This window comes from Mycolicibacterium iranicum (genome assembly GCF_014190915.1).
In the GTDB taxonomy this organism is placed as follows: Bacteria; Actinomycetota; Actinomycetes; order Mycobacteriales; family Mycobacteriaceae; genus Mycobacterium; species Mycobacterium iranicum_B.
In genome coordinates, this window is record NZ_JACHVU010000016.1 from 1 (window position 1) to 56802 (window position 56802).

At 68.5% G+C, this 56802-nt stretch carries 55 protein-coding genes, 1 tRNA gene and 1 pseudogene (1 of these 57 only partly in view); 15 read left to right on the top strand and 42 right to left on the bottom strand.

What is annotated here, in order from left to right; all coding sequences use genetic code 11:
* Window positions 1-261: 261 nt before the first annotated feature.
* The gene (gene murA / locus FHR72_RS23840) at window positions 262-1515 is read right to left on the bottom strand and encodes a UDP-N-acetylglucosamine 1-carboxyvinyltransferase (RefSeq protein ID WP_183473185.1); all 1254 of its coding nucleotides are present in this window, start codon (window positions 1513-1515) and stop codon (window positions 262-264) included.
* An 82-nt stretch (window positions 1516-1597) separates the two neighbouring features.
* On the opposite strand from murA, the gene FHR72_RS23845 reads away from it, so the two are divergent.
* A complete protein-coding gene (locus FHR72_RS23845) occupies window positions 1598-2173 on the top strand; it encodes a cob(I)yrinic acid a,c-diamide adenosyltransferase (protein WP_183473188.1) in 576 nt (191 codons plus the stop codon).
* A 3-nt stretch (window positions 2174-2176) separates the two neighbouring features.
* On the opposite strand, the gene FHR72_RS23850 is transcribed toward FHR72_RS23845, so the two are convergent.
* The 16 genes from FHR72_RS23850 to fadD1 all read right to left on the bottom strand — a co-directional run bounded on the left by FHR72_RS23850 (window position 2177) and on the right by fadD1 (window position 16727).
* The gene (locus FHR72_RS23850; RefSeq protein WP_183473191.1) at window positions 2177-2623 is read right to left on the bottom strand and encodes a DUF2550 domain-containing protein; all 447 of its coding nucleotides are present in this window, start codon (window positions 2621-2623) and stop codon (window positions 2177-2179) included.
* A 6-nt stretch (window positions 2624-2629) separates the two neighbouring features.
* Window positions 2630-2995: a F0F1 ATP synthase subunit epsilon gene (locus FHR72_RS23855; RefSeq protein ID WP_183473194.1), complete on the bottom strand. Its 366-nt coding sequence runs from the start codon at window positions 2993-2995 to the stop codon at window positions 2630-2632.
* A 33-nt stretch (window positions 2996-3028) separates the two neighbouring features.
* Complete coding sequence (atpD, locus tag FHR72_RS23860; RefSeq protein WP_183473197.1) at window positions 3029-4462, bottom strand: F0F1 ATP synthase subunit beta; 1434 nt, start codon at window positions 4460-4462, stop codon at window positions 3029-3031.
* Window positions 4463-4498: 36 nt separating this feature from the next.
* Window positions 4499-5428, bottom strand: coding sequence for a F0F1 ATP synthase subunit gamma (locus FHR72_RS23865; RefSeq protein ID WP_183473200.1), 930 nt, complete (start codon window positions 5426-5428; stop codon window positions 4499-4501).
* A gap of 25 nt (window positions 5429-5453) precedes the next feature.
* Window positions 5454-7100 (bottom strand): F0F1 ATP synthase subunit alpha, encoded by a 1647-nt coding sequence (atpA, locus tag FHR72_RS23870; RefSeq protein WP_183473203.1) that lies wholly within the window; start codon window positions 7098-7100, stop codon window positions 5454-5456.
* A gap of 51 nt (window positions 7101-7151) precedes the next feature.
* Window positions 7152-8489 (bottom strand): F0F1 ATP synthase subunit B/delta, encoded by a 1338-nt coding sequence (locus FHR72_RS23875; protein WP_183473206.1) that lies wholly within the window; start codon window positions 8487-8489, stop codon window positions 7152-7154.
* Complete coding sequence (locus FHR72_RS23880) at window positions 8490-9005, bottom strand: F0F1 ATP synthase subunit B (RefSeq protein WP_183473209.1); 516 nt, start codon at window positions 9003-9005, stop codon at window positions 8490-8492.
* A gap of 9 nt (window positions 9006-9014) precedes the next feature.
* Window positions 9015-9260, bottom strand: coding sequence for a F0F1 ATP synthase subunit C (locus tag FHR72_RS23885; RefSeq protein WP_024449289.1), 246 nt, complete (start codon window positions 9258-9260; stop codon window positions 9015-9017).
* Window positions 9261-9347: 87 nt separating this feature from the next.
* Window positions 9348-10118: a F0F1 ATP synthase subunit A gene (atpB, locus tag FHR72_RS23890; protein WP_183473212.1), complete on the bottom strand. Its 771-nt coding sequence runs from the start codon at window positions 10116-10118 to the stop codon at window positions 9348-9350.
* Between the two features lie 19 nt (window positions 10119-10137).
* The gene (locus FHR72_RS23895) at window positions 10138-10584 is read right to left on the bottom strand and encodes an ATP synthase subunit I (protein ID WP_183473215.1); all 447 of its coding nucleotides are present in this window, start codon (window positions 10582-10584) and stop codon (window positions 10138-10140) included.
* Window positions 10585-10849: 265 nt separating this feature from the next.
* Window positions 10850-12049: a glycosyltransferase family 4 protein gene (locus tag FHR72_RS23900; protein ID WP_183473218.1), complete on the bottom strand. Its 1200-nt coding sequence runs from the start codon at window positions 12047-12049 to the stop codon at window positions 10850-10852.
* Window positions 12046-12708: an L-threonylcarbamoyladenylate synthase gene (locus FHR72_RS23905; protein WP_183473221.1), complete on the bottom strand. Its 663-nt coding sequence runs from the start codon at window positions 12706-12708 to the stop codon at window positions 12046-12048. Before FHR72_RS23905 ends, FHR72_RS23900 begins: the two co-directional genes overlap by 4 nt.
* Before the next feature lie 33 nt (window positions 12709-12741).
* Entirely contained in the window at window positions 12742-13569 is an 828-nt protein-coding gene (prmC, locus tag FHR72_RS23910) for a peptide chain release factor N(5)-glutamine methyltransferase (protein WP_183473406.1), read from the bottom strand.
* Between the two features lie 23 nt (window positions 13570-13592).
* Complete coding sequence (gene prfA / locus FHR72_RS23915; RefSeq protein ID WP_183473224.1) at window positions 13593-14666, bottom strand: peptide chain release factor 1; 1074 nt, start codon at window positions 14664-14666, stop codon at window positions 13593-13595.
* 85 nt (window positions 14667-14751) lie between these two features.
* Complete coding sequence (gene rpmE / locus FHR72_RS23920; protein WP_183473226.1) at window positions 14752-14964, bottom strand: 50S ribosomal protein L31; 213 nt, start codon at window positions 14962-14964, stop codon at window positions 14752-14754.
* A gap of 170 nt (window positions 14965-15134) precedes the next feature.
* Window positions 15135-16727, bottom strand: coding sequence for a fatty-acid--CoA ligase FadD1 (gene fadD1, locus FHR72_RS23925; protein WP_183473409.1), 1593 nt, complete (start codon window positions 16725-16727; stop codon window positions 15135-15137).
* Between the two features lie 100 nt (window positions 16728-16827).
* On the opposite strand from fadD1, the gene FHR72_RS23930 reads away from it, so the two are divergent.
* Window positions 16828-17514, top strand: a complete 687-nt coding sequence (locus FHR72_RS23930) for a TetR/AcrR family transcriptional regulator (RefSeq protein ID WP_183473230.1) — start codon at window positions 16828-16830, stop codon at window positions 17512-17514.
* Here FHR72_RS23930 and FHR72_RS23935 read toward each other — a convergent pair whose 3' ends face one another.
* Window positions 17515-18114: a maleylpyruvate isomerase family mycothiol-dependent enzyme gene (locus FHR72_RS23935; protein ID WP_183473234.1), complete on the bottom strand. Its 600-nt coding sequence runs from the start codon at window positions 18112-18114 to the stop codon at window positions 17515-17517.
* A gap of 70 nt (window positions 18115-18184) precedes the next feature.
* On the opposite strand from FHR72_RS23935, the gene FHR72_RS23940 reads away from it, so the two are divergent.
* Window positions 18185-18619: a MarR family winged helix-turn-helix transcriptional regulator gene (locus FHR72_RS23940; protein WP_183473237.1), complete on the top strand. Its 435-nt coding sequence runs from the start codon at window positions 18185-18187 to the stop codon at window positions 18617-18619.
* A gap of 10 nt (window positions 18620-18629) precedes the next feature.
* Here FHR72_RS23940 and rho read toward each other — a convergent pair whose 3' ends face one another.
* The 6 genes from rho to argS form a co-directional block, all read right to left on the bottom strand.
* The gene (gene rho / locus FHR72_RS23945) at window positions 18630-20759 is read right to left on the bottom strand and encodes a transcription termination factor Rho (protein ID WP_183473240.1); all 2130 of its coding nucleotides are present in this window, start codon (window positions 20757-20759) and stop codon (window positions 18630-18632) included.
* 272 nt (window positions 20760-21031) lie between these two features.
* Window positions 21032-22000: a homoserine kinase gene (gene thrB / locus FHR72_RS23950; RefSeq protein WP_183473243.1), complete on the bottom strand. Its 969-nt coding sequence runs from the start codon at window positions 21998-22000 to the stop codon at window positions 21032-21034.
* 4 nt (window positions 22001-22004) lie between these two features.
* Window positions 22005-23084 (bottom strand): threonine synthase, encoded by a 1080-nt coding sequence (gene thrC, locus FHR72_RS23955; protein ID WP_183473246.1) that lies wholly within the window; start codon window positions 23082-23084, stop codon window positions 22005-22007.
* Window positions 23081-24409: a homoserine dehydrogenase gene (locus FHR72_RS23960; RefSeq protein WP_183473249.1), complete on the bottom strand. Its 1329-nt coding sequence runs from the start codon at window positions 24407-24409 to the stop codon at window positions 23081-23083. Before FHR72_RS23960 ends, thrC begins: the two co-directional genes overlap by 4 nt.
* A gap of 4 nt (window positions 24410-24413) precedes the next feature.
* Entirely contained in the window at window positions 24414-25832 is a 1419-nt protein-coding gene (gene lysA, locus FHR72_RS23965) for a diaminopimelate decarboxylase (RefSeq protein WP_183473252.1), read from the bottom strand.
* On the bottom strand, window positions 25829-27481 hold the full coding sequence (gene argS, locus FHR72_RS23970) for an arginine--tRNA ligase (protein ID WP_183473255.1): 1653 nt from the start codon (window positions 27479-27481) through the stop codon (window positions 25829-25831). The genes lysA and argS overlap by 4 nt, the downstream gene beginning before the upstream one ends.
* A 101-nt stretch (window positions 27482-27582) precedes the next feature.
* Between argS and FHR72_RS23975 the strand changes: the two genes are divergently transcribed.
* Window positions 27583-27655: transfer RNA gene (locus FHR72_RS23975), tRNA-Arg, on the top strand.
* A 57-nt stretch (window positions 27656-27712) separates the two neighbouring features.
* On the opposite strand, the gene FHR72_RS23980 is transcribed toward FHR72_RS23975, so the two are convergent.
* Window positions 27713-28465 carry an MspA family porin gene (locus FHR72_RS23980; protein WP_183473258.1) on the bottom strand — a complete coding sequence of 251 codons (753 nt, stop codon included), beginning with the start codon at window positions 28463-28465 and terminating at the stop codon, window positions 27713-27715.
* Between the two features lie 138 nt (window positions 28466-28603).
* On the opposite strand from FHR72_RS23980, the gene FHR72_RS23985 reads away from it, so the two are divergent.
* Together FHR72_RS23985 and FHR72_RS23990 are read left to right on the top strand one after the other, a co-directional pair.
* Window positions 28604-28816, top strand: coding sequence for a hypothetical protein (locus FHR72_RS23985; RefSeq protein WP_183473261.1), 213 nt, complete (start codon window positions 28604-28606; stop codon window positions 28814-28816).
* Between the two features lie 49 nt (window positions 28817-28865).
* Window positions 28866-30248 (top strand): alpha/beta hydrolase domain-containing protein, encoded by a 1383-nt coding sequence (locus FHR72_RS23990; protein ID WP_311736240.1) that lies wholly within the window; start codon window positions 28866-28868, stop codon window positions 30246-30248.
* 25 nt (window positions 30249-30273) lie between these two features.
* On the opposite strand, the gene FHR72_RS23995 is transcribed toward FHR72_RS23990, so the two are convergent.
* From FHR72_RS23995 to FHR72_RS24015, 5 genes are all read right to left on the bottom strand, one after another.
* Entirely contained in the window at window positions 30274-30906 is a 633-nt protein-coding gene (locus FHR72_RS23995; protein ID WP_183473264.1) for a GIY-YIG nuclease family protein, read from the bottom strand.
* A 51-nt stretch (window positions 30907-30957) separates the two neighbouring features.
* Entirely contained in the window at window positions 30958-31245 is a 288-nt protein-coding gene (locus FHR72_RS24000; protein ID WP_183473267.1) for a hypothetical protein, read from the bottom strand.
* 92 nt (window positions 31246-31337) lie between these two features.
* Complete coding sequence (locus FHR72_RS24005; protein ID WP_183473270.1) at window positions 31338-33836, bottom strand: M50 family metallopeptidase; 2499 nt, start codon at window positions 33834-33836, stop codon at window positions 31338-31340.
* 26 nt (window positions 33837-33862) lie between these two features.
* Window positions 33863-34651, bottom strand: coding sequence for a peptidoglycan-binding protein (locus FHR72_RS24010; RefSeq protein ID WP_183473273.1), 789 nt, complete (start codon window positions 34649-34651; stop codon window positions 33863-33865).
* Window positions 34652-34944: 293 nt separating this feature from the next.
* The gene (locus FHR72_RS24015; RefSeq protein ID WP_183473276.1) at window positions 34945-35880 is read right to left on the bottom strand and encodes a lytic transglycosylase domain-containing protein; all 936 of its coding nucleotides are present in this window, start codon (window positions 35878-35880) and stop codon (window positions 34945-34947) included.
* Window positions 35881-35983: 103 nt separating this feature from the next.
* Here FHR72_RS24015 and FHR72_RS24020 point away from each other — a divergent pair, with 103 nt between their 5' ends.
* From FHR72_RS24020 to FHR72_RS24035, 4 genes are all read left to right on the top strand, one after another.
* Entirely contained in the window at window positions 35984-36814 is an 831-nt protein-coding gene (locus FHR72_RS24020; protein WP_183473279.1) for a DUF1460 domain-containing protein, read from the top strand.
* 81 nt (window positions 36815-36895) lie between these two features.
* Window positions 36896-38053: an acyl-CoA dehydrogenase family protein gene (locus tag FHR72_RS24025; RefSeq protein WP_183473282.1), complete on the top strand. Its 1158-nt coding sequence runs from the start codon at window positions 36896-36898 to the stop codon at window positions 38051-38053.
* A gap of 14 nt (window positions 38054-38067) precedes the next feature.
* Window positions 38068-39186, top strand: a complete 1119-nt coding sequence (locus FHR72_RS24030; RefSeq protein WP_183473285.1) for an acyl-CoA dehydrogenase family protein — start codon at window positions 38068-38070, stop codon at window positions 39184-39186.
* 213 nt (window positions 39187-39399) lie between these two features.
* Window positions 39400-39618, top strand: a complete 219-nt coding sequence (locus tag FHR72_RS24035) for a hypothetical protein (RefSeq protein ID WP_183473288.1) — start codon at window positions 39400-39402, stop codon at window positions 39616-39618.
* 10 nt (window positions 39619-39628) lie between these two features.
* On the opposite strand, the gene FHR72_RS24040 is transcribed toward FHR72_RS24035, so the two are convergent.
* From FHR72_RS24040 to FHR72_RS24050, 3 genes are read right to left on the bottom strand one after another with little or no spacing between them, the layout of a single operon-like run.
* Window positions 39629-40333 carry a DUF899 domain-containing protein gene (locus FHR72_RS24040; protein WP_183473291.1) on the bottom strand — a complete coding sequence of 235 codons (705 nt, stop codon included), beginning with the start codon at window positions 40331-40333 and terminating at the stop codon, window positions 39629-39631.
* 24 nt (window positions 40334-40357) lie between these two features.
* Window positions 40358-41239 carry an LLM class flavin-dependent oxidoreductase gene (locus FHR72_RS24045; protein WP_260156209.1) on the bottom strand — a complete coding sequence of 294 codons (882 nt, stop codon included), beginning with the start codon at window positions 41237-41239 and terminating at the stop codon, window positions 40358-40360.
* Between the two features lie 32 nt (window positions 41240-41271).
* Window positions 41272-42405, bottom strand: a complete 1134-nt coding sequence (locus FHR72_RS24050) for a TDT family transporter (protein WP_183473294.1) — start codon at window positions 42403-42405, stop codon at window positions 41272-41274.
* Between the two features lie 197 nt (window positions 42406-42602).
* Between FHR72_RS24050 and FHR72_RS24055 the strand changes: the two genes are divergently transcribed.
* From FHR72_RS24055 to FHR72_RS24065, 3 genes are read left to right on the top strand one after another with little or no spacing between them, the layout of a single operon-like run.
* Window positions 42603-43937, top strand: a complete 1335-nt coding sequence (locus FHR72_RS24055; protein WP_183473297.1) for a sensor histidine kinase — start codon at window positions 42603-42605, stop codon at window positions 43935-43937.
* Window positions 43928-44572: a response regulator transcription factor gene (locus FHR72_RS24060; RefSeq protein WP_183473300.1), complete on the top strand. Its 645-nt coding sequence runs from the start codon at window positions 43928-43930 to the stop codon at window positions 44570-44572. The genes FHR72_RS24055 and FHR72_RS24060 overlap by 10 nt, the downstream gene beginning before the upstream one ends.
* Window positions 44573-44612: 40 nt before the next feature.
* The gene (locus tag FHR72_RS24065) at window positions 44613-45491 is read left to right on the top strand and encodes a DUF4097 family beta strand repeat-containing protein (RefSeq protein ID WP_183473303.1); all 879 of its coding nucleotides are present in this window, start codon (window positions 44613-44615) and stop codon (window positions 45489-45491) included.
* 12 nt (window positions 45492-45503) lie between these two features.
* Here the strand turns inward: FHR72_RS24065 and FHR72_RS24070 are convergent, their stop codons facing one another.
* Window positions 45504-46523, bottom strand: coding sequence for a nitronate monooxygenase (locus tag FHR72_RS24070; RefSeq protein ID WP_221194356.1), 1020 nt, complete (start codon window positions 46521-46523; stop codon window positions 45504-45506).
* A 75-nt stretch (window positions 46524-46598) separates the two neighbouring features.
* Between FHR72_RS24070 and FHR72_RS24075 the strand changes: the two genes are divergently transcribed.
* A complete protein-coding gene (locus FHR72_RS24075) occupies window positions 46599-46985 on the top strand; it encodes a VOC family protein (RefSeq protein ID WP_183473309.1) in 387 nt (128 codons plus the stop codon).
* Here FHR72_RS24075 and FHR72_RS24080 read toward each other — a convergent pair.
* Together FHR72_RS24080 and FHR72_RS24085 are read right to left on the bottom strand one after the other, a co-directional pair.
* Window positions 46982-47458: an Rrf2 family transcriptional regulator gene (locus FHR72_RS24080; RefSeq protein WP_183473312.1), complete on the bottom strand. Its 477-nt coding sequence runs from the start codon at window positions 47456-47458 to the stop codon at window positions 46982-46984. The two genes, FHR72_RS24075 and FHR72_RS24080, sit on opposite strands and share 4 nt — an antisense overlap.
* A gap of 9 nt (window positions 47459-47467) precedes the next feature.
* Window positions 47468-48067 carry a cysteine hydrolase family protein gene (locus FHR72_RS24085; protein WP_183473315.1) on the bottom strand — a complete coding sequence of 200 codons (600 nt, stop codon included), beginning with the start codon at window positions 48065-48067 and terminating at the stop codon, window positions 47468-47470.
* 78 nt (window positions 48068-48145) lie between these two features.
* Here FHR72_RS24085 and FHR72_RS24090 point away from each other — a divergent pair, with 78 nt between their 5' ends.
* Window positions 48146-48616, top strand: coding sequence for a hypothetical protein (locus FHR72_RS24090; protein ID WP_183473317.1), 471 nt, complete (start codon window positions 48146-48148; stop codon window positions 48614-48616).
* Here FHR72_RS24090 and FHR72_RS24095 read toward each other — a convergent pair.
* From FHR72_RS24095 to FHR72_RS24120, 6 genes and pseudogenes are all read right to left on the bottom strand, one after another.
* A complete protein-coding gene (locus tag FHR72_RS24095; RefSeq protein ID WP_183473319.1) occupies window positions 48603-49334 on the bottom strand; it encodes a 3'(2'),5'-bisphosphate nucleotidase CysQ in 732 nt (243 codons plus the stop codon). The two genes, FHR72_RS24090 and FHR72_RS24095, sit on opposite strands and share 14 nt — an antisense overlap.
* Window positions 49331-51187, bottom strand: a complete 1857-nt coding sequence (gene cysN, locus FHR72_RS24100; RefSeq protein WP_183473321.1) for a sulfate adenylyltransferase subunit CysN — start codon at window positions 51185-51187, stop codon at window positions 49331-49333. The genes FHR72_RS24095 and cysN overlap by 4 nt, the downstream gene beginning before the upstream one ends.
* A pseudogene (gene cysD, locus FHR72_RS24105) lies at window positions 51187-52159 on the bottom strand (sulfate adenylyltransferase subunit CysD). Before cysD ends, cysN begins: the two are co-directional and overlap by 1 nt.
* Before the next feature lie 91 nt (window positions 52160-52250).
* Window positions 52251-54167 (bottom strand): ArnT family glycosyltransferase, encoded by a 1917-nt coding sequence (locus FHR72_RS24110; protein WP_183473325.1) that lies wholly within the window; start codon window positions 54165-54167, stop codon window positions 52251-52253.
* Window positions 54164-55444: a bifunctional glycosyltransferase family 2/GtrA family protein gene (locus FHR72_RS24115; RefSeq protein WP_183473327.1), complete on the bottom strand. Its 1281-nt coding sequence runs from the start codon at window positions 55442-55444 to the stop codon at window positions 54164-54166. Before FHR72_RS24115 ends, FHR72_RS24110 begins: the two co-directional genes overlap by 4 nt.
* Window positions 55445-55473: 29 nt before the next feature.
* Window positions 55474-56802, bottom strand: partial view of an ArnT family glycosyltransferase gene (locus FHR72_RS24120; protein WP_183473330.1) — the 3' portion only. Its footprint extends 558 nt past the window's final position; the window shows 1329 of its 1887 coding nt (coding positions 559-1887); the start codon falls outside the window, past its right edge; its stop codon occupies window positions 55474-55476.

Below are 56802 nucleotides of genomic sequence, written 5' to 3' on the forward strand. Positions count from 1 at the left end.
AAAAAAACATCGCGCCCCCAAACGGGAAAATGCGGACACGACAAAAAAACAACAAACAAAAACCACCAAACACACTATTGAGTTCTCAAACAACAGAGCCTGTTTTAAGGCAACCTCACCAGCCTATATTAGCTCTGGAAGGTAGTCAAGCTGCCGATGTCGGTTCCTTGCGGACCCGGCCGGGCTGCTGAAAGAAATACTACGCGCTGTCGGCGCGTGTCCCAAATCGCCAGCACAGAAGGCTTTTTCGGCCCTCCAAGCCTAGTGGACCCGCTCGATCTCCGCTCCCAAAGCGGCCAGATTTTCCACGAACTTCGGATACCCGCGGTCGATGTGAAACACGTCGTGCACCTCCGTGTCACCATCGGCCACCAGACCGGCCAGCACGAGGCCGGCGCCGGCACGGATGTCCGACGACCACACCGGGGCACTAGACAACTGCGGGATCCCCCGCACGACGGCATGGTGACCATCCGTCCGTGCGTCGGCGCCGAGCCGGATCATCTCCTCCACGAACCGGAACCGTGCTTCGAACACGTTCTCGGTGATCATCGAGGTCCCGTCCGCGACCGCCGCCAGCCCGATGGCCATCGGTTGGAGATCGGTCGGGAAACCCGGGAACGGGAGCGTCGCGACGTTGACCGCTTTGGGCCGCTCGTACTGGACCACCCGGAACCCGTCGTCGGTCTGCGTGACGGTCGCGCCGGCGTCGTGCAGCTTGTGCAACACCAACTGCAGGTGGGCGGGGTCGACCCCGGTGACCGAGATGTCGCCGCGGGTCATCGCGGCCGCTATCCCCCAGGTCGCCGCGACGATCCGGTCGCCGATCACCCGGTGTTCCGTCGGGTAGAGACGGTCGACCCCGGTGATCGTCAGCGTCGACGACCCGGCGCCCGCCACCTGCGCGCCCATCTGATTGAGCATGGTGCACAGATCGACCACGTCGGGTTCGCGGGCGGCGTTGTGGATGGTGGTCACCCCGTCGGCCAGAACCGCTGCCATCAGGATGTTCTCCGTGGCACCGACCGAGGGGAACTCCAGCTGGATCTCCGCGCCGTGCAGATGATCCGCCTCGGCGACGACGCAACCGTGCTCGATGTTGCACCTGGCGCCCAGTTGTCGCAGGCCGGCCTGGTGCATGTCCAGCGGGCGCGATCCGATCGCGTCGCCGCCGGGAAGGGCTACCCGCGCCTTCTTGCACCTGCCCACCAGGGGTCCGAGCACACACACCGAGGCGCGGAACTGCCGGACCGCGGCGAAATCGGCGTCGTACTTCGGCTCGTCGGGAGACGTGATCCGGACGACGTCGCCGTCCAAGTCCACAGTCGCGCCGAGCCCGCGCAGGACTTCTGCCATCAGGGGGACGTCGAGAATGTCGGGGCAGTTGGTGATCGTGCTGGTCCCCTCGGCGAGCAACGCGGCCGCCATCAGCTTCAGCACGCTGTTCTTGGCACCGCCGACAGCCACTTCGCCCGATAACCGACTACCGCCGGTCACCACGAAACGCTCGCTCACGCCGGTCAGTGTAAACAGCCCGCCGAGCCATGTCAGGCTGCCAAGCCGAGCGGCCGGTGCCCACCCCGGTACCGTTTGGGCCATGGCAGTCCACCTGACTCGGATCTACACGCGGACCGGCGATGACGGCACCACCGGGCTCAGCGACTTCAGCCGGGTGTCTAAGAACGACGCACGTCTTGCGGCGTACGCCGACTGCGACGAGGTCAACGCGGCGATCGGCGTCGCGGTCGCGGTCGGAGCGCCCGAAGGGTCGCTGCTGCAGGTCCTGCGCCAGATCCAGAACGACCTGTTCGACGCAGGTGCCGACCTGTCCACCCCGGTCGTGGAGAACCCGGAGTATCCACCCCTGCGGATCAAGCAGGACTACATCGACCGACTCGAGAAGTGGTGCGACGAGTTCAACGAGCCGCTGCCGGCGCTGAATTCGTTCATCCTGCCCGGGGGCACGGCACTGTCGGCGCTGCTGCATGTCGCGCGCACGGTCGCGCGCCGGGCGGAGCGTTCGGCATGGCTGGCCGTCGACGCGTACGGGGAGTCGGTCAGTGTCCTGCCGGCCAAGTACCTCAACCGGTTGTCCGACCTGCTGTTCATCCTGTCTCGCGTCGCCAATCCCGACGGTGACGTGCTGTGGCAGCCGGGGGCTCAGAGCACGTAAGACTCAGTACGAGCGCCGCCGCGCGCGGGGCGAGGGCCGTGACTCCAGCCAGGACGTGAACGCGGTCAGCGCGCCGCGATCGAGGGCGATCTCGTAGCCCCGTCCCCGCTCGGGGCCGGTGTCCCGCAACTCGAGAACGACGATCTCGGCGGTCATGATGTCGAACTCGTCGCCGCGTGGCGCACGCCGCGACACGATCTCGAGGCCACGACGGGTCAGCGTCCGATCCGGCCACCACCGCATGCTGGAAAGCCGGTAGAAGCCGGCTTCGCCTCCGCGGTAGCGCATGACGCCGTGCCGCCAGCCATGTCCGCCGACAGCCGGTACATCACGCAGAATCGCCGCGGTCCCCCCGACCTGCCGCAGCTTCCAGAGCCGGTAGGTGAGGGCGACGACGACGAGGAGCAGCACACCGACGAGCGCGGCCATGAACAGCATGGACGCGCTCATCGGCGGTCAGTCCAGTTGGCCGAGGGCGCGCAGGCGCGCCCGACCCCATGCCGCGGTCCGCTCGTCGTCAGACTCGGAATCCTGCTTCGCCTCGTCGGCGTTGATCTCGTTCTCGAACTCGGCGTTCTCGACCAGGATCCGGACGGCCTCCTCGGTCACGGACAGGAACCCGCCGTCGACCGCGATGCGCAGATCGTCCTCACCCTCGCGTTCGACGCGGACCATGGCGTCGTCGACGAGCTGCGCCACCAACGGGATGTGCCGCGGCAGGATGCCGATCTCGCCCGCCGTGGTGCGGGTGAACACGAACGTCGCGTCACCCGCCCACAGCTCGCGCTCCACGGCCACGATCTCGACGTGCAGATCGGCCATGTCACACCACCTTTCGGTTGGAAGGAGCGCTCATCACAGCTTGGCGCCGAGGCTCTCGGCCTTCTTTGCCAGGTCGTCGAGACCACCGATGAGGAAGAACGCCTGCTCGGGCAGGTGGTCGAAGTCGCCCTTGGTGAGCTTGTCGAACGCCTCGATGGTCTCCTTGAGCGGTACCGTCGAACCGGGCTGACCGGTGAACTGCTCGGCGGCCATCATGTTCTGGCTCAGGAAGCGCTCGATGCGGCGGGCGCGCTGCACCAGCTGCTTGTCCTCTTCGGCCAGCTCGTCGATACCGAGGATCGCGATGATGTCCTGGAGGTCCTTGTAGCGCTGCAGGATCCGGATGACTTCCTGCGCCACGCGGTAGTGCTCGTCGCCGACGACCGACGGGTCCAGGATCGTCGAGGACGAAGCCAGCGGATCCACGGCCGGGAAGATGCCCTTCGAGAACACGGTACGAGAGAGCTCCGTGGTCGCGTCGAGGTGCGCGAACGTGGTGGCCGGGGCCGGGTCGGTGTAGTCGTCGGCGGGCACGTAGACGGCCTGCATCGAGGTGATCGACTTGCCGCGCGTCGAGGTGATGCGCTCCTGGAGCTCACCCATCTCGTCTGCCAGGGTGGGCTGGTAACCCACGGCGGAGGGCATACGGCCGAGCAGCGTCGACACCTCGGAACCGGCCTGGGTGAACCGGAAGATGTTGTCGATGAACAGCAGCACGTCCTGGCCCTGCTCGTCGCGGAAGAACTCCGCCATCGTCAGCGCCGACAGCGCAACGCGCATACGGGTGCCCGGCGGCTCGTCCATCTGACCGAACACCAACGCGGTGTCCTTGAGCACGTTGGCGTCCTCGAGCTCGACCCACAGGTCGTTGCCCTCGCGGGTGCGCTCACCGACACCGGCGAACACCGAGGTACCACCGAAGTTGCGGGCGATGCGGTTGATCATCTCCTGGATGAGCACCGTCTTGCCCACGCCGGCGCCGCCGAACAGGGCGATCTTGCCGCCACGCACATACGGCGTCAGCAGGTCGACGACCTTGAGGCCGGTCTCCAGCATCTCGGTGCGGGGCTCCAGCTCCGAGAACGGCGGCGGCTTGCGGTGGATCGACCAGTGATCGAAGTCCTTGCCATAGCCGGGCTCGTCGAGGCAGTCACCGAGGGCGTTGAACACGTGCCCCTTGACGCCGTCACCGACGGGCACCGAGATCGAGTTGCCCGTGTCGGTGACCTCGACGCCGCGGACAAGTCCGTCCGTCGGCTGCATGGAGATGGTGCGCACCAGGTTGTCGCCGAGGTGCTGCGCGACCTCGAGGGTCAGCGTCTTGGACAGCTCCTTGTAGGAGATGTCAGCGTGCAGCGCGTTGAACAACTCCGGGACGGAGCCGCGCGGGAACTCCACGTCGACCACCGGACCGGTGATGCGGACCACGCGACCGGTGGTCTCCTTGTCTTTGGCTGGTGCACTCATGTTCTTTGGCTTCCTAACGGTGCGTTCTGCTGAAGGTCACTTGGCGTCGGCCAGCGCGTTCGCGCCGCCGACGATCTCGCTGATTTCCTGGGTGATCTGGGCCTGGCGTTCGCGGTTGGCCGCCAGTGTCAGGGACTTGATCAGATCGTCGGCGTTGTCGGTGGCCGATTTCATCGCGCGTCGTCGGGCAGCCGATTCCGACGCCGCCGCCTCGAGCAGCGCTGCGTACACCCGGGTGGCGACGTAGCGCGGCAGCAGCGCGTCGAACAGCGTCTCCGCGTTGGGCTCGAACGAGAACAACGTGCGGGGCCCGTCTTCGGGCTCGTCGTCGCCGACGTACTCGACCACCATCGGAGCGATCCGGCGCGCCACCGCCGACTGCGACAGCATCGACTTGAACTCGGTGAAGACGATGTGCAGTTCGTCGACGCCGAGGACACCGTCATCGCCCGGATTGTCGCCCTCGTCGTCCGCGCCGGACATGAACGCCGACACCAGGGTGTCGGCGATCTCGCGCGACTGCTCGTAGGTGGGCCGCTCCGAGAAGCCGGTCCACGACTCGACGACGTTGCGCTGGCGGAAGTTGTAGAAACCGAGCGCCTTTCGGCCGACGGCGTACAACACCGGATCTTTGCCCTCTTCGCGGAGCAGTGAGTACAGCTCCTCGGCCTGCCGCAGCACGTTGGCGTTGTAGGCACCGCACAGTCCGCGGTCGGACGACACCACCAGCACCGCAGCCCGCCGCGGGTTCTCCCGGGCGACGAGCAGCGGATGGTCCAGCGCGCTGGCGCTCGCCAGCTCGGTGAGCATGTTGGTGATCTCCGTGCTGTACGGCCGAGCGGCTTCCACTCGGGCCTGGGCCTTCGCGATCCGCGAGGTGGCGATCATCTCCTGGGCCTTGGTGATCTTCTTGATCGACCCGGCGGAACGGATCCGCCCGCGTAGCTCACGCAGTGTTGCAGCCATCTAGCTCTCCAGAACCTTTCGGGTCCTACTTCTTGGGGGCCGGCTTGCGGACCTTGACGGACTCTTTCTCGACGTCCTCTTCGTCCATCGCCTCGGCCTCGTGCTCGTTGACCGCGACCGAGCTTCCGTCAGAGGCCGAGAACCCCTTCTTGAACTCGTTGATGATGCCCGTCAGCTTCTCCTGCTCCTCTTCCGGGAACTTCTTGCTCTCCCGGATGCCCTCGAGGATCTCCCTGTGCGAACCCTTCACGTGCTCCAGCAGCTCCTGCTCGAAGCGCGCGACGTCCTCGACGGGAACCGAGTCGAGGTGACCGCCGGTGCCGAGGAAGATCGCGATGACCTGATCCTCGACCGCGTACGGCGTGTACGCGGGCTGCTTCAGCAGCTCCACCAGGCGCGCACCGCGGTCGAGCTGTGCCTTCGAGGCGGGGTCCAGGTCCGAGGCGAACGCGGCGAACGACTCCAGCTCGCGGTACTGCGAGAGCTCCAGACGCAGCGAACCGGCCACCTCTTTCATGGCCTTGATCTGCGCGGCGCCACCGACGCGCGACACCGACACACCGACGTTGATGGCCGGCCGCACACCCTGGTTGAACAGGTCGGACTCCAGGAAGCACTGACCGTCGGTGATCGAGATGACGTTGGTCGGGATGAACGCCGAGATGTCGTTGGCCTTGGTCTCGATGATCGGCAGGCCGGTCATCGAACCACCACCGAGCTCGTCGGACAGCTTCGCGCAACGTTCCAGCAGACGCGAGTGCAGGTAGAACACGTCACCGGGGAACGCCTCGCGGCCCGGCGGGCGGCGCAGCAGCAGCGAGATCGCGCGATAGGCGTCGGCCTGCTTGGACAGGTCGTCGAACACGATCAGCACGTGCTTGCCGTCGTACATCCAGTGCTGGCCGATGGCCGAACCGGTGTACGGCGCCAGCCATTTGAAGCCGGCGGCGTCGGAGGCCGGCGCCGCGACGATGGTGGTGTACTCCATCGCGCCACCCTCTTCGAGGGCCCGCTTCACCGACGCGATCGTGGTGCCCTTCTGGCCGATCGCGACGTACACGCAGCGCACCTGCTTGCTCGGATCGCCGGTCTCCCAGGCCTCGCGCTGGTTCAAGATCGTGTCGACGCAGACCGCGGTCTTGCCGGTCTTGCGGTCGCCGATGATCAGCTGGCGCTGGCCGCGGCCGATCGGGGTCTGGCTGTCGATGGCCTTGATGCCGGTCTGCAGCGGCTCGCCGACGCCCTGGCGCTGCACCACCGACGGCGCCTGCAGCTCGAGAGCGCGACGGGTGTCGGACTCGATGTCGCCCTGACCGTCGATCGGCTGGCCGAGCGGGTTGATGACGCGACCGAGGAACGCGTCGCCGACGGGCACCGAGAGCACCTCGCCGGTGCGCTTGACCTGCTGGCCTTCTTCGATCTTCTCGAATTCACCCAGGATCACCGCGCCGACGCTGTGCTCGTCGAGGTTCAGCGCGACGCCGAGGACGCCGCCGGGGAACTCGAGCAGCTCCTGCGTCATCACCGAGGGCAAGCCCTCGACGTGGGCGATGCCGTCACCGGCATCGATCACGGTGCCGATCTCCTCACGATCGGAATCGGCGGTGAAGGAGGAGACGTAGTCCTCGATCGCGCCTTCGATGTCAGAAGCCGAGATTGTCAACTCTGCCATGGCTTTTCGTCTTCCTGCCTTTGTGTTTCTGTTGCTGTCGAGTTCGGGGGGTCAGTCCGGGAGCCCTGAGCGGGCCGCGGCCAACCGCGATGAGATGGAGCCGTCGATGACCTCGTCACCGACCACGATCAGAAGACCACCGAGTACCTCGGGGTCGACATCGAGCTGAATCGACACCGGCGTGCCGTAGATCCGGCTGAGCACCTCGGTCAGCCGGTTCCGTTGCTCGTCGGACAGTTCGGCAGCCGCGGACACCTCCGCGACGGACTCGCCGCGACGGGCGACGGCCAGCTCGGCCAGATCGTTGACCGCGGCGTCGGCGACCTCACCGCGCAGCAGCTCGATCGTCTGGGTCAGCAGTGCCGCGACGGTGGCGTTCACGCCGCCGCTGCTGTCGAGCACCTTCTTGAGCAGCTCGACGCGCTTGTCGGCAGGGACCGTGGTGTCGCCGAGCAGCCTGCTGAGCTCCGACTCGGAATCGAGCACGCGACCGAAGCGGAACAGCTGATCTTCGACCTCTTCGCTCTGTCCGTCACGCTCGGCACGCGTCAGCAGCGCCAGGCGGGCGACATGCTCCACCGCGTCGACCAGGTTGCCTTCGCTCGACCACCGCTGTGACACAGCGGTTTTCAGTACATCGAGGGTGAGGCCGTCGACCTTGCCGTCGAACAGTCGCTCGACGAGCTGCACCTTGGGGTCCGGCTCGTCGGTCGGTTCGGCGAGATGCTTGTTCAGCGTGGGCTCGGTGAGCAGGAGCTTCGCGACCGCCGACAGGTTGTCGGCCAGGGAGGTCAGGGCGTCGGCGTCGGCACCGTCGGTGGCCGACTCGAACTTCTTGACGACCTCGGCCAGCGCCTCACGGCTCGCGGCGCGCAGGTTCAGCGACGCCCCGGCCTCCAGGACGCTCGGCGACGGAGCCATCTGGTCGAGCTCGTCGAGGAACCGGTCGACCGTGGAGGCCTGCGCGGCGGGATCGGAGACGTAGTTGCGGACGAGCTCCTCGGCCTTCTGCACCGACTCGACGCCGAGGCCCGACCGCAGCTGACGGATCAGCTGCTGTCGCATGAGCTGAACCTGCTGCGCGCCCTGGCTCTTGATGCGCTCGGCTTCCGCGTCGGCCTGCTCGGCCAGCTGCGCCGTGATCCGCTCCGAATCGTGGCGAGCCTCTTCGGTGACCTTCTCGCCCTCGGACTTCGCGTCCTCGACGGCCTTGGCATGCATCGCGTCCGCGTCGGCCAGCTTCTTGCTGGCTTCAGCGCTCTCCTCCAACGCGGCACGGACCGCTTCCTGCTGCTTCTTCATCATGGACCGTACGGGCGGCACGACCCACTTGACGATGATGAAGACGATGACGGCGAAGCCGATCAGCTGTCCGATGAATGTCGACATCTACTGGTTCCCACCTGATTTCACGTCGACACCCAGGATCCGGCTGGCCAGCGTCGCCGACAGTCCGTCCACCGACGACTGCAGCTCCGACTGGGCGGACGAACCCTGTTGTGACAACTGCTCGTCGGCTGTCTTGACGGTCTCGGCGACCTCGCCGCTTGCCGCTGCGCGCTTCTCGTCGACCACCTGCCGGCCGGCGGTGCGGGCTTCGTCGCGGATCGAGGACGCCTCACCGCGTGCTTCGGCCAAGGTCTTGTCGTAGTCCTCGCGGGCTGCGGCGACCTGTTCGGCGGACTTGCGGTTGTCAGCGGCGGTCTTGGCCAGCATCGCCTCCCGCTCGGCCAGCACCTTGCTGATCGGTGGCACAACCCACTTCGCGATCACGCCGAGCACGATCAGGAAGATGAGCAGTACGGCGAAGAAGGTGCCGTTGGGGAGCAGGAAGTTACTCGTCCCGCCCCCCTCCTCCGCCGCGAGAATGGCGGAGGCGAGGTTCGTCGATGTCAGTTCACCCATGTCGCTGAATTAGCCGACCGGTGTGGCGAAGACGAACAGTGCCATGAAGGCGAGGTTGATGAAGTAGGCCGCCTCGACCAGACCGACGGTGATGAAGAACGGCGTGAACAGCCGACCCTGGGCCTCCGGCTGCCGGGCGATACCCGCGATCAGCGCGTTACCGGCGATGCCGTCACCGATACCGGCGCCGATGGCACCGCCGGCCATGATCAGACCACCGCCGATGAGTGCGCCAGCAGCGATTGTGGGGTCCATTTCCTATCCTCCTTGATATCTGACAGAGGGTCTCTGCCAGGGGTTTCTGTGGTCCTTACGTACTAACGACTGGTGGTATCGGGTGGCTCAGTGGTCGTCGTGCTCCAGCTCCATCGACTGGCTGAAGTACAGGATCGTCAGCAGCGAGAAGATGAAGGCCTGGATCAGGCCGACGAACAGGTCGAACGTCTTCCAGACCGCGTTCGGGAGCCACTGGATGTACCAGGGGAACATCGCGATCAAGGCGACCAGGATGCCGCCGGCGAAGATGTTGCCGAAGAGTCGCAGTGCCAGCGAGATCGGCTTGGCGAGTTCCTCGACGATGTTGATCGGTGCGAGGAAGGCGACGTGGCCCTTCACGACCTTGATCGGGTGGCCGATGATGCCGCGGCGCCAGATGCCGGCGGCGTGGTAGCAGATGAACACGAACAGGGCGAGGGCCAGCACGAAGTTGATGTCGGAGGCCGGCGCCTTGTAGAGCTCGGCGGCTGCCCCGTCGGCCCCGCCGTACTGCAGCGGGAACACCGCGAGCCAGTTGGAGATCAGGATGAACACGAAGATGGTCACCGCCAGAGGCAGCACGAACGGCGCCACCTTCATGCCGATGGCCTGCTCGATCTGCTGGCGCATCTGGATGGTCAGCGCCTCCCAGAACAGCTGCACGCCTCCGGGCACGCCGGTGGCGGTCACCTTGGACTTCAGGTAGAAGGCCAGGCCGATGACGATCACCGCGGTGATGGCGGTGGCGAGGATGGTGTCCCCGTTGAACGTCATACCGAACAGCTCGAATACCAGCGTGTGATGCCCGACGTGGATCGGGGCACCACCTTCCTCGGCGGCGAGGACAGTCTCGAACATCTGCGTCATTGGGGTTAGCTCAATCCTTCGCTTCCGTGTCTGCCACGTTGAGCCCCTCGCTGCGAATCTTGCGCAGCACCGGGATGCTGGTGCTCATGACCAGCAACGCCTGGAAAATCGCGAGCCCGAAGAGCACCGCGAGGCCGCCGTTGCCCCTGAAGATGAAGGCGACGGTCAGCGCGAGCGCGGTGATGACGAGCAGGCGGGTGGCCGAGTTCAGCGCCATCTTCTTCTTCAGCGGATGATCGTCGGCGGTGATGCTCTCGACCGCACGGCGCACCAGGAGGGCGTTGATCAGGCCGAGTCCGAGGCCGAGTCCGAAGAATGCTCCGTAGAGGACGTTGCCTCCGAATGCGGCCGCCACCATCGCGAGGGCGGTCAGGGCAACGCACACGATGAACAGGCGCACAGGCCTGAAAGCAACGGACGGAAACACCAACGGCGCGTCTTGCGCTGGCGTCGTCACTGCTTCACCTCAATCCCGCGGTCGTTATCTGGGGACTTCCCCCGATGATCCTGTGCGTGGCGCCCGTAGCGTATCGGAGGGCGTCGCGCGCGCTGGAATCACCCAAGGGGCAGCTCCCTGTTTCGGTCAAAATGTCGGTCGTTGTTCCGCTTCGGACGGCGCCTGAATCGAGGGCACCGAACGAACCGGGGGCCGGCAACCCGCGAGGTCTTTTCGGGTTCTCACCGAACCCTAACACATGGTGAGGGCCACAAAAGAGGGCCTACTACTTTTTGTCGTATATCTCGTCGGAAGCGCCGTTTCGGCGTCTCAACAGCGGGATCAGTGTCACCACGACGGCGACGACGATCGCGCCGGCCATGACCGCCGCGGTGTGCCGGGGGTCGAAGAAGATCGTGCTGGCGGCACCGAGCGCGACGATCCCCACCCACAGGTAGATCAGCAGGACGACCCGCCGGTGTGAATGGCCGATCTCCAGGAGCCGGTGGTGCAGATGCATCTTGTCGGGGCTGAACGGGCTGAGCCCTTTGCGCGTGCGACGGATGATCGCGAGCAGCATGTCCAGCGCCGGCACGAACACGACGGCGACCACCAGCAGGAACGGCGACAGCAGTGCGAACACGTCGCGGGCTCCGTAGGCGGTCTGCGAGATGGGGCCCGCCGCGGTGGTGGACGCGGCGGCCAGCATCAGGCCGATCAGCATGGACCCGGAATCGCCCATGAAGATCCGGGCCTTGTGGAAGTTGTGCGGCAGGAATCCCAGGCACGCGCCGGCCAGGACGACGGAGATGACGGCCGGCGGGTAGAACAGCACGTCACCGCCGTGGTCACGCAGCAGCCCGACCGAGAAGATACAGATCGCCGACGCCGTGATCAGGCCCAGCCCGGCGGCGAGGCCGTCGAGGCCGTCGACGAAGTTCATCGAGTTCACCAGGGCGACGGTGAAGGCCAGCGTCAGCAGGATCGACGCCACCTGATCCAGCACGATGGTGCCGACGCCGCCGATCGGGATGTAGAGGACGCTCCACGCCACACCCATCGTCACGAGGACGCTGGCCGCGGTGATCTGCCCGGCGAACTTGGTGAGCGCGTCGAGGCCCCAACGGTCGTCGATGAGTCCGACGACCATGATCAGGCCACCGGCGACGACGACCGCCGGGAGGCCCGAGGAGTACACGAACCCGCGTGTCAGGGCTGGCAGCTGGGAGGCGAGCAGGACGGCCGCCACCACGCCGATGTACATCGCGAGCCCACCCATGCGCGGGATGGGCTGCAGGTGGACGTCGCGTTCGCGCGGGTAGGCGACGGCGCCCCACTTGATGGCGACGACGCGTACCCAGCCGGTGGCCGCGTACGTGATGATCGCCGCGGTGAGGCCGACCAGCGCGAGCTCACGCAACGGCACACCGGCGCCGCGGTCGGACAGCGCCAGCAGGGTTTCCAGGTGCACGGTCTGCCCGCTCACTCGGTCTGCGCGGTGAGGGTCACCGCCTCCACACCCAGCACCTCGGCGATCGCGTCGACCGTCACCGGGCCCTGGCGCAGCACCCTGGGGTGGGCGCCGGTCAGGTCGACGATCGTCGATGCGGCCTGCTGTTCGGCCGGGCCGCCGTCGAGGTAGACCTCGACGAGGTCGCCCAGTTGCTCGCGGGCCTGTGCGGCGGTCACGGCGGCGGGCCGGCCGGAGATGTTCGCGCTGGAGACCGCCATCGGGCCCACCTCGCGGAGAAGCTCGATGGCCACCGGATGCAGTGGCATCCGCAGCATCACCGTGCCGTTCGCGTCGCCGAGGTCCCACTGCAGCGACGGCGCCTGGCGGACCACCAGACTGAGCGCCCCCGGCCAGAACGCGCGGATGAGCTCCTTGGCACTGTTGGGGACCGTGTAGACGAGCCCCTGGATCGTGTGCCAGGACCCGACGAGCACCGGGACGGGCATGTCGCGTCCGCGGCCCTTGGCGGCCAGCAGCGCGGCGACGGCCTCGCCGTCGAACGCGTCGGCGCCGATGCCGTAGACGGTGTCGGTCGGCATCACGACGAGCCGGCCTCCCTTCAGGGCGCTGATCGCCGACGCGATGCCGGTTTCGCGCTGCCCGGGGTCCGAGCAGTCGAACATCTCGGTCATTCGCGATCTCGCACGTTCACGATGGTCAGCCTCTCACCCGGTCCGTACCGCGGTCACGAAGCGTGCACGGCCGGCGAGGTCGTGTCGTGCCGTGACGTCGACGAAGGCGCCGGAGCGTACGAAGCTGTCCACGGTGCGGTCCGACGTCGTGTCGTCGTGCTCGACGGCGCACCCTCCCCCCGGCCGCAGCAGTCGCGCCGCGACTCCGACGAGCCGGTCGATCACGGCCATCCCGTCGGGCCCGCCGAACAGTGCGTGGGCGGGGTCATGGTCGGCAACTTCGGGTTCCAGCTGCGCGCTCTCGGGAATGTAGGGCGGGTTGGAGACCACGAGGTCCACTGTGCTGTCGAGCTCGGTGAGCAGGTCCGGCGCGGTGGCGTCGGCACGGATCACCTCCACCGGACTGCCGACGGCGTTGCGCCGCGCGTAGGCCAGGGCCTCCTCGGAGTCGTCCACCGCGATCACCCGCGCTGTGGGGAACGCGCTCGCCAACGCCAGCGCCAGCGCCCCCGACCCGGTGCACAGGTCGACGATCACTGGGTCACCCGAAAGTGGTTGCGCGAGAGCCCATTCGAGCAGAGATTCGGTCTCGGGACGCGGGATGAACACCCCCGGGCCGACATGTACGGTCAGCGGACCGAAGGCCGCGGTGCCGGTGAGATGCTGCAGCGGGACGCGCGCGGCGCGCCGGGAGATCAGGTCGTCGTATGCAGCGACGAACGCCGCGTCGGCGTCGGCGAACGCGACCCGGCCCCGCTCGATGCCCAGTACGTGCGCGGCGAGCAGCTCAGCGTCGACACGCGGCGATCCGACCCCCGCGGCAGCCAGCACCTCAGCGGCGTCATGGATCACCTGCCGCATCGTCGTGGGCCGGTCGGCGACGGTCACGTGCTCTGCAGCCGCGTTTGCCTGTCAGCGGCGGCGAGAGCGTCGAACAACGGATCGAGATCGCCGTCGAGCACCTGGTCGAGGTTGTGCGACTTGTAGTTGATCCGGTGGTCGGCGATGCGGTTCTCCGGATAGTTGTACGTCCTGATCCGCTCACTGCGGTCGACGGTCCTGATCTGGCTGGCACGGTCGGCTGAGGCGTCGGCCTGTGCCTGCTCCTCGGCCAGGGCCTGCAGCCGCGCGGCGAGCACCTGCAGCGCGCGAGCCTTGTTCTGCAGCTGAGAGCGCTCGTTCTGGCAGGTGACGACGATCCCGGTGGGCAGATGGGTGATGCGCACCGCCGAGTCGGTGGTGTTGACGCCCTGCCCGCCCTTGCCCGAGGAGCGGTAGACGTCGATCCGCAGATCGGATTCGTCGATCTGGACCTGCTCGACCTCTTCGGGTTCGGGATAGACCAGCACGCCCGCGGCCGAGGTGTGCACCCGTCCCTGGGATTCGGTGACCGGCACGCGTTGCACGCGGTGCACGCCGCCCTCGAACTTCAGCCGCGACCAGACGCCGTCGGCCGAATCGCCCTTGCCGGCGATCGAGAGGGTGGCGTCCTTGTAGCCCCCGAGATCCGAGGTGGTCTCGCCGAGCATGGTGACGGTCCAGCCGTGGCGCTCGGCGTACCGGATGTACATGCGCGCGAGGTCGGCGGCGAACAACGCGGACTCCTCGCCGCCCTCCCCCGACTTGACCTCGAGGACGATGTCGTCGGCGTCATGCGGATCGCGCGGCGCGAGCAGATCGGTCAGCTGGGTCTCGAGTTCGGCGACCGTGGCCGTCAGCTCGTCCACCTCCGCGGCGAACGACGCGTCGTCGGCGGCGAGCTCGCGGGCCGCTTCGAGATCGCCGCGCGCGGCCTCGAGCTTCCGGTGCGTCGCGACGATCGGGGAGATCTGCGCGAAACGACGCCCGACCCTTTTGGCCGCTGCCGCGTCGGCATGCAGTTCGGGGTCGGAGAGCCGCTGTTCGAGCTCGCCGTACTCAGCGAGAATCGCGTCGATCGCCGGTGCGGTCTCGGTCATCTCGCCTCCTTTGCTGCTCTACCCAGATGCGCGAAACGGCGCCCGGCCTGCACGCGGAGCGGCAGAGCGGGCGCCGTGGCAACAGTTATTTGCTGCGCTTGCCGTAGCGCTTCTCGAAGCGCGCGACGCGGCCGCCGCTGTCGAGGATCTTCTGCTTGCCGGTGTAGAACGGGTGGCACTGCGAGCAGACCTCGACGGTGATGTTGCCGCTCTTCTTGGTGCTGCGGGTGGTGAAGCTGGCACCACAGCCGCACAGCACGGTGGTCTCTACGTAGTCAGGGTGAATGCCTGTTTTCATTGGGTCCTCTTCGATCGTGGGATCCGGGTCGCCCTCCCGCCCGACATGTTCGGGTGGAAGCGTGCGGCGTGAACCGGAACCGAGGTGACGGCACCCGGCCGGAGGCCGGAAGGCTGGCCCAGATTATGCCAGGTCAACCACCAACAGCCTAAACGCGCATCCCGTGACAGCTATTCCGCGCCGGCGGCGGTGTGGGACACCTCGACATAGGACCGGCCCTCGCGTTTCCACAACGTCCGGCCCGCCGGGTCGGTGCCCATGGCGACGAGTTCGCGCTTGAGCACCTTGTTGGTCGCGGTGCTGGGCAGCGCATCGGCGATCCACACGTGGCGCGGCCACGCCTTGGGTGACAGATCCGGTTGCGCGGCCAGGAACCGGCCGAACTCCTCGGGGGTCAGGGTGGCGTCGTCCTGCAGCACGATCGCGGCCATCACCTGGTCGCCGACGTGCTCGTCGGGCACCGGGTAGACGGCGACGGTGCTGACCGCGGGCAGCCGGATCAGAATCCGCTCGATCGGCGCCGAGGTCATGTTCTCGCCGTCCACGCGCATCCAGTCGGCGGTGCGGCCGGCGAGGTAGATCCAGCCGTCGGCGTCCCGGTAGGCCAGATCACCGGTCCAGAACATGCCGTGGCGCATCCGCTCGTCCGTGGCCCCCGGGTCGTTGTAATAGCCGGCGAACATGCCGGCTCCCTGGGTGTTGACCAGTTCGCCGATGGCGTCGTCCCCGTTGGTCAGCGCGCCGGCCTCGTCGAACTCGGCCACGGCACATTCGTTGAGCGTCTCGGAGTCGTAGATGGCGACCCCGGGAAAACCCTTGCCGATGGAGCCGGCCGGGCAGCCGTCCTCACGCGTGACGGTCACCGCGTTCTCGGTGGAGCCGAAACCGTCCCAGACCTCACAGCCGAACCGCCGGGCGAACTCTGCGATGTCGCGGTCGCTGGCCTCGTTTCCGAACGCCACACGCAACGGGTTCTCGATGTCGTCCGGTTTCTCCGGTCCAGCCAGGATGTAGGCCAGGGGCTTGCCGACGTAGTTCATGTAGGTGGCGCCGTACCGGCGGATGTCGTCGAGGAAGCCCGACGCCGTGAACTGGGCGGGCGCCATCGCGGCACCGGAGTTCAGGGCCACGGACCAGCCCGCCAGCACGGCGTTGCTGTGGAACAGCGGCATCGAGAGGTAGCAGACGTCGTCGGGGGTCAGCGCGTAGCGGCCCGCCAGCGCCGCGCCGGCCAGCAGCACCATGGCGTGCATCATCTTGACGGCCTTAGGGTCGCCGCTGGTGCCCGAGGTGAAGATCAGCATGTAGGTGTCTGTCGCCGACACCTCCCGGTAGGGCGTGAGCTCCCCCGCCCCGTCGAGAAGTTCTTTCCACTCAGGGCTGCCGACCACGAGCACGGTCGTATCCGCGAGGTCGAGCCCGTCGAGCAGTCCCCGGTGCGTCTCGTCGGTGACGACGATCTGGCAGTCCGCCCGGCGGATGTCGCGGGCGAGGGCCTCTCCGCGGCGGGTGTTGTTGATGCCGCACACCACGTAGCCACCCAGACCGGCCGCAGCCATCGCGGTGAGCATGTCGGGAGTGTTGCCCAGCAGCACACCGACGTGGAGCGGACGCCGGGAGTCGGCCGCGCCGATCAGGGCCGCGGCCTGGGTTCCGGCCTCGTCGAGGTGTTCACGCCACGTCCACGTCCGGTCGTGGTACTTCATCGCGATGCCCTCGTCGCCCGCACGCTCCCGCAGGAGCTGCTGAACTGTCTCGGCCAACCCGCCCGCCTTCCCCATAGTGAACAGATTCGGACATGTGTCTACTACCCGAGTCCGCGAAGCGTACCTCAGCCCAGACGAGCACTTCATTTGCGAAGATATGTCGATGAGCGTGGGCGCCGTTGCCAATCCAGTGCCGAATACCTCGGCTGATCCGGGAGCTGACCCGGGAGCCGACCCGGCGACGAAGCCCGGGAGCCGATCCGTGCGGGATCGGTTGATCGACGCGGCGGAACAGTGCCTGACCGCGAAGGGGATCCGCGCCACCACGGTGTCCGAGGTCGCCGAGGTGGCCGGGGTGAGCCGTGGCTGGCTCTACCGTCACTTCCCGGACAAGTCCGAGCTGCTCGGGGCAGCCATCGTCCGCCTCAACGACGCATTCTGGACCGAATCGCGGACGCGACTGGATGGGCTGACGCGGCTCGACGAACAGATCGCCGCCGGAGTGGCGCTCGCGCGCAGAGAGTCCGAAACCCCCGGCGCACTGGTGCTCAAGCTCCGCCAGGAAGAACCCGAGGCGTTCACGGCCTGCGTCGGACTGGGCGTGCGCGGGTTGATCCCGGAAATCGCCGCGTTCTGGGAGTCCTACATCCAAGCGGCCGTGGACCGCGGAGAAATCCACCCCGGCACCGACCGCGCCGAGGCCGCGGAGTGGATCGCGCGGATCATGATGAGCCTGGCCACCGTTCCCGGCGAGCAGTGCGACGTCGACGATCACGGCTCGGTGCTGCGCCATGCGCGCCGCTACATCGTGGCCGCGCTGCGCAGCGATCCGTCCGGCAGCTGATCACGGCGTGAGCGTGACGGCGGAGCGTCGCCCTGTCATGGCCATCAACAGGTCGGCGATCGGAGCGGCCACCTCACGCCCGTCCCCGACCGCGAAGTCGACGTCGGTTGCCACCAACCTGATTGGGCCGAACCGCTTCCGGGCGTGAAACGGAAACCCCATCGCCCACACGCGCTGCGCGGACACCGCGGCGTCCTCGACCGGCATCGGCGAGTCGATGCCCAACGGAACGCAGATGTCCTGGGTGTGCACGAGGACGTCGGTGAGCGGTTCGATCTCTGTGGTGCCGGGTGGATGACGCCGGGATCCGGCCATCGCACGGAGATCCGTCGCGATCTGGGCCGGCGAACGCGCGTCCGTGACGGCCATGCGATGGATGGCGGCGTTGAAGCGAAATCCGCTGCGGGCAGCGGCCGTCAGCAAGCGCGGCATGCCGATTCCGGAGTGCGTCACGTGCGCGGCCACATGTCGCACCGTCCATCCGGCGCACAGCGACGGGGTGTCCCACACCCCCGCGCCGCGCGCATCGATGCGTTCGACGAGGTCGGCCAACTCGTCGCGTCGGCGGTCGATGTGCTCCCACACGGTGTCGTGGTCCATCCCTGCCTCCGAGGCGTTTAGTCAGCTTTCCTGACGAAATATAGTCAGGTCCCCGTACTAAAGTCAAGGCATGGACGACCAGCCGAATACCGCGGTGTTGATGTTCATCGCCCACCGCGACGTGGAGAGCCGGGTGATGGCGGCGCTCGCAGAATCGGGCGCCGAGGATCTGACCATCGCCCAGTCACGGCTGATGCAACGCCTGGACCCGGGCGGGATGCGTCTGACCGACCTGGCCGAACAGGCCCGCGTGACCAAGCAGACCGCGGGCGCCCTCGTCGACCAACTGGAGCGCGCCGGCTACGTGACGCGCCGACCCGACCCCACCGACGCCCGCGCACGGCTGGTCACCCTCAGCGACACGGGCGTCGAGGTGTGCCGACGCGCAGGCGCCGAAGTACAGCGTGTCGAGGTCCGATGGCGAGAACACCTGGGTGACACAGCGTTCGACGCGATGCGCGCCGCGCTGATCTCACTTCGCGAGATCACCGACCCGTATCGGTGACCGCAGCCGCCTAGTCGTGGTCGTTGCCGCCAGGGGTGTTCTTCGAGACCTGGACCAGGAACTCGTAGTTGTTCTTGGTCTTGCGCAGCTGGCTCATCAACAGATCGATGGCCTGGTGCGGATCCAGCCCCGAAAGGACGCGGCGCAGCTTGTGCACGACCGCGAACTCGTCGGTGGACAACAGCAGCTCGTCCTTGCGGGTGCCCGACGGGTTGACGTCGACCGCGGGGAACACCCGCCGCTCGGCGATCTTGCGGTCCAGCTTGAGCTCGGCGTTGCCGGTGCCCTTGAACTCCTCGAAGATCACCGTGTCGCCGGTCGATCCGGTCTCGACCATGGCCGTGGCGATGATCGTGAGCGAGCCACCCTCTTCGATGTTGCGTGCCGCGCCGAGGAACCGCTTCGGCGGGTACAGCGCGGTGGAGTCGACACCACCGGACAGGATGCGGCCCGACGCCGGGGAGGCGTTGTTGTAGGCGCGGCCCAGGCGGGTGATGGAGTCGAGCAGCACGACGACGTCCTTGCCCTGCTCCACGAGGCGCTTGGCGCGTTCGATCGCGAGCTCGGCGGCCTGGGTGTGGTCTGACGGCGGACGGTCGAAGGTGGAGGCGATGACCTCACCCTTCACCGAGCGCTGCATGTCGGTGACCTCTTCGGGACGCTCGTCGACGAGCACCACCATCAGGTGACATTCGGGGTTGTTGCGGGTGATCGCATTCGCGATGTCCTGCATGATCGTGGTCTTACCGGCCTTGGGCGGGGACACGATCAGGGCGCGCTGGCCCTTGCCGATCGGCATGATCAGGTCGATCACGCGCGTGGTGAGCTTGTCGCCGCTGGTCTCCAGCCGCAGACGCTGGTTCGGGTACAGCGGCGTGAGCTTGGTGAACTCGGGCCGCTTCTTGGCCTCTTCGACGGCCTTGCCGTTGACGGTGTCCAGGCGAACCAGCGGATTGAATTTCTGCCGCGGGTTCTTGTCGCCGCCGTCGGCCTCTCGGGGAACGCGCACGGCGCCGGTGACGGCGTCACCGCGGCGCAGGCCGTTCTTGCGGACCATGTTCATCGACACGTAGACGTCGTTGGGTCCGGCCAGGTAGCCCGAGGTCCGCACGAACGCGTAGTTGTCCAGGACGTCGAGGATGCCCGCGACGGGCTGCACGACGTCGTCCTCGCGCAGTTCGGTGTCGCGCTCGCCGCCGCCGGATCCGCCCTCGCCACCGCGCTCGCGGCGCCTGCGATCGCGGAACCGCCGGCCGCGCCGGCCCTGGCGGCCGTCGCCGTCGTCATCGTCGTCGTTGCGACCGCCACCGCCACCGCCCCCGCGATTCTGGCCACCCTGCTGGTTGCCGTCGCCGCGGTTGTCGGAGTCCGAATCGTTCCTGGAGTCATTCCGGGAATCGTTTCGGGAGTCGTTGCGCGAATCGTTCTTCGCGTCGTTCCGGTTGTCCCGGTTGCCCTGGTTCCTGGACTCGCGGTTGTCGTCGCGGCCGCCCTGGTTGTCCTGCTGCGTCTTCTTGGCGCCGGACTCGGGATCGTCGCTCCGGGTGTTCTCGCCCTTGTCGGCGCGGTCCCTGGCCTGGTTACGGTCCTGGCCACCGTCGTTGGACCGGCCACCGTCGTTGGACCGGCCACCGTCGTTGGACCGGCCACCGTCGTTGGACCGGCCACCGTCGTTGGACTGGTTTGCGTAGCCGTCCTGGGCGGCGGCCTGCTCGCCGCTGTTGGGTCCGCCCTGCTGGCGGGAGGCGCCCCGGCGTTCGCGGCGGCGCTGCTGCGGCTGGCCGTCGGCGGCCTGCTCGGGCGCGGCGGTTTCGGCGGGTGCAGCCGCGGTCTCGGCGGGTGCAGGCGCGGTCTCGTTCTTGGCTCCGGACGAGCCGTTGGATTCACCACGGCGCTCACGGATGGCGGCGATCAGTTCGCCCTTGCGCATCCCCGAGGCGCCTTCGACACCGATCTCCTTGGCCATCGCCCGCAGTTCGGGCAGGACGAGGCTGGTCAGCGCGCCACCGCGACGTGCGGGGGCAGCCGCCGTCGGGGCATCGTCCGCCGCGGGGGCGGATGCGGGGGTGTCAGTGCTCACGGAGGTGGGCTGCTCAGTGTTTTCGGCGCCACCAGCCGTGATGAGGTCCGTATCAGTCACGGATTTCCTTTCTTCCCTCGCTGATCGAGTCACGCGGGGGTTCAGTGCGCTCAGCCAATCTGCTGAACGCCTAGGTCACACCATTGCCATCGCAACGATGATCACCGGGTTTCGCCGGGATACGGCGAACCGTCAGTCCACAAATTTGAACACCTGAAAGAAGAGTCGTCCTAGTGTCGGCGCAGGCAGAAGCTGCGATTGCTGGACGAAAGCGAGAATAACCCGCATCTGGGTCGGAAGCAAGAAACCCTGCGATCCGCATGTTGCAGGTATTACTGCACCAACCGGCTCTCGACGCCGACTCCGGACGCCCAGGTGACACCGTGTCCCACGGTCATCTTCAAGACCGCGAACCCGTTCCGCTCGCCGTGATCGACGGCTTCGGCGGGCAACTCGGGCTCGGTGCTCAACGCGAGTACCGCAGGCCCGGCGCCTGACAGCACTCCTGCCACGCCACAACGCCGCAATACGTCGAGGTATTCCGCCGAGGCCGGCATCGCCGCCGCGCGCTGCGGCTGGTGGAGCACGTCCTCGGTGGCCACCATCAGCAGGTCCGGCCGCTCCGTCAGCGCTACGACCAGCAGCGCGGATCGGCTCAGATTGAACCGGGCCGACGCGTGGCTGACCTGTTCGGGCAACAGCACCCGGGTCTCCGCGGTCGACGAGCGGACCTGCGGGATGCCGACGAACACCGTGATGCCGGGGTGCAGCGCAATGGGTGCAGCCGCATAGCGGGACTGGTCCCCTTGCCGGTCCCCCTCGGCCTCGGTCCAGGCCACCACCGCGCCACCCAGGACTGCCGCGGCCGCGTTGTCGGGGTGGCCCTCGAACTCCGAGGACACCTGTACCAGCCGCTCGACCGACATGGTGTCCGAATCAACCTGCGCAGCAATGCCGTTCGCAACCGCAAGGCCTCCGACCACTGCCGCCGCCGATGACCCCAGCCCCCTTGAGTGCGGGATGGCGTTGCGGCAGCGCACGATCAGGCCGGCCGCAGCCACCCCGTTCTCTCTGAGCCCACGTTCGATCGCCCGCACCACCAGATGCGAACCGTCGAGCGGAACCTGTCCCGCACCCTCGCCCTCCACCTCGACGACGAGACCCGATTCGGTTGTCTCTACGACGATTTCGTCGTACAGGCTGACCGCCATGCCCATGCTGTCGAAGCCGGGACCGAGGTTGGCGCTGGACGCGGGGACCTCGGCGGTCGCCGTCAGGCCGGGCGGCAGGATACGGGTCACGTTCTCAGACCAGGCCGAGTTTGGCGACCACGGCCACGGGGTCGACCGGAACCGGGATGACGGCGGGCATGCCCTTGAGCGCGGTGTCGGGATCCTTCAGTCCGTTGCCCGTGACGGTGCAGACGACGGTGGATCCCTTCGGCACCCAGCCGTCTTCGATCGCCTTCAGCAGGCCGGCGATGCTGGCCGCAGAGGCCGGCTCGACGAACACACCCTCGGCGCGGGCGACGAGGTGATACGCGGCGAGGATCTCCTCGTCGGTGGCGGCCAGGAAGCGCCCGTCGGACTGCTGCTGGGCCTCCACCGCCGAGCTCCACGACGCCGGCGACCCGATGCGGATCGCGGTCGCGATGGTTTCGGGATCGCTGACGGGTTCACCGAGGACGAGCGGCGCAGCGCCGGCGGCCTGCGTGCCCAGCATACGCGGAAGCCGGGAGGCCAGGCCGTCGCGGTGGTATTCGGTGTAGCCCTTCCAATAGGCCGTGATGTTTCCGGCGTTGCCGACGGGCAGCGCGTGGATGTCCGGCGCGTCGCCGAGTGCGTCGACGATCTCGAACGCCGCCGTCTTCTGCCCCTCGATGCGGAAAGGGTTGACGGAGTTGACGAGTGAGACACTCGGGAAGTCGGCGGTCAGCTTGCGCGCGAGTTCCAGGCAGTCGTCGAAGTTGCCGTCGATCTGGATGATCTTGGCGCCGTGCATGACCGCCTGCGCGAGCTTGCCCAGGGCGATCTTGCCCTGTGGCACCAGCACGGCGCAGGTGATCCCCGCGCGGGCGGCGTAGGCCGCGGCCGAGGCCGAGGTGTTGCCGGTGGACGCGCACAGCACCGCCTGCTGGCCCCGCGACACCGCTTCGGTCACAGCCATGGTCATGCCGCGGTCCTTGAAGGAACCGGTCGGGTTGAGCCCCTCGACCTTCAGATGCACTGTGCACCCGGTGTATTCGGAGAGCCGGGGCGCGGGCAGCAGCGGCGTGCCGCCCTCGCGCAGCGTGATGGTGGTCCAGCTGTCCTCGACGGGGAGCCGGTCGCGGTAGGCCTCGATCAGGCCCGGCCAGGGCTGGTGCACGGCTCGGGTGGTACTCACTCTGTGGTCCCTTCCATTCTCAGGACGCTGTTGATGTTCTGCACGACCTCCAGGTCGGCAAGCGCGGCAACGGTTTCCGACAGCGCCGCATCCGTGGCCTGGTGGGTGACGACGACGATCCGGGCGCCGCAGCGCTGCCCGCCCTCGTCGACCATGCCCTCCTGGCGGACCTCGGCGATGCTGACCTCCCGCTTGGAGAACTCCGCGGCGACCGCGGACAGTACGCCGGGGCGGTCGGCGACGTTCATGTTCACGTAGTAGCGGGTCGGGATCAGACCGATGGAGGCGATCGGCAGCTTCGCGTACTTCGACTCGCGTGGTCCGCGGCCACCCTGCACCCGGTTGCGGGCCGCCATCACGAGATCTCCCAGCACCGCGGAAGCGGTCGGGGCACCGCCGGCGCCCTGCCCGTAGAACATCAGCCGGCCGGCGGCCTCGGCTTCGACCACGACCGCGTTGAACGCACCGTTGACCGACGCGAGCGGATGCTCCAGTGGGACCAGCGCCGGATAGACGCGCGCCGAGACCTTCTGCTTGCCCTTGGCCGTGGTGAGTCGCTCGCAGATCGCCAGCAGCTTGATCGTGCAGCCGAGCGCCCGCGCCGACGCGAAGTCCGCCGCCGACACCGCGGTCATGCCCTCGCGGTAGACGTCGTCGGCGGTGACGCGGGTGTGGAACGCGATCGAGGCGAGGATCGCCGCCTTGGCCGCGGCGTCGTATCCCTCGACATCGGCGGTCGGGTCGGCCTCGGCGTAGCCGAGCGCACCGGCGTCGGCGAGCGCACTCTCATAATCCGCACCGGTGCTGTCCATCTCGGACAGGATGTAGTTGGTGGTGCCGTTGACGATTCCGGCGACGCGCAGCACCGTGTCGCCCGCCAGGGACTGGGTCAGGGGGCGGATCACCGGGATCGCCCCGGCGACAGCGGCTTCGAAGTACAGGTCGACCTGCGCCTTCTCCGCGGCTTGCGCCAGCTCCCCCGCCGACACCGCCATCAGCGCCTTGTTGGCGGTGACGACGGACTTGCCTTGTTCCAGGGCGGCCAGGATCGCCTTGCGCGCCGGTTCCACCGGCCCCATCACCTCGACGACGATGTCGACGTCGTCGCGGGACACGAGCGCGTCGATGTCGTCGGTCAGCAGTTCCGCGGGCACGCCGCGCTCGCCCTTGACCTTGCGGACACCGATGCCACGGATCACCAGCGGAGCTCCGATGCGGGCGGTGAGGTCCGCCGCACTCTCCTCGATGATGCGGACCACCTGGCTGCCCACGTTGCCCAGCCCCAGTACGGCTACTCCGATTTCGTTGCTCTCGGCGTAAGTCACCGCGTCACCTCACTTCCAGACTCAAGAGATCGTCGACCGTTTCCCGGCGCAGGATCAGGCGGGCCCGCCCGTCGCGCACGGCCACCACGGCCGGCCTGCCGATCAGGTTGTAGCGGCTCGACATCGAATAGCAGTATGCGCCGGTGGCGGCGACGCCGAGCAGGTCCCCCGGGGTTGTGTCGCCGGGCAGCCAGGCGTCGCGGACCACGATGTCGCCGCTCTCGCAGTGTTTGCCGACCACCCGGCACAGGGTCGGGGCCGTGTCGCTCGTCCGCGACAGCAGGCGGACGTCGTATTCGGCACCGTAGAGCGAGGTTCGGATGTTGTCGCTCATTCCGCCGTCGACACTGACGTACCGGCGGTGCGCGGTCGAGCTGACGGCCACGTCCTTGACCGTGCCGACCTCGTAAAGGGTGATCGTGCCTGGTCCGGCGATCGCACGTCCGGGTTCGACGACGAGGTTGGGGGTGGGCAGGCCGACAGCCTCGGATTCGCTGCGCACGATCTCCTGGAGCTTGCCGGCCAGTTCGGCCATCGGCGGCGGGTTGTCGCCGGGCAGGTACGAGATGCCCAGTCCTCCACCGAGATCGACGATGTCCATCTGCGAGGTCTTCTCCACGCCGAACTCCGCGACGACGTCGCGCAGCAGCCCGATGACGCGGTGCGCGGCGATCTCGAAGCCGGCGACGTCGAAGATCTGGGAGCCGATATGGCTGTGCAGGCCGACGAGTCGCAGGTGGTCGGTCTCGAACACCCGGCGCACCGCGGTCATGGCCGCCCCGCTGGCCACCGAGAGGCCGAACTTCTGGTCCTCGTGCGCCGTGGAGATGAACTCGTGCGTGTGGGCCTCCACACCGACGGTGACCCGGACCAGCACGTCCTGCACGACCCCGGCCTCACCGGCGATCCGGTCCAGGCGTTCGATCTCGGCCATCGAGTCGACCACCACGTGGCCGACCCGGTGCTTGACCGCCGCGGTCAGCTCTGCGATCGATTTGTTGTTGCCGTGCAGGGCCATTCGCTCGGCCGGAAAGCCTGCGTGCAGCGCGACGGCCAGCTCTCCCCCGCTGCAGACGTCGAGAGCGAGTCCCTCGTCGTCGATCCAGCGCGCCACCTCCGAGCACAGGAACGCCTTGGCGGCGTAGCGCACGTGTTCACCTCCGCCGAACGCCGAGGAGATGTCGCGGCAGCGGGCGCGGAAGTCGGCTTCGTCGATGACGAACACCGGGGTGCCGTATTCGGCGGCGATGTCGGCGACGGAGACCCCGGCGATCGACACCACGCCGTCCTCGCCGCGAACCGTGTTCTGCGGCCACACGTTCGGGGCGAGCTGCAGCACCTCGGCCGCGTCGAGCGGCCGCTCGGGCGCCGCGGCCGACGGCACCTCTTCGGCATGCCGCGGACCGGCCGGATGGGCGATCACATGCGCTCCGGAGCGCTCACGCCGAGAATGCTCAGCCCATTGGCGATCACCTGGCGGGTCGCCGCGCACAGCGCGAGGCGCGCGGCGTGCAGATCGCCGGGCTCCTCGTCGCCCTGCGGCAGCACACGGCAGGCGTCGTAGAACCGGTGATAGTCGCCGGCCAGGTCTTCGAGGTAGCGCGAGACACGATGCGGCTCACGCAGATCCGCCGCGGTCTTGAGGATGCGCGGGAACTCGCCGATGTTGCGGATCAGCGCACCCTCCTTGTCATGGGTGAGCAGATCCAGGTGCGCGGTGTCGGGTGCGATTCCGAGCTCGGCCGCATTGCGTGCCAGCGCCGACAGCCGGGCGTGAGCGTATTGCACGTAGTAGACCGGGTTCTCGTTCGACGCCGAGGACCACAGCGCGAGGTCGATGTCGATCGGGGTGTCGACCGAGCTGCGGATCAGCGAGTAGCGGGCGGCGTCCACGCCGATGGCCTCGACGAGGTCGTCGAGCGTGATCACGGTGCCGGCACGCTTGCTCATCCGGACCGGCTGCCCGTCGCGGACCAGGTTGACCATCTGACCGATCAGTACCTCGACGGTGTCGGGGTCGTCCCCGAGCGCCGCTGCGGACGCCTTCAGCCGCGCGATGTAGCCGTGATGGTCGGCGCCCAGCATGTAGATGCACAGGTCGAAGCCGCGCTGGCGCTTGTCGAGGAAGTAGGCGAGATCGCCCGCGATGTAGGCCGGCGCTCCGTTGCTCTTGATGACGACGCGGTCCTTGTCGTCACCGAAGTCGGTGGTGCGCAACCACACTGCACCGTCGTTCTCATAGGCGAAGCCGGTTTCGCGCAGTTTGGCGATGGCCTGTTCCACCCGGCCCGAGGTGTGCATCGAGTCTTCGTGGGTGTAGACGTCGAAGTCCGTGCCGAATTCGTGCAGCGATTCCTTGATGTGGTCGAACATCAGGTTGACGCCGATGGCGCGGAACGTCTCCCGCATCTCGTCGTCGGGCAGGCTCAGCGCGTCGGGCTCCTTCGCCAGAACCGCCGCCGCGATGTCGGCAATGTAGGTGCCCGCGTAGCCGTCCTCGGGCGTCGGCTCCCCCTTGGCGTTGGCGATGAGCGAGTTGGTGAACCGGTCGATCTGTGCGCCGTGGTCGTTGAAGTAGTACTCCCGCACGACCTCCGCACCCTGGGTGCTCAGGAGCCGGCCGAGGGCGTCGCCGACGGCGGCCCAGCGGGTGCCGCCGATGTGGATGGGCCCGGTCGGGTTCGCCGAGACGAACTCCAGGTTGACCTTCTTGCCGCTCAGCTCGCCGGAGCCACCGAAGGCTGGGCCGGCGTCGATGACATTGCCCACGATGACGTTCTGGGCCGAGGCCTCGATGCGCAGGTTGACGAAACCGGGCCCGGCGACATCGGCGGCGGCGATGCCGTCCTCGGTGACCAGCGCGGCGGCCAGCCAGCCCGCGAGCTCGCGCGGGTTGACGCCGACCTTCTTGCCGAGTTGCAGCGCGAGGTTGGTGGCGTAGTCGCCGTGCTCGGGGTTGCGCGGACGCTCGACGGTGACGGTCTCGGGCAGTGCGGCAGAGTCCAGGTCGTGCTCGGCGAGCACCGCTGCTGCGGTGGCCTTGAGCAGGTGGGCCAGATCGGCGGGGGTCACGGGGGTCCATCCTATGGTCTGCGCTGTTCACGACCGAATCCGTTTCCACGGGCGGGATGCGCTACGCTATCCACGCCCGTTCGGCGCAGCATCTCTGCAGCGCCCCCGTAGCTCAGGGGATAGAGCGTCTGCCTCCGGAGCAGAAGGCCGCAGGTTCGAATCCTGCCGGGGGCACACCGTCACCACAGGCGATTCCGTCATGACCAGGCGTACCGCTCCAGCGCTGGAAACTCACACCTTTTTCGTCGTTCCGTAGTACCCCAGGATCGAGTCCGACTGGTCGGTCGCATGCGTCAGCACCGCGTAGGACCTGATGAACGACTCCCCCACGCAGCCGTCGATCTTGACGTTGAAGCCGCTGATCGAGACCCACGGGTCGTTACCGGTGAACTCCTTCCGTCCCACCGGGACGGTGTTGATGAGGCCAGGCCGCAGACCGACCGCGACGCCGCCGAGCACCGGTGTCGACAACACCGGCGCGATGCCGTCGATGAACTCGCCTTCCCCGTCGAGTCCGAGCAGGCCCAGCGAGGGCGTGGCACCTGCGGAACCTGTGATGGTGACGCCGTTGGCGCCCATGTCGATACCGCAGCCGATCTGATAGCCCACTTCCAATACGCCCCGCGGCGGCACGGAGCCTTCCGGTCCGCGCAACGAGCCGTTGAACACGCCGCTGACCTCGTAGTTTCGCGACGACAACGCCGTAGTCAGCGGGTTGATGTTCCGTATCACCTCGTCTCTGGCGCCCACGGTCAGCGCCCACCCGTCGGGCGCCGTGGTTGTCGACGCCGGCGCGGAGACGATCAGGGCGTCCGCGCCCGGCGCGATGACCCCTGCTGCGTGGGCAACGGGTGCCGCACCTCCGGCGGCCGGGTCGAGCACCGGTGCACCGACATCGGGTGCAGGATCGGCGGCCGCGGAGACAGCGGACGCCGGCAGTAGGACCCACACGATGCTGAGTGCACCGAGCCACCTCAGCTTCACGCTAGGAAACCTACTGTCGGATACGGCGGAAGCGACCCGGCCAATATCAACTTGTGATGCGCCGCAAGCATATTGTGATGTGCGGCCAACCACCTCTGTCGGACTGTAGGCACGCTGATGCGGGAGGATCATGTACCCATGAAGCCGAGCAACGCGTGCAAAGGCGGCGGGAAGAGCTGGTCGGTCAACAAGGACGGCAAGCCGATCTGCCCCGGCTGTCACCGCGCCTTCAGCACGATCGCCGGCTACGGGAAAACGGTGCGCGACACACCGATCATCCCGCGACACGATCGCCGCGGTTCCGGGGACGCCCAGAAGCCGCGACGAAACCGGCGCACGGAAGGGCCGTAGTCCACGCCGCGCCCTGGGTGCGCACCCGCGTGCCCCGTACGGTGGGCCGGTGACCAACGGTGCAGTCGGCGAACCCCCGGAGGAGCCCTCGATCGAGCACGTGCCGGGTGCCCCGAACCTTCTGCTCGGCGCCTACGACCTCGCGACGGTCGGGTACGTGGCGCAGGAGTTCTTCGTCTCGGGCTCGGCGCGCAGCTACGTACCGCACGGCGACACCGCGGCCTACACGACCCGCATCGTCGTCCTGACGCCGACGGACCCGGATCGGTCCAGCGGAACGGCCGTCGTGGAATGGCTCAACGTCAGCGGCGGGATCGACGCGCCCGCCGTGTGGTTGATGGCGCATCGCGAGATCCTCCGGGCGGGGCACGTCTACGTCGCCGTCTCTGCCCAACGCGTGGGTATCGAGGGTGGTGCGAGCATGGGCATGGACATGTCGCTCAAGACCCTCGATGCGCCACGCTACGGGGCCCTGCGCCATCCCGGCGACGCGTACTCCTACGACATCTACAGTCAGGTCGGCGGGCTGGTCCGGCAGCAGATGCCCGAACTGTTGCGCGGATGCCGGGCGGAAAGTGTTGTGGCGGTAGGCGAATCGCAGTCCGCTCTATTCCTGACGACGTACGTCAACGCCGTGGACCCGCACGCGCGGGTTTTCGACGGGTTCCTGGTCCACTCGCGGTTCGGCCCAGCCGCACCCCTCGACGGCGCGTCGATATTCGCGGATTCCGGCGAGCCGGAGCCGGTGCGTTTCGTCGAGCATCTACGGGCGCCGGTCATGACCGTGATCACCGAGACCGACCTCGTCGGCGGGGTGCGGGCGGGCTACCACCTGGCCAGGCAGCCGGAGACCGACCTGCTCCGCGTCTGGGAGGTCGCGGGCACGGCGCACGCCGACAACTACACGATCAGGGTCGGGTTCATCGACTCCGGATCGGCGCCCCTGGCCGACCTCGTCGCCGCCTACGCCCCGACCACCACCCTGATGGGCCAGAAACTGCGGCATTGCATCAACTTCGGGCCGCAGCACCACTACGTGCTGCAGGCAGCGCTCGCGCACCTCGTCACGTGGGCGCGCGGCGGCGCGGCGCCGCCGGTCGCACCGCCCATGGATCTGACCGACGACGAGCCACCGCACCTGGTGCTCGACGCCGACGGGGTTGCCACCGGCGGGGTCCGCACCCCGTGGGTCGATGTGCCGTCGGCCACGACGTCGGGCATCGGGAGCGCCGACCATGTGTTGGCGCTGCTCTTCGGCTCCGGGGAGGTCTTCGACGCCGATCGTCTGGCGCAGCTCTATCCCGGCGGCCCCGACGACTATCTCCGCCGCTTCACGTCTTCTCTGGATGCGGCGATCGGGGCGGGCTTCCTGCTCGATGCCGATCGCGAGGAGATCCTGGCTCTGGCTGCCGCGACGTATCCGGCACGCTAGGGACGTTCTTCCTCCCCGGCCGGGTTCACGTCCACTCCGCGAGCACCCGCGCCTTCGAGGCCTTCACCGCAGCGTCCCGCCGCAGCTTCCTGAGCTCCGCGGCGAACGCGTTCCTGTCGTTGTTCTGAATGTTCAGCGGCAAGTCGAGCGCCTTGACCAGTTTGGCTTCGAGATACCAAGGCTCGGGGTGCAGCACCCACGACACCGCGGCGTTCTCGGCCATCCACCGAGTGAGCACGGCTTCGCCGCCGGCGAAGGTCTGCCGCTTGCCCGATCCGATTCGACGGAGAGCGAACCCGAGCTGGTCACCGAGCAGCACCCCCAGCGACTTGCGCAGGGTGGAGCCGTCCGCGCTGGCATTGCCCGCCCCGAAGTGATAGCGGATGCGCTTGCGCAGGTCCTGCGGAGTCTGCGGTTTCCCGTCGGCCCGCGGTGGGCCCGGGCTGACACCGACGTAGAGCAGAGTCCAACCGTCCTGCTCTACGCAGCCGGAAACGTCGATCGCGCCTGGGATCTCCCGGAACCACCACCCGTGTGCGCCCGGCGAAGCGGGGACGGATTCGAGATCAGCGAACACCTCGTCGCGCGTATACCGCTGAGCAGCAAGGAATTTCGCGACCACGTCAGCATTGCGCTTCGCAGATATCGACTCGGCCATGCACCGAGCGTAGTCGCCGGTCCGGCCCTCAGCGACGCCCGCGGGCGGGTGTCAGATCCCCGTGCACAGCGACACGAACGGGATCGGCGCGCAGATGCCGATCGAGAAGCCCGGCGTCGGGTCCCCGTTCCACGGGGGCGGCGGAGGTGGCGGTGGGGGCGGCGGCGGTGGGGGCGGTGCGGCCGGCGCCACCACGCAGGTGTTGGTGGGCGCGTCGTACACGGTGCCCGGCCCGCATTCGGCGGCCTGCGCCACCCCTGGGCTCAGCACCACGAGGAAGGCCGTGGGCGCGAGCGCCGCCGCGACCACAGCTGCTGGTCGATATGTTGTGCCCCGCATGGGAGGGCCTCCCTCGGTGAGATCCCCCGACCTCGTCCGTAGGTCTCATCGTAGGCCGGGGTCCCCGCGTCGCCAACGCGATTTGAGCACGGTCACGGCGCGGTGGCGCCGGTGTCGGACGTCGCACTGTCCCCGGTACCGGACGTACCGGTGTCGCCGGTGTCCGTCGGCGCCTCGGCGCTCTGCGTGGCCGGCGCGGCGGTGGTCGCCGAGGGCTCCGGTGTCGCGGCGACCGTCGCGCCCGTGGTCGTCGGATCGGCGACGACGGTCTCCTCGGCGGTGACCTCCGCCGTTGCCGACGGTGTGGGTTCGGGCGACGTCGTCGCACTCGACGTCGTGGTCGGCGTCACCGAGGTCGACGTCGTCGGCGGCGCACTCGTCGTCGTGGTCGCGGCGACCTGCGTGCCGGTCGTCGTCGGCAGCGCCCCCGGTTGGTCGGCGCGGACGATCGCCACGATCTGCTCGGTGTAGGCGTCGAGCCGCGCCTCGATCTCCTCGCGGTCGAGCCTGCCCGATTCGATCTCCTTCTCGAACTGGGCCATATTGCTCCACACCGCGTCGAGCTCTCTCATCGCGCCGTCGGAGAGCGGCTCGTCGAGCGTGACGAAGAGCTGGCGGGCCAGCGCATACGTCAGGCAGTTCGCGCACTCGTAATTGAGTGCGCCCGCGAGGTTCTGCGGCGCGACGACGTTGTCGTCGGCGTCGTCGCTGTCGATCACGAAGACCACCTGGTAAGCCACCGCCACCGCGGTGCACGAGGTGCACGAGGCGTAGGCCTGGGCTTCGTTGACGTTCATCGCATCGGTGTTGTCGGTGACCCACACCAACGCGAACGCGGCTTCGTACACCGCGGTGCCGTCGCGGGTGTTGATCGCCAGCGCCTGTGTGTCGCCCGGCTCGGGCGCCAGCGGCCGGTCCACCGGGAACACCCAGCCGTCCGCCGGAACCGCGGAGGCCGTCTTCACTGGCCCGGCGCCGCTCCCGTCGGCGTCCGTCGACTGCGGTGCCAGCACGAGAGCGAGCTGCGGCTGCGCCTTCGTGGGCATCGGCATGCTGGTGTCCCACACCGCCTGCATGACACCCTGCTGCCCGTTGACCAGTCGCGGCGACGCGATGCGACGCGCGTCTGCACCGGACGCGCGGTCGCTCGCCGTCGACATCCAGTCGGTCTGCAACGCGTAGGCGATGTCGCCGATCGTTCCCCGCTCCGACGGCTGGATCGGTCGGTAGTTCGTGTCGTTGGGCCACCACGCGAGCGCGACCCCGCCGCTGATGGCGAGACCCGCGGTGACCGCCAGCAGACGCATCAGCGGTTTGCCCGCGGTTTTCTTCCACGCGCCGACCGAGGTGCGGCGCACCAGGCGGGTCAGCATGTAGAGCACACCGGCCACCGGGATCACGATCGCGATCATGGCCAGCACCCGGGCGACCATCTGGATGAAGTCGCCGTCCGCCCACGCGGTGACCAGCACGTCCTTCTGCGTGTTCAGGCTCGCCCAGGCACTGCCGAGGACGCGGGGCAGCGCCCACACCGCGATTGCCAGCGTCGCGAGCAGCAGCGGAACCACCGTCAGCACCCACAGCGTCACCACGATCCGCGCCCACGGTTTGAGTAGGCGCGCCTGCGGGTCGCCCCACCGCCACGGCAGGGCGCCGAGCAGGGTCGGCTTGATTCGCGAGTACAGATCCGGCACACCCGTGAGGTCGGCCAGCACGTGGTAGCCGTCGAAGCGGACCAGCGGGGCGAGCTGACGCAGCATCTGCAGGATCTGGGTGGCCACGATCAGCAGCAGAGCGTCGTAGTCGAGCCAGAGCCACAGGCCGGTGATCGCTATCGCGACAAGGGCATTGAAGTACAGACCGCCGAGGTCGGTGCGGATCCGGCCCCACCGGCCGAGCCGGTAGGAGTCTGTGACATCGGTGTAGAACGCGGGCCACACGAGGTACACCCCGAAACCCATGACACCCGGGGTCGACCCGCCATATCGCGCTGCGGCGGCGTGACCGAATTCGTGGAAGCCGGCCGAGAGGATGGTGACCACGAAGACGAGGATGAGCAGCCCGGGACGTTGGAACGCGTCGTGGGCCGCCGAGGCCAGGCCCTTCTCGAAGAAGACCCACCAGCAGACGGCCGCGAACGCCGCCAACGCCGGAACGACGACCCACCAGCGGAACAACACCCGGAACGGGTCGGTGAGGTGGCGGGTCCGGTCGGGGTCGGTGACCGCGTAGCGGAACTTCAGCCCCAGCAACGGATCACGCTTCTTGACGCTCGGCTGGCTGCCGTCGGGCCGGGTCAACAGCCCGAGCGGCCGCAGTTTCTGGTCGACCAGGGTCGAGACGTTGTCCTCGTTGACATCTCGCCCGGTCGACGCGGAGACTGCGGCGGCCACCTCTTCGGCGGAACGGTGCCCGTCGATCTCGTGGAGCACTGAATAGAGCAGCGGTGTCAACTGCACGGTCTGTCCGTCGCCGCGCCGCACCAGCGCCGGGGGGTTGCGGTATCCCGAACCCGTCATCTCGCCGATCAGTTCGACGCCGTCGGCGCGCTGAAGCCCGACCTGCGTAGGCTCCGCACCCGTGGTCGTCACGACACCCGCTCCGCTCCCGGCCCGGGTCAGCCGGCGGTGCCGCTACCGGCGGAACCGGAATCCGTTGCGCCACCTGAGGAGTCGGTGCTGCCGCCGGTGTCGGCTCCGGCGTCGCTATCCCCCTGGGTGATCGACGACGTCTGGTCGGCCTCGGCGACGGCCTCGCCGATGACGGTCTGCTTGATGATCGCGTCCTGCTCGGCGACCGAGATCGCGTCGGAGTCGATCGAACCGATGTTGGCCGAGACGCCCGCGTTGATCGGCGCCGCGACGTTGGCATTGGCTGCAACCGCGCCGCTGATCGGCGCCGCGAGGTCGGAGTCGAGGTCGACGTTCACGTTGACGTTGAGCAGATTGCCGTCCAGGAGCGCCCCGGGTCCGGTGTCGACCGTGGCACCCGTGCCGTCGTCCGTGGTTCCGCCATCGGTGGTTCCGGTGCCGTCGGTGGTTCCGGTGCCATCCGTGGTGCCCGTGGGCGTCTCGTCGGTGTCGGTGTCCATGCCACCCTGATCGATACCGCTGACCTGGGTCGACGTCGCGTAGGCATCGGCGTCGAGCATCTGCTCGATCGACGTGCCCTGGTCGACGGTGGCCTGGCTGCCCGAACCGTAGGCCAGCACGTTGGCCCCGGCTGCGGCGTCGATCGGCGCCGCCACGTTCAGGTTCGCCGCAGCGGCGAGGTCAATGGGCGATGCAGCGTCGATGGCGACATCCACATCGGCGTTGAGGTCGAGAATGGATACGACCTCTTTGTCCGGCAGCGCGATCGCGCTCTCGGCCAACAGCTCTTCGGGGGTCAGTCCCTGGGTGCTCATTTCCGACTCGCTTCCCTCGCCCGGCGTTGCTGCTGGACGAAACCGTGCTCCGCAGTTGTGTCGACCGGAGTACCCACCGGCCCTCAGCATCAACACAGAAATGCTGGAAAAACCTGCGACGGCGGTAATTTCCCGAAGCATCACCCGGGACGGTGCGTTTGCCGAACGGTTCTGCGCAGGTCCTGCCGTTGCTTTGCCGAACTAGCTATTACGCCTCAGGGGTGACCCAAGCCGGGGTCCGGCCCCGGAGGAGGTCGTCCACGTCGAATCGGCCCTGTCGGAACCGGCCGGGATCACTGCGGATGCGTGCGCAGATAGTCCGAGACGGGTATGGGTGCGGTCGTGTCGTATCCGGCGGGCAGAACGACGTCGCCGGCCGTCGAGTTGTAGTACACGTCCCACCGGTAGAAGCCGGCGAAGGCCGCGGGATGCGTTGCCATCAGCGTCGCGTACTGGGTGATGGCGCGGACGTACCGGCGCGAGTTGTTGTAGCGGTAGATCGCCTGGTCCCGGTCGCGGGCGAACCCCTGGGCGGCGAGGAAGCGTCCGGCCGCCATGATGCTGTCGTGCGGCGACCGGATGTCGGTGCCGGCACCGTAGACCGCGAACGTCGAGGGCATGAACTGCATGGGCCCCTGCGCGCCGGCGGTGCTGACCCCGGAGATCCTGCCGAAGGCCGTCTCGACGAAGTTGATCGCGGCTAGATAGTTCCACCCCACGCCCGACGCCGCCTCCGCCGCGCGGTAGTAGCCCAGCAGTTCGTCCGCCGGTGGCGGTGCATGGACCCGCCACGCCGGGAGTGCGGACTTGCCCCGGCCCATGGCGCTGAGCTGGCGGCGGGCATCGATATTGCGATCGAACACCTCCAGGAGCGGCCGCGGCACCCTGGGGCGCGTGACGGTGTCCCACTCGGGATGAGTGGCCAATACGCGGTAGGTCTTCTGCTGCCGCCGAGCCGCCGCCAACAGCGCGGCAGGCGTGGCGGCGGGGTCCCGGAGCACCCGCTCGTCGTCGACGAGGTCATCGGCCATCGTGGCCGGGTCGGCCGCCAGGACGGGCTGTGCGCGCTGCGGGGCGGCCGGAGGTCGAGGTCGACTGCTGTGCGGCGCCGGAGTGGCGGCACCGGTCTCGACCCGCGGCGCGTCAGCGGCCGGCGGCGGGGCGGGCGTCGAGCACCCGGCGACAGCGGCGACGAGCAGGGCGGCGACGCCAACACGGTTGCAGCTCAATGCCTTCCTCTCCTCGGTGCGGCAGGCGGGCGGGCGCTCTGGTTCCCGCGAGGCCTATTCCAGTGTGACAAACGCGGCCGGCGCCGCGACGTACAGTGGCCGGATGTCCACGTGTGGCGACAAGGTCCGGTCCCGGCTCGCGCGGGTCGGCGTCGTGCTCGCAGTACTCGGCGCGCCGTCGCTCGGGGCGGCGCCCGCACAGGCCGCGCCCGCGCCCCAGATCAGCGCCGAGAGCGAACAGATCCTGGCGTCGATGCTCACCGCAGTCGCCGAGGTGCCGGACACCGACGCCGGGGCGCGGTCCGACGCCGTCTCGCGGCAGTTCCTCGGCACGCCTTACGGCGCACACACGCTGATCGGTTCGGACACCGAGCCCGAGCAGCTCGTGGTGGACCTGCAGCAGGTGGACTGCTTCACCTACGCCGACTATGTCGAGGCCCTGAAGAGGTCCGACGACCGCGATGAGTTCCTGGCCCGTCTCGTCGACGTCCGCTACAAGTCGGGTGACGTCTCGTTCGAGAGCCGCAAACACTTCTTCACCGACTGGGCGGCCTCGGCGCCCGCGGTCGCGACCGACGTCACGGCCTCGCTCAGCGACGCCGCCGTCGAGACGGAGAAGAACCTCAACGCCAAGGACTCCGGAGGCGTATATCTACCCGGACTTCCGGTCGTCCCCCGGACGGTCACCTACATTCCGAGCGACCAGGTGGACTCCGGAGTCCTCGACCGATTACGAACCGGTGACTATGTCGGGGCGTTCGCGCGCGACGGCGGGCTCGATGTCACCCATGTCGGCATCTACATCGACGGGCCCGACGGACCCGTCTTTCGCAACGCTTCGTCGCTGACCTCGCAAAACAGAGTCATCGACAGCCCCCTGACGGATTATCTGGAGACCGTGCCGGGCATCGTGGTGCTGCGCCCCGTCGTGTGACGCGTGCGCAGGCCCCCTGTTTGACTCCCAACCAAGTGGTTAGTCTGGCCGGGGGTCCATCGATGAACCAGGAGGCCGCACATGCAGCTGGCGCTGACGCCTGAGGAAGCCGCGTTCCGCGACGAGCTTCGCACCTTCTACCGGACCGAGATCCCCGAGGAGATCCGCGAGCGCACGCGTGTCGGGGCCGAGGCCAACCGCGACGACATCGTCACGAGCAACAAGATCCTCAACGACCACGGGCTCATGGTGCCGAACTGGCCCGTCGAGTGGGGTGGCAAGGACTGGACGCCGATCCAGCAGCAGATCTGGCTCGACGAGATGCAGCTGGCCTGTGTCCCCGAGCCGCTGACGTTCAACGCGAACATGGTCGGCCCCGTGATCGCCGAGTTCGGCTCGCAGGAGATCAAGGAACGCTTCCTGCCGCCGACCGCGGCGGTGGACATCTGGTGGTGTCAGGGATTCTCCGAACCGGAGGCGGGCTCCGATCTGGCGTCGCTGCGGACGACCGCTATTCGTGATGGCGACAGCTATGTCGTCAACGGCCAGAAGACGTGGACGACCCTCGGCCAGTACGCCGACTGGATCTTCTGCCTCGTCCGGACCGATCCGAATGCCCCGAAGAAGCAGGCGGGCATCTCCTTCCTGCTCATCGACATGAACACCCCCGGCATCACGCTGCGGCCGATCAAGCTGATCGACGGCAGCTACGAGGTCAACGAGGTCTTCTTCGAAGACGTCCGGGTTCCCGCCGATCAGCTCGTCGGCGAGGAGAACCAGGGCTGGACCTACGCGAAGTATCTGCTGGGCAACGAGCGCAACGGCATCGCCCAGGTCGGACGCACGAAGCTGCGGCTGTCGGAGGTCAAGGAGCGCGCCAAGGCCTCCGGGCTGATCGACGATCCGCTGTTCGCCGCCCGCCTCGCCGAGGCCGAGAACGACATCCTGGCATTGGAATTGACGCAGATGCGTGTCGCGTCCGGCTCCAAGGCCGGAAAGCCCAACCCCGCGTCCTCGGTGCTGAAGCTGCGGGGAAGCCAGCTGCAACAGGTCGCCACCGAACTTCTCGTGGAGGTCGCCGGCGCCGACGCGTTGCCGTTCGACGGTGACGGCATCTCCTCGGCCGGCTGGGCCCAGCACAGCGCGCCGCGGTACCTCAACTACCGCAAGACCTCGATCTACGGCGGTAGCAACGAGGTTCAGCGCACCATCATTTCGTCGACCATCCTCGGATTGTGAGATAGGGCCCGGACATGGATTTCCAACTCAGTGAAGAGCAGGTCCTGCTTCGCGACACCACGCGCGACATGCTGTCGCGCACGTATGACATCGAGAGTCGCCTCAAGGTCCTCGACAGCGATCTCGGCTGGAGCCGAGACGTGTGGAACCAGCTCGCCGAAGTGGGCGTCCTGGGTCTCGGATTCGAGGAGGACGCGGGCGGCCAGCTCGAGATCCAGGTGGTGCTGACCGAGGTCGGCCGCCGTCTGGCACCCGAACCGGTTCTGCACGGCGCCCTCGGCCCGGGGGCACTGATCGCCGAGGTCGGATCCGAGAAGCAGCGGTCGATCCTCGACGACGTCGCCGGCGGGGAGCGGCTCCTGGCGTTCGCGCACCTCGAGCCGGGAATGCGCCGCCCCGGCGCCGCGGTGACGACCAAGGCTGTGCGAGAGGGGGACTCGTGGTCGTTGTCGGGCACGAAGAATCCCGTGCTGGCTGGCGACTGCGCCGACACGCTCGTCGTCAGCGCATCGCTGCCGGATGGCGGGACGGGCTTGTTCCTGGTCAATGCCGATGCGGCGCAACGTAAGCCGTACCGGACCTTCGACGGACAGCGTGGCGCCCAGATCGACTTCGACTCGGCACCGGCCGAGCCGCTGGGTGACGCCGTCGACGCTTCCGAGGCGATTTCCCGTGCCCTGGTGCGTATTTCGTCCGGGTTGTGTGCCGAAGCGCTCGGCGCCATGGAGGAGTCGTTGCGGCTGACGTCGGAGTACCTGACGCAGCGCAAGCAGTTCGGAGTGACCCTGAGCAAGTTCCAGACGCTCACTCAGCGCGCTGCCGACATGTACGTGTCGCTCGAATTGGCCCGCAGCATGGCGCTGTATGCGGCGATGTCGGTCGCCGACGGGAACCTCGACGAGACGATCGCCGCGCGCGCCAAGTTGCAGATCGGCCGCTCCGGCCGCCACATCGCCCAGGAGTCGATCCAGTTGCACGGCGGCATCGGCGTGACGGCCGAATACCCCATCGGGCACTACGCGGCGCGACTGACGGCGATCGAGAACACGTTCGGCTCGACCCAGGACCAGCTGCATGTGCTGATCGGCCAGCTCGACGACTACGAGGTCATCTCGGTCAGCACCACCGCGTAGGCAGCTGGTGTGACCTGGTAGACCCTTTCGGCTGTGTTGTTTGCTGCCGCTCGGATCACACCAGGTGAAACCACGGTGCGACGTAGCCGCCGGGTCCGTGCCGCGTCCCCGCGTTCGAGAAATGGGCGCTCGCCGGGTAATACTTCGGGCACAAAAAGCGATACAACATAGGTACACCCTGAAACGAGCATCCGATCAGGCAAGGAGCGCACGATGCAGGTGAAGAAGTTTGTTGTGGCGGCCGCGGTGACCGCGGGCCTCGGCACCGGAATGTTCCTGGGCGCCGGCCAGGCGTCGGCAGACCCGAAGTGGTGGGAGCCGCTGCCTCCCGGGCATGTGGGTCAGATCGTCGATGTGCCGCCCGGCCATATCGGCCAGTGGGTCGGCGTCCCGCCCGGTCACTGGGACAAGCCGTGGAAATGGTTCAACTAGCACCACCCGTTCACTCGGCGCTGCTGTACGCGTCGTGGAGCCGGAACCACCCGTAGGGTGGCCCCTGGGGCCACCCTACCGGTGAATCCTCCCAATCCTCCTGCCGCCCATAGGCGGTCAGGTCGAGTAGGTCGAACACCATCATGAACGTTTCCTCCCCGCGGTCGAAGGTCTGCCACGTGTGAAACACGCGGTCGCCGTCACGCAGGAACGCACTGATCGAATGGCGCTCCTCGCCGTCGACGGTGGCGCCGAAGTCGTCGTTGAACGTGGTGGTGCCCGAGGACACCCACGGTAGGTCCCAACCCATGCGGTCTTTGAACGCGACCAGCTTGCCCACCGGCGCCCGGGACACCAGCACCAAGGACGTGTCCCTGGCGTGCAGATGGGACAGGGGACCTACGTGGTCGGCCATCATCGAACAACCGCTACACCCTTCGTCCCAATCCGGCCCGAACATGAAGTGCTGCACGATCAGCTGGCGGCGTCCGTCGAAGAGGTCCCCCAACGTCAGGGGGCCCGCCTCGGTGTCGAACACGTACGGCGTGTCGATCTCGACCATCGGCAGCCGGCGACGCGCCGCGCTGACAGCGTCTTTGAGACGGGTGAGTTCCTTCTCACGGACGAGAAGAGCGGCGCGGGCCTTCTCCCACTCGGCGCGCGACACGATCGGCGGCAATGCTCTCGGGGTCTCGTCGGCTGCGGCGGTGTCCATGCCCCCGAGCTTGCCACCGCACACTCAACCGAAGTCGGTGATCAGCTCCGCCACCTGTCGCACCTGATCGATGTCCGAGTTCGTCGGGATGAGGTGGATCTCATCGGTGCCGACGGACGCGAAGCGCTGCAACACCTCTCGAAGCTCCTCGACGGTGCCGGCGAATCCGGTGGTGGGCGCCATCGCATCGACGAATTCCGACGGAATCCAGTTCATGTAACGCAGCAGGTGGCGGTGCACCTGCGCCCGAGGCGTGTCGCCCTCGCCGATCGCGAACCAGAACGACGTCGCCAGATGGGGTGCGCCCTTGCCCGCCTGCTGCCAGGCGTCCCGCGCCACGTCGAACAGTTCAACCTGTTTGTCGACGTCCAGATCGAGCGTGGTGCCGGCCAGGCCGTCCGCCCAGGCGGCCGCGCTGCGCACCGTCTTCGATCCGAGCGTGCCGACATGCAGTACGGGTCCACCCGGCTGCGCCGGCGGCGGACCCACCGGCAGCGTCGATTCGGTGATCTTCTCGCCCGCCCAGACCCGCTTCATCACCGCGACGCGGTCGGCCATCTGACGCATCGTCTGCGTGGCGGGATCGGCGCCGACGGCGCGGTAATCCTCGTGTCGCCCACCGACTCCGATGCCCACGGTCAGCCTGCCCTCGCAGAGCATGTCGCCGGTCGCGAGCTGTTTGGCGAGCATCACCGGATCATGCAGCTGTGGGATGACGACGGTGGTCACCAACCGGACGCGCTCGGTCCAGGCGGCGAGCGCCCCCAGCAGCGTCAGGCTCTCCGGATTGTCGAACGCGATCCGCTCACCCCAGCACAGCGACGAGAAGTCGGCGCCGTCGACCAGCTGCGCCCACGATTTCAAGGTCTGGCGGTCGAGGCCGGGTTCCATCACCGGCATCGTCATCCCGATACGCACGTCGGCGATTCTGGCAGGTGTCAGCGCGCCGCGGCGGGCGGGTCCTTGTATGCCCGGATCGGGTCGGTGCCGGGCGGCGCGAACAGGCCTCCCCGCAGACCGCCGCGGAACGTGCGTACCGCCACCAGCAGCCACGTGGACAGCAGGCCGAGGTAGGCGACCGCGGCGGCATAGCGGAACGCCGGCAGTGACGTGTGCACCGCAAGCTGGGTGGTACCGGTGACGAACGTGCCCACCGGGAAGGTCAGGCTCCACCACGTCAACGCGAAGGGCATTCCGCGTCGCAGGGTGCGCACGGTCAGCGCGGAGGCCAGCGCGATCCACAGCACCGCGAACCCCCACACGGGCACCCCGTAGAGCACCGCGAACACCCGCATCCCGTCGGCCAGCTTCTCGTCGACGGCCAGCGCCGCGTCGGTGCCGAGAAGTCCTGCCACAGTGATCGATTGGCCCAGCGGACCGAGGACGATCCAGAGGGTGGGCACTCTGGCCGTGCCCGAGGTGCCGAAGTGGGCGAGGCGACTCCACACCATCGTGATGATGATCAGGGACGCGATCAACGACAGGCCGAACATGGCGTAGCAGCCGTACAGCATCGTCGCCCGGCCCGGGCCGGGCGCCATGTGCGGGATCAGCAGGCTTCCCGTGGCGGCGGCCACCATCGGCGGCACCACCGGCATCAGCCAGCCGCCGAACGCGGCATCGGGCTCGACGCGGTACTGGGTGAACATCAGGTACGGGATGCTCATCGCCGTCACCAGCCCGCCCAGCGTCCCCGCCACCCACAGCGCCCACGCCAGGTCGACAGCCAGTCGTGCACCGATCAGGTCATGGCCGATCAGCAGCGCGCCCGATGCGACGGTCAACAGGGCCATCGGGGCCGCCCCGTAGAAGTGCGCCATCGTCGGGTTGCGGGCGTGACTGCGCGCCACGGTCGGGTTGCGCAGCCAGTGCGCGAGCATGGCCAGCATCAGCACCACCAGCCACAGCGCCGAGACCACCCAGACCACCAGCGCGAAGGCCCGCAGGCCCGGTAGTACGGGGAGGGTGGCGCCGGCGGTCGCGACGATGCCGGTGCCCATCACCGAGGCGAACCAGTTCGGCCCGAGATAACCCAGGATGGTCGGCCGGCGCTCCGGTGTCTCCGCGGTCATGCCGCTCAGTATGGCGACCGCGAGCGCGCGCGAAATGCCGGCTCGGGGCGGCGTGTCGACGGGCAGACACGCGCGCTCGCGGTGCAGAGGGGGCACGTATAGGGCCGTATGGAGTCGCAGGGAGGGGTGGTTTTCCCCCGGGGGATTCTCGGGAAAACGTTGTGTCGCCGCGGCGTGCCGATCCATAGGTTGGTTTCATGCCTGCAGTCACCGAGACAGATGCCGTCGACACCGCACCGGTGGACGTACCCGAGTCGGCCGATGCTCCCCCGGCACCGCGCCGCCGAATGCTCGGCGTCCCGGCCAGCGCGTCGCTGCTCGTCGGAGGAGCCTTCGCGGTGGTCTGGTTCTGGATTCCGTTGGCCCTGTTGGTCATTGCGGTCTCGTCGATCCCGAGCATCATCGGATTCGTGATCGCCGGCGTGGCGTTCATCTACGTGATGCGCGGTGTCGACCGCGTCGAACGGGTGCGCTCCGAAGCCATCTTCGGTATGGGCATCGGGGTGCCCGCGCGCCGGTTGTCGCCCTACACCGGCTTCCAGCGGTGGGCCCATCAGCTGTGGCTGGACGTGAGCAGCGCCCGGTTCTGGAAATCGGCGGCCCACCACTACCTGCGGATGATCTACGACGCGTCGGTGACCGCCCTCGCCGTCGCACTGCTGGCGTTCGCTTTCCTGGCCCCCGCGGCCGCGATCGCCGTCGGGCACAGCGATCCCGACGCCGGATTGTCATTCCTGCCCACACCGCTGGCGTGGCTGCTGGCGCTGGTGGCGCTGGCCGCCGCCGTGGCGCTGGTGGTGTTCGCGCCGGTGCTCGACGCGACGATCGACCGTTGGCTGCTGCCGGCGTCGCCCACTGCGGCGCTGCAGCACGAGGTGAGCGCGTTGGCCGATGCGCGCCAGGGTGCGGTGACGTCGGCACAGACCGAACGGCACCGCATCGAACGCGACCTCCACGACAGCGTGCAGCCGCGACTGGTGTCGCTGGCCATGACGATCGGGCTGGCGCAGACGAAGCTCGACACCGATCTGCCCGCGGCCAAGGAGCTGATCGCCGAAGCGCACGACGACGCCAAGAGCGCGCTCGTGGAGTTGCGCAACGTGGTGCGCGGCATCGCGCCGACCATCCTGTCCGACCGCGGCCTCGACGCCGCCCTGTCGGCGGTGGTGCAGCGCGCGGCGAACTCAGGTGTTCCGACGACGCTGAGCGTGCACCTGCCGCGCCGGCTGCCCGAGGAGGTCGAGGCGTGCGCCTACTTCGTCGTCGCCGAGGCGCTGACGAACGTCAGCCGCCATTCGGGGGCCACCACCGCCGCGGTCACCGTGCGCCTCGACGAGACCGCTCAGCAGTTGCACGTCAGCGTGTTCGACGACGGGAGGGGCGGTGCGCGCGTCGTAGAGGACCACGGTGACGGGGAAGCCACCGGCCTGCGCGGACTCGACGAACGGGTGCGTGCGGCCCGCGGGACGTTCTCGGTGAGCAGCCCGGCCACCGGACCGACGATCGTCAGCGCGGTGCTGCCGTGCGCGTAGTGATCGCCGAGGATTCGGCCCTGCTGCGGGCCGGCATCGAACGGATCCTCACCGACGCCGGCCACCAGGTCGTCGCCGGGGTGCCCGATGCGACGAACCTGCTGCGCCTGGTCAACGACGAGCGCCCCGACCTGGCCATCCTTGATGTCCGGATGCCGCCGACATTCACCGACGAGGGCATCAGGGCCGCGGCGCTGCTGCGCAGCCAGAATCCGGAATCACCGGTGCTCGTGCTCTCCCATTACGTGGAGGAGCGGTATGCGGCCGACCTGATCGCCTCCGACACAAGGGGTTTCGGCTACCTGCTCAAGGACCGGGTGGCCGACGTGCCGGCATTCCTGGATGCGGTGCGGGTCGTCGGCTCGGGCGGGACGGTCCTCGACCCCGAGGTGGTGTCCCAGATCCTCGTGCGCTCGCACCGCCGCAACATCCTCCACGCGCTGACCCCCAGGGAACACGAAGTGCTGCAACTGATGGCCGAGGGCAAGACGAACTCGGCGATCGCCTCGGGCCTGCACATGTCGGTCGGCTCGGCCGAGAAACACATCGCCTCGATCTTCTCGAAACTGAACCTCGCGCCCGACGAGAGCGAGAACCGCCGCGTGCTCGCGGTGCTGCGCTACCTCGAATCCTGACGCCCGATTCCGCAATCCTGAAGGCCCGGAAAGGTACCCCGTGACCACCACCCTCGCTCCCGCACCCACCTCGCCGCCCCCACCGCTGTCCCCCGGCGGCCGCACGGCGGTCCGCGTGCTCCTCACCCTCGCCGCGGCGCTCATGATCGTCGGACTCGTCGTGTCGTTGAGCACCGCCGCGTGGGGAATCAGTTCCTTCCGCGTCGTGAAGGACTCCACCGCGCTGCCGGCCACCCTGACCTCGGTGACCGTGGACACCGGCTCGGTCCCGGTGGCGGTGCGCATCACCGCCGACCGCGAGGCCCGGGAACCCAGGGTGGACATGCGGATGGTGAACTCCGCCCGTGCCGGCGCCGATCCGCTGGCCGTCACCGCGGACGGCACCACCGCACGGGTCACCATCGACGCCGAGCCCTCGCAGTTCCTGCAGTGGGGCCGGGCCGGGGAGATCACCGTCGTCCTGCCTCCCGAGCTGGCCCGCCGCGTCTCGGTGACCACCGAGCAGGAGACGGGCGTGGTGTTCGCCCAGGCCGACATCGACCAGCTGACGGCCCGCACCGTCGACGGCGCCGTCATCCTCAGCGGCTCGGCACGGCGGATCGAGATCGTCAACCAGCACGGCGACGTCACGACGCGAGAGCCGATAGCGGTGAGCGAATCATTCAGTGCGACAACGACGAACGGTGACATCAGCGTCGACTTCGCCGAGCCCCCGCGGACAGTGGACGCCGCCACCGAACACGGTGACGTCGTCGTGTCGCTCCCCCCGCCGGGGCCCTACTACGTCGACGCGGTCACCGAGATGGACCAGGGCAACACCGTCGTCCGGGTCCCCCGCACGCGGGACCGCGACAACGCCGCATCGGTGATCACGGCACGCGCAGACACCGGCGATGTCGTCGTGAACGACCTGGACTGACCCGCCGTGTGGTCACGCCCCGGCGCTCACCGCGGCGATGATGTCGGCTGCGGACCCGCCACGGATCTTCGGGAAGCCCGTTCCGGCCCAGATGTTCACCGCGTCGGGGTCGCCGGCGCCGATCGAGGCCTTACGCACCGGGCTGGTCAGATAGTGCACCTCGGGGTAGCCGAGCGGCGCCTGCGCCTCGTGCTCGTCGATGAACCGGTTGCGCAGCCCACGGGCGTACCGTCCGGAAAAGGCTCTGGTGACCACGGTTTCGGTGTATTGGCCCTCGACCAGCGCGGCTCGGTGCACGGCGCTGCTGCCGGCCTCGTCGGCGAGCAGGAACGCGGTGCCCAGCTGCGCGGCGACCGCCCCGGCGTCACGGACGCGGCGGACGTCGTCGGCCGTCATCAGCCCGCCGGCGGCCACGACGGGGATGTCGAGGTGGGCGGTGAGCGCGCCGAGCAGGTCGTCGAGCGACTCGGTCGCCGGGTCGGCGGACGGGTCGAACGTGCCGCGGTGCCCGCCCGCCGACGGGCCCTGGGCGACGAGCACGTCGACGTCGATCGCGGCGGCGGCGCGTGCCTCAGCCAGGGTGGTGACCGTCGCCGCGACGGCGATGTCCGCCGCGCCCAGACGGCGCCGCTCGTCGGCGCTGGGCAGTCCGAAGGTGAACGAGGCGACGGCCGGGCGCAGATCGAGCAGCACCTCGATCTTGGCGGCCCAACCGTCGTCGTCGAACCTGGGCTCGCCGAGATTCACGCCGTACCGCTCGGACTCGGCGGCCAACGCACGGGCATACTCCTCGATCGCCGCCGGCGCGGCTGCACTGGGTTGCGGCACAAAGAGATTGGCGGCCACCGGCGAGGTGGTGAGCGCCTGGGCCCTGGACAGCGCGTCGGCGAACGCCTGCGCGGTGAGGTACCCGGCGGCGACGAATCCGAGCCCGCCTGCCGCTGAGCCGGCAGCTGCGAGCTCGGGGGTGGACGGACCGCCTGCCATCGGGGCGACGAGCACCGGTGCGCTGAGTTCACGAAGGTCGAACATCACGTGCCTTTCGTATCATTTTCCGTGGTCGTTCCTACTGGAACAGCGGACGCGGCCCGTTCTATCCTCGACGCGATGGCCATCACCCTCAACCACACCATCGTCGCCGCCCGGGACAAGCGAACGTCGGCGGAGTTTCTCACCGGCCTGTTCGGCCTGCCGAGCCCGAAACCCTTCGGGCCGTTCCTGGTGGTTGCCGTCGGCGAGGTCAGCCTCGACTACGCCGACGTCGGCGACGACGATGCGATCGCCCCGCAGCACTATGCGTTTCTGGTGTCCGAAGACGATTTCGATGCCATCTACGGCCGGATCCGCGAACGGGGATTGCCGCACTGGGCCGATCCCCGTGGCGCGCACCCCGGCGAGATCAACCACAACGACGGCGGCCGTGGCGTGTACTTCCAGGACCCGGGCGGGCATTACCTGGAGATTCTCACCCGCCCGTACGGATCGGGCTCCTAGCTGACCGAGTGGCCGCGCGCCTCTTCCTGGCCTCGGTAGTCGTCGGCCATGACCCGGACATGGTCGGGCAGCTCACCGAGGGCGACATCGGCGAGGCTGGTCTGTTCGAGGACCGAGCGCATGCTCGCGCGCAGGGCGCGCCAGACGTCGGTGAGAGCGGTGGTGGGCCCCGTGTACGGCAAGTCGCCCAGACCGATGTCGCGCACGCTCGCCAGCGGGCCGTCGATACAGCGCAACACATCGGCGATGCTGATGTCCGCGGCAGGCCGGGCCAGCTCGTAGCCGCCGTCACGTCCCCGGTGACTGCGCACAAGCCGATCGGTGCGCAGGTCCGACAGGATGTCGACGAGGAACTGGGCCGGAATGCCCTGAGCTTTCGCCAGGTCTTCGGTCTTGACCAGCGCACCGTCGTCGACGGTCGCGAGCTGGACCATCGCGCGGACGGCGTACTCCGCCTTCGCCGACATCCGCATGGGGCCAGGCTAGCCGGGAATGTCCTCCTGGCCGGGCACCACCACGGCGAACAGGTCGGCGACCGCGGCCAGGCTGGCGTTGTGCAGGGCCCGGGCGGGCACCGCGTCGCCGTCGAGTCCGGGCAGAGTCCGGGTGGCCGTCGCGGCGGCGACCACGGTCGGCGCGTACCCGAGGTTGAACGCGCCGCGGGCGGTGGAGTTCACGCACATGTGCGTCATGAACCCCGCCAGCACCAGATTCGACGCTCCGGATGACTTCAGGATGTCGTCGAGATCGGTGTTGACGAACGCGTTCGGATAGTTCTTGACGACGACGGGCTCCCCGTTGCGGGGGGCGACGCGGTCGACGATGGCCCCGCTCTCCCCCTCGATGTCGTAGAGCGAGCCGGGTCCGTCGTCGTGCTGGATGTGGACGACCGGGATGCCCGCGGTGCGGGCCCGATCGAGCAGCGTGGCGGCTTCGTCGAGCGCCTGCTGCACTCCGTCGAGTTCCATCACGCCTCGGGTGTAGGTGTTCTGGCAGTCGATCAGCACGAGCGCGGAATCGGCGAGGCTCACCGGGGCGAGGGGCAGGCCGGCCAGCGCCCGCAGGGTGGTGGGATCAGACACGCTCGCAGCCTAACCGTGCGTGGACCGGCGCGGATTTACCGGTCGGCACCCCTGCCCGCGGCCCCTAGACTCGATCGGGTGAGGGCGCGACTCATCATGCTTGCCGTGGCGGTCATCGTGATACCGGCCTTCGCGCTCATCATGACCTTGACGGACCGGGACTCTGAGCCCGAGCAGTTGACCGCGGACTGTGCACAGGTCGACACCGCGCTGCGCATCGCGGTTCCCGCCCGCGCGGAGACGGTCGCGGCCATGCCGGGCACGTCGCGGGACCCCGCCGAGTCCGCTCGATCTGCCGCCGCTGAGGCGAAGGTGGCCGACGACATCCGGGCAGTGGCCGCCACCATCGAATCCCCCGCGCTGCGCGCCGACGTCGACGAGATCGCCGACGATTTCGACGCGTTCAGCCAAAGCCGCAGGGATGCAGCGGATCTGAACGCCTTGCCGGACAAGGAATTCATGGGCGCACTCGACGGCATGATGACCACCGTCGGCGAACTCGTCAAAGCCTGCCCGGGTGTCGGAGACCCCGCGGTCAGCGGGCAGTGACGGCCAGCACCGCGTCAGCGAGTTCAGGGCGGCACACGATCAGATCGGGGAGCTTCGAGTCCCGCTGGTTGTAGACCAGCGGTGAGCCGTCGATGCGGGACGTGTGCAGACCTGCCGCCCGCGCGACGGCCACGGGGGCGGCCGAATCCCACTCGTACTGGCCGCCCGCATGCACGTAGACATCCGAGATCCCCTGCACGACCGACGCCACTTTGGCTCCGGCGGAACCCATTTCGACGAGTTCACCACCGAGCGCGTCCTTGACCTCCAGCGCGACGGCCGGCGGTCGGGTCCGCGACACCACGACGCGCGGCGCACCCGGGGCCGCTGGGGGCACCGGCACCGTCGGCGTGGCGAGTGTGACCCCCTGTGCAGGCAGCGCGACCGCACCGGCGACGAGCTCACCGCCTTCCCAGAGCGCCACGTGCACGGCCCAGTCCGTGCGGCCCAGTTCGGAGAACTCTCGTGTCCCGTCGAGTGGGTCGACGATCCAGACGCGCCGGGCCGACAACCGCACCGGGTCATCGACACCTTCCTCCGACAGAACGGCGTCGTCGGGTCGCTGCTCGGTCAGGGCCGCGAGCAGGAAGTCGTGGGACCTCTGGTCGCCCGCGGCCTTGCGGTCCTGCGCACTCGCCTCGGCGAGTTCGGCCCGCACGTCGAGCAGGAGCGCGCCGGCCTCGGTGGCCAGTCGCGCCGCCAGCTCGTGATCGCTCATCGGCCCCGGCTTTCCAGCAGTGCGATCACGGCCTCGGCGTGCTCGTCGGGCGTGCGGTCCGGCGTCAGTCGCAGGTCCGGGTTCTTGGGCCGCTGGTAGGGGCTGTCGATACCGGTGAAATGCGTGATCTCGCCCGCGCGGGCCTTGGCGTACAAGCCCTTCGGGTCGCGACTCTCGCAATCCTCGAGCGGGGTGTCACAGAACACCTCGAAGAAGTCGAGACCCTGCTCGTTGGCCACCTTGCGGGCCAGCTCACGATGCTCGGCCAGCGGGCTGATCGCCGGGACGAGAACCACCTGACCGGAGTCGGCCAGGATCGACGCGACGTAGGCGAGCCGGCGCTGGTTCTCGGCACGGTCGTCCATCGAGAACCCGAGGTCGGCGTTGAGCCCGTGGCGCAGGTTGTCGCCATCGAGAACGTAGGCGGGAACACCCTTTTCGAGCAGCTTCTGCTCGACGAGCATCGCCACCGACGATTTGCCCGACCCCGACAGACCGGTGAACCACACCGTCCGGCCCTTGGTGAGGCGGTCCTCCGACGTGCACAGCGACTCGTGCCGCACCGTGTTGGGGCTCGATGTGCGCGCTGAGACGTACGGCAGAATCATGCCCGCCGCGACGGTGCTGTTGGTGTTCGGATCGATCAGGATGAACGAACCCGTAGCGGCGTTGCGGCTGTACTCGTCGAGCAACAGCGGCACCTGGCTCCGTAGCGAGATACGGCCCAGCTCATTGAGTTTCAGTGCCGTCGCTGTCTTGTCGCGGTGCAGCGTGTTGACGTCGAGGCGGTAGTCCAGGCCGGTCACCTTCACGCGGGTGGTCCGCGTGGTGTGCTTGATGATGTAGTCGCGGCCCGGTTCCAGCGATTCGGCGTCGGCCATCCAGCAGACCGTCGCGTCGAAATCCTGGGCCACACGCGGCTGGTTGTTGGGCCGCGCGATCATGTCGCCGCGGGAGATGTCGATGTCGTCGGCGAGGCTGATCGACACCGCCATCGGCGGGAACGCTTCCTTGACCGGCCCACCGGGTCCTTCGATCTCGGTGATGCGCGACGTCAGGCCTGCGGGCAGGACCGTCACCTCGTCGCCGGGACGCATCACGCCGCTGGCCACAGTCCCCGCGTAGCTGCGGTGGTCGGCATGTTCGCGGGTCTGCGGCCGGATCACGTACTGCACCGGGAACCGGACGTCGACGAGGTTGCGGTCCCCGGCGATGTAGACCTCTTCGAGGTGGGCCAGCAGCGACGGTCCCTCGTACCACGGGGTGACGTCGGACTTGGTCACCACGTTGTCGCCGTTGAGCGCCGAGAGCGGGATCGTCGTGACGTCGTGCACGTCCAGACGGGCGGCGAAGTCGTGGAAGTCGTCGCGGATGCTCTCGAACCGCTCCCTGTCCCAGTCGATCAGGTCCATCTTGTTCACGGCGAGCACGATGTGCTGGATGCCCAGCAGCGACGCCAGGAACGCATGCCGGCGGGACTGCTCGAGCAGCCCGTGGCGGGCGTCGACGAGCACGATCGCCAGCTGCGCGGTCGACGTGCCGGTGACCATGTTGCGGGTGTACTGGATGTGGCCCGGCGTGTCGGCGATGATGAATTTCCGCTTGGCCGTGGCGAAGTAGCGGTAAGCGACATCGATGGTGATGCCCTGCTCGCGCTCCGCGCGCAGACCGTCGGTGACCAGTGCGAGGTCGGTGTAGTCGTTGCCGCGCTCCTTGGAGGTGCGCTCGACGGCGGCCAGCTGGTCTTCCATCACGGCCTTGGAGTCGTAGAGCAGCCGGCCGATCAGGGTGGACTTGCCGTCATCGACCGAACCGGCGGTCGCGATGCGCAGAAGTGTGGTCGACGAACCCATCAGAAGTACCCCTCACGCTTGCGATCTTCCATGCCCGCCTCAGAGATCCGGTCGTCGGCGCGGGTGGCGCCGCGCTCGGTGAGCCGCGAGATCGCGGTCTCGGCGATGACCTCCGACACCGTCGCCGCGGTGGACTCCACGCAGCCCGTACACGTCACGTCACCGACGGTGCGGAACCGCACGGTCTTCTCGATGATCGGCTCGTCCTTGCGCGGCTGCAGGAACTTGTGCACCGCCAGCAGCATGCCGTCGCGTTCGAAGACCTTGCGCTGGTGTGCGTAGTAGATGGACGGCAGCGCGATCTTCTCGGCCCCGATGTAGGACCAGATGTCGAATTCGGTCCAGTTCGACAGCGGGAAGGCGCGGATGTGCTCGCCCTTGCGGTGCCTGCCGTTGTACAGGGTCCACAGCTCGGGTCGCTGGTTCTTCGGATCCCACTGGCCGAATTCGTCGCGGAAGCTGAACACCCGCTCCTTGGCTCGCGCCTTCTCCTCGTCCCGGCGGGCGCCGCCGAAGGCCGCGTCGAACTTGTTCTCCCGGATCGCGCGCAGCAGCGTGAACGTCTGCATCGGGTTGCGCGACGGGATGGTCTCCACCACGCGCCCTGCGTCGATGTCGTCCTGCACCTTCGCGACGACCAGGCGCACGCCGGACTCGGCGACCAGGTCGTCGCGGGCCTGCAGCACCTCGTCGAAGTTGTGCCCGGTGTCGACGTGCATCACGGGGAACGGCAGCCGTCCCGGCCGGAAGGCCTTGATGGCCAGGTGCAGCATCACGATGGAGTCCTTGCCGCCGGAGAACAGCAGCACCGGCCGCTCGAACTCCGCGGCCACCTCCCTGATGATGTGGATCGCCTCGGCCTCCAGCGCACGGAGGTGGCTCAGCTCGTAGCGCCCCGCGTTCTGCGTGAGCTCATCGGTCGCGGTCATCATTCCTCGTAAAGTTGGTAGATTTGACCATCTTTATGGCCATAACCCGGAATTGTGCCGGATGTCCTTTCCGGCTGTCAACGTTCTGGCCGGGACTGGACGTGCAGGCGCCCGCACGTCCAGTCCCGGCGCGTTCAGTCCTGCAGGTCGTACACGGTCGCCCCGCCGATGTCGGCCGGGGTGTAGTTCTGCTCCACCCACGCTGTGATCTCGGCGGCCGATCCCGAGTCCCCGCCCGGGCCGCGATGGCCGCCGGCGATGAAGTACCGGACCTGACCGCCGGCGACGTACTCCTGGAACTGCGGCAGGGTCGGTGAATCGTCGCCACCGCTGAACCCGCCGATCGCCATGACCGAAGCACCGGTCTGCAACTCCAGGTCGCCGGCGGTCATGGATCCGACGGCCGCAGCGGCCCAGCGGTTGTCGGCCGCCGACACGAGCTCCTGCAGCGCGGCGTTGTCGGACACCGAACCCTCGGCCCCACCGATTCCACCCGGGCCGACCGGAGCGTCCAGGCCGCTCGGGCCGCCGAAACCGCCCGGGCCCATGTCGGTGCGTGCCGGGCCCGACACCGCCATCGGGCCGTTGTGGGGGTGCAGCGCGGTCTCGATCGCGTAGGCGGCGGGGGCTGCGGCACCCACGACGAGCGCCACGGCGGCCGCAGCGGCGGCGGCCCGTCCCAACCGGTGCGCCCCCACCGCGAGGACCGCGGCCACGACCACCGATGCGGTGACGACGGTCCAGCGCAACCACGGCAGCCAGTCGGGCGTGCGGTCGAGCAGGATGAACGCCCACACGCCTGTTGCCGCCATCATCAGCGCAAGTACCGCGCGCGGCCCCACATGGGTTCGGCCACGCCACATTTGGACCGCACTGATCCCGAGCAGCGCGGCGATGCCCGGCGCCAGGGCGACGGTGTAGTACGGGTGGATGATGCCGTCCATGACGCTGAACACGGCTCCGGTCACGAGCACCCAGCCGCCCCACAGCAGCAGGCTTGCCCGCACCGCACCGGTGCGGGGCGCGCGACGGGTGAACCACAGCCCCGCCGCCAGCCCGATCAGGGCCGCGGGCAGCAGCCATGACGCCTCCGTGCCCATCGACGCGCCGAAGAGCCTGCCGATGCCGGGGTCGCCTCCGAAGAACAGGTTCGCCCCCGCCGGGCCACCCGAACGGCCACCGGGGCCGCCCTGTCCACCCGGGCCGCTGTCTCCGCCCATGACACGCTGAATTCCGTTGTAGCCCAGCGCCAGCTGCAGCAGGCTGTTGTCGGTGGAACCGCCGATGTAGGGGCGCGAACCGGCGGGCCACAAGCTCACGATCGCCAGGAACGAGCCCGCCGTGACGACCATCGCAAGCCCGCCGGCCAGCAGCCTGCCCAGGCGCTGCCACATCCCCACGGGCGCCGCGACGAGGAAGGCCAGCGCCAGGCCCGGGACGACGAGGAACGCCTGCAGCATCTTGGTCAGGAACGCCATCCCGAGCACCACCCCGACCAGGACGACCCAGCGGGTCCCGCCCGTCTGGATCGCCCGCACCATGAGGTAGGCCGCGACGACGAGCAGGAACACCAGAAGCGCATCGGGGTTGTTGTAGCGGAACATCAGCGCCGCCACCGGGGTCACGGCCAGCGCAGCACCGGCGATCAGGCCCGCGCCCGGACCGCTGACCCGCCGGACCGCGGCGACGAGCACCGCGACCGACGCCACCCCCATCAGCGCCTGCGGCAGCAGCATCGTGAACGGGCTGAACCCGAACATCCGGCCTGACAGCGCCATCAGCCACAGCGCGGCGGGCGGCTTGTCGACGGTGATCGCGTTGCCGGCGTCCAGGGATCCGAACAACCACGCCTTCCAGTCCTGGGTGCCCGCCTGCGCCGCGGCCGCGTAGTACTGGTTGGCCCAGCCCGACGACCCCAGCCCCCAGAAATACAGTGCGGCAGTGGCGGCCAGCAGCGCCGCCAGCGCGGGCCTCACCCAGCGCGGTCGTTCTGTGACGACGGGCCGGGAATTCCGAATCGGTGTCGCGGACGTGTGGGCGAGGGCGGTCATCGGAGGTTTCCTTCGGTGGTGGAGCGGCGAGGGTGGAACACCCAGCCGCGGAGCAGAACGAAACGCACCACGGTCGCGAGCAGGTTCGCCCCGACGAGTACCGCGAGTTCGACCATGTGGTGCGGGGATTCGGCGGTGGCGTGCAGGAGCGCGAGGGCCCCGCTGGTGATGGCGAGTGCGATGCCGAAGACGATCAGGCCCTCGACGTGGTGGCGCGCCAGGCGGGCCCGCCCGGCGACGCCGAAGGTGAAGCGCCGGTTGGCGGCCGTGTTGCCCACCGCGGTCAGGAGCAGCGCGACGAGGTTCGCCAGCTGTGCGCCCGCCCACCCCTGCAGGAGCATGAAGAGACAGATGTAGGCAGCGGTGGACGCGACCCCGACAGCGCCGAACCGGACGACCTGTCGGAGCAGTGAGCGGGGCGCGCTGACGTCGGCCGTCGGCGCCAGCTGCGCCGCGATGGCGTGTACCGGGATAGTCCCGGTGGCGAAACCTCGGAGCAGCCGGCCGATTCCTTTCAGGTCCGCCGCAGCGGTGGCAGCGATGTCGACGCGGCTGTCGGGGTCGTCGACCCAGTCCACCGGCACCTCGTGGATGCGCAGCCCGCTGCGCTCGGCGAGGACGAGCAACTCGGTGTCGAAGAACCAGCCGGTGTCCGCGACGTGAGGCAGGAGCCGGGCGGCGACGTCGGCGCGGATCGCCTTGAATCCGCACTGGGCGTCGGAGAACCGCGCGGAGAGCGTGGATCGGAGGATCAGGTTGTAGCAGCGGGAGATGATCTCCCGCTTGGGTCCACGCCGGACCCGCGCTCCGTGGGCGAGCCGCGTGCCGATGGCCAGATCGGAGTGGCCCGAGATCAGCGGTGCGACAAGGGGTGCGAGGGCTGCGAGGTCGGTCGACAGGTCCACATCCATGTAGACCAGCACGGCGGCGTCCGATCCGGTCCAGACGTGGTGCAGGGCGCGGCCGCGGCCCTTCTGCTCCAATCGGACCACCCGCACATCGGCCATCTCGGCGGCGAGCTGTGTCGCAATGACCGGGGTGGCGTCGACGCTGGCGTTGTCGGCGATCGTGATGCGTGCGCGGAACGGCACCGACTCGCTGAGATAGCGGTGCAGTCGACGTACCGAGGCGGCCAGCGCGGTCTGTTCGTTGTAGACGGGAATCACCACGTCGAGCACTGGCGCACCCGTGTCACGCGCCGCTCTGGCCACGTCAGGGCGCGCCTCGAAAGGGCGCCTGCCACAACCGAATCGGGGGCCCAGGACGGTGTCTGTCATGTCATCCATGCTGCGGGGCTCAGGTGTGCTCATCGTGGGCCGGAGCTATGTGCCGGCTGTGAGGTGGTGAGCGGCTTAGTCAGGTCGTAGACGACCGTCCCGTCGACGGTCAGCTCCGGGTAGCGCGCCTCGACCCACTCGCGGATGGCCGCGGAGTCCCGGGTGATGTCACCGCTCTGATGCCCCATCATCACGGCCGGTCCCACGATGAAGTAGTGGATGCGCCCCTCGTGGACGGTACGGATGAACTCGTCCGGGGTCGGCGACGGATCGGTGCCGTTGAACCCGCCCACCGCCATCACCGGCGCCCCGGTGGCCAGCTGATAGCCGGCCGCGTTGTTGGACCCGACGACTGCTGCGGTCCAGGTGAAGTCATCGGCATTCGCGGTCAGCAGCGCGATCAGATCGGGGTGCGGCGTGGGCGCGCTGAGCAGCCCGCCACCCCTGAAGCCGCCGCTGCGGGCCGGACCCACCGACGGAAGGGCGCCGGTGTGCGGGGACGCGGCCGTGGCCAGCGAGATCGCTGTCGGCGCGGCCAGGCACGACACCGCCGCCAGGGCGGCAGCACACCGGGCCGCCCGCTCCGGCAGCCTGCCCGCGACGACGAGCAGGACCGCCGCGCCCACTCCCCCGACGGCGACGGCGCCCCGCAGCCACGGTGCCCACTCGCCGAAGCGGGTCAGCAGGACCGCGGCCAGGATCGCGGTCACCGCCACGGTCGCCGACAGGGCCGCCGCGGCACGAAGGTCGGCTCGCCGCCGCCACAGCAACGTGGCACCGACGGCCGCGCCGGCCGCGACGGCGGGTGCCAGCGCGACGGTGTAGTACGGGTGCACGATCCCGTTCATATAGCTGAAGACCACTGCGGTGACGAGCAGCCAGCCGCCCCACAGGATGAGTGCGGCCCGCGTGGCGTCGGTGCGCGGCGCACGGCGGGTCAGGACCAGACCGGCGGTCAGGCAGATCACCGCCGCCGGCAACAGCCAGGCGATGTCCGATCCCATTCCGAAGCCGAACAGTCTGGCCCAGCCGACGTCGTGGTTGAGGTTGCCCAGGCCGCCGGGCTCGTCGCCGGTGAGCCTGCCGATGCCGTTGTAGCCCAACGTCAGTTCCAGGATGCTGTTCGTCTGCGAACCGCCGATGTAGGGACGCGCATCCTTGGGCCACAGTTCGACCAGCGCCACGTACCAGCCCGCCGACAGCGCGACGGCCACCGCTGCGCCGACGAGGTCGACGGCCCGCCGCCGCAGTGGCCGGTGACCGGCAACCAGATAGGCGGTGGCGAATCCGGGCAGCACGAGCAGGGCCTGAAGCATCTTGGTCAGGAACCCCAACCCGACGGCGATGCCCGCCGCGAG

Bases quoted from the DNA above. Each gene is read 5' to 3' on its own strand.
- FHR72_RS24020 (WP_183473279.1), top strand. From the start codon at position 35,984: ATGTCCACGTGTGGCGACAAGGTCCGGTCCCGGCTCGCGCGGGTCGGC.
- FHR72_RS24030 (WP_183473285.1), top strand. From the start codon at position 38,068: ATGGATTTCCAACTCAGTGAAGAGCAGGTCCTGCTTCGCGACACCACG.
- FHR72_RS24080 (WP_183473312.1), bottom strand. From the start codon at position 47,458: ATGCGGATGTCGGCGAAGGCGGAGTACGCCGTCCGCGCGATGGTCCAG.
- FHR72_RS23995 (WP_183473264.1), bottom strand. From the start codon at position 30,906: ATGGCCGAGTCGATATCTGCGAAGCGCAATGCTGACGTGGTCGCGAAA.
- FHR72_RS24055 (WP_183473297.1), top strand. From the start codon at position 42,603: ATGCCTGCAGTCACCGAGACAGATGCCGTCGACACCGCACCGGTGGAC.
- prmC (WP_183473406.1), bottom strand. From the start codon at position 13,569: ATGCGGCAGGTGATCCATGACGCCGCTGAGGTGCTGGCTGCCGCGGGG.
- FHR72_RS23850 (WP_183473191.1), bottom strand. From the start codon at position 2,623: ATGAGCGCGTCCATGCTGTTCATGGCCGCGCTCGTCGGTGTGCTGCTC.
- FHR72_RS24010 (WP_183473273.1), bottom strand. From the start codon at position 34,651: ATGAGCACCCAGGGACTGACCCCCGAAGAGCTGTTGGCCGAGAGCGCG.
- FHR72_RS24115 (WP_183473327.1), bottom strand. From the start codon at position 55,444: ATGACAGACACCGTCCTGGGCCCCCGATTCGGTTGTGGCAGGCGCCCT.
- atpA (WP_183473203.1), bottom strand. From the start codon at position 7,100: ATGGCAGAGTTGACAATCTCGGCTTCTGACATCGAAGGCGCGATCGAG.
- rpmE (WP_183473226.1), bottom strand. From the start codon at position 14,964: ATGAAAACAGGCATTCACCCTGACTACGTAGAGACCACCGTGCTGTGC.
- FHR72_RS23905 (WP_183473221.1), bottom strand. From the start codon at position 12,708: ATGACCGAGATGTTCGACTGCTCGGACCCCGGGCAGCGCGAAACCGGC.
- prfA (WP_183473224.1), bottom strand. From the start codon at position 14,666: ATGACCGAGACCGCACCGGCGATCGACGCGATTCTCGCTGAGTACGGC.
- FHR72_RS23930 (WP_183473230.1), top strand. From the start codon at position 16,828: ATGTCGATGAGCGTGGGCGCCGTTGCCAATCCAGTGCCGAATACCTCG.
- FHR72_RS23985 (WP_183473261.1), top strand. From the start codon at position 28,604: ATGAAGCCGAGCAACGCGTGCAAAGGCGGCGGGAAGAGCTGGTCGGTC.
- FHR72_RS23875 (WP_183473206.1), bottom strand. From the start codon at position 8,489: ATGTCGACATTCATCGGACAGCTGATCGGCTTCGCCGTCATCGTCTTC.
- FHR72_RS24000 (WP_183473267.1), bottom strand. From the start codon at position 31,245: ATGCGGGGCACAACATATCGACCAGCAGCTGTGGTCGCGGCGGCGCTC.
- FHR72_RS23885 (WP_024449289.1), bottom strand. From the start codon at position 9,260: ATGGACCCCACAATCGCTGCTGGCGCACTCATCGGCGGTGGTCTGATC.
- FHR72_RS24035 (WP_183473288.1), top strand. From the start codon at position 39,400: ATGCAGGTGAAGAAGTTTGTTGTGGCGGCCGCGGTGACCGCGGGCCTC.
- FHR72_RS23940 (WP_183473237.1), top strand. From the start codon at position 18,185: ATGGACGACCAGCCGAATACCGCGGTGTTGATGTTCATCGCCCACCGC.
- FHR72_RS23855 (WP_183473194.1), bottom strand. From the start codon at position 2,995: ATGGCCGATCTGCACGTCGAGATCGTGGCCGTGGAGCGCGAGCTGTGG.
- FHR72_RS23865 (WP_183473200.1), bottom strand. From the start codon at position 5,428: ATGGCTGCAACACTGCGTGAGCTACGCGGGCGGATCCGTTCCGCCGGG.
- FHR72_RS24040 (WP_183473291.1), bottom strand. From the start codon at position 40,333: ATGGACACCGCCGCAGCCGACGAGACCCCGAGAGCATTGCCGCCGATC.
- FHR72_RS24025 (WP_183473282.1), top strand. From the start codon at position 36,896: ATGCAGCTGGCGCTGACGCCTGAGGAAGCCGCGTTCCGCGACGAGCTT.
- FHR72_RS23845 (WP_183473188.1), top strand. From the start codon at position 1,598: ATGGCAGTCCACCTGACTCGGATCTACACGCGGACCGGCGATGACGGC.
- FHR72_RS24110 (WP_183473325.1), bottom strand. From the start codon at position 54,167: ATGACCGCCCTCGCCCACACGTCCGCGACACCGATTCGGAATTCCCGG.
- FHR72_RS24050 (WP_183473294.1), bottom strand. From the start codon at position 42,405: ATGACCGCGGAGACACCGGAGCGCCGGCCGACCATCCTGGGTTATCTC.
- atpD (WP_183473197.1), bottom strand. From the start codon at position 4,462: ATGAGTGCACCAGCCAAAGACAAGGAGACCACCGGTCGCGTGGTCCGC.
- FHR72_RS24045 (WP_260156209.1), bottom strand. From the start codon at position 41,239: ATGACGATGCCGGTGATGGAACCCGGCCTCGACCGCCAGACCTTGAAA.
- atpB (WP_183473212.1), bottom strand. From the start codon at position 10,118: ATGTTCGAGACTGTCCTCGCCGCCGAGGAAGGTGGTGCCCCGATCCAC.
- FHR72_RS24095 (WP_183473319.1), bottom strand. From the start codon at position 49,334: ATGAGCGATCACGAGCTGGCGGCGCGACTGGCCACCGAGGCCGGCGCG.
- FHR72_RS24070 (WP_221194356.1), bottom strand. From the start codon at position 46,523: ATGTTCGACCTTCGTGAACTCAGCGCACCGGTGCTCGTCGCCCCGATG.
- FHR72_RS23935 (WP_183473234.1), bottom strand. From the start codon at position 18,114: ATGGACCACGACACCGTGTGGGAGCACATCGACCGCCGACGCGACGAG.
- FHR72_RS23880 (WP_183473209.1), bottom strand. From the start codon at position 9,005: ATGGGTGAACTGACATCGACGAACCTCGCCTCCGCCATTCTCGCGGCG.
- cysN (WP_183473321.1), bottom strand. From the start codon at position 51,187: ATGGGTTCGTCGACCACACTTCTGCGCATCGCGACCGCCGGTTCGGTC.
- FHR72_RS24075 (WP_183473309.1), top strand. From the start codon at position 46,599: ATGGCCATCACCCTCAACCACACCATCGTCGCCGCCCGGGACAAGCGA.